The organism is Corynebacterium sp., from assembly GCF_043426755.1.
Classification (GTDB): Bacteria; Actinomycetota; Actinomycetes; order Mycobacteriales; family Mycobacteriaceae; genus Corynebacterium.
Map to the genome: position 1 here is coordinate 1 of NZ_JBHWRP010000097.1, position 56,345 is coordinate 56,345.

The window sequence follows — 56,345 nt, forward strand, 5'->3', positions numbered from 1 at the left end:
AGCAGCAATGGAATTCAAAGTCGGAGAAGTGGTCGTTTACCCACATCACGGAGCCGCCCGCATCGCCGACATCGAAGAACGGGAAATGGGCGGAGAGAAGCTCGAATTTCTCGTTCTGAAGATCCTGCAGTCTGACCTGGAAGTGCGCGTGCCCATCAAGAACACCGAGATGGTCGGTGTGCGTGACGTCGTCGGCAAGGAAGGCCTGGAAAAGGTCTTCTCCGTGCTGCGCGAAACCGACGTTGAAGAGGCCGGCAACTGGTCGCGGCGTTACAAGGCCAACCAGGAACGCCTCGCGTCTGGTGACATCAACAAGGTCGCCGAGGTGGTGCGCGACCTGTGGCGGCGCGACCAGGACCGTGGCCTGTCCGCCGGTGAGAAGCGCATGCTGGGCAAGGCCCGCCAGATCCTCGTCGGTGAGCTCGCCCTCGCCCAGCCTGTCGACGAGAAGAAGGCCGACGAGCTGGAGAAAGAAATCCAGGAGGCGATGCAGCGTCACGCCAAGGCGGACAAGCCTGCAGGCGAGTTCGACGATGAGGACGACATCGATATCGACGACCTCAGCTTCGACGACGAAGACGCAGACGAGAACGGCAAGTCCTAAACCAGCAGGGCCTACTACTGTGTCCCGCAAAGTCATCGCCATCATCGCCGCCGCCGGGCGCGGCACCCGCTTGGGTGCAGACATCCCCAAGGCCTTCGTCCGCCTGCGGGGTCGCTCGCTGGTCGAGCGATCCGTCACCGCAATGGAGACCGCCGAGATCGTCGATGAGATCATCGTGCTGATCAGCCCCGACATGGAAAACCACGCCCGGCGCACCCTGGAAGGGCACCCGCAGGTCCGCTTCGTCCACGGCGGCGGCGAGCGCGCTGACAGCATCTGGGCTGGGCTACAAGCAATTGACGACGATAATGCCGTCGTCCTGATCCACGATGCCGCACGCGCACTCACCCCACCAGGCATGATCGCGCGGGTGGCCCGCACCGTATTGGCCGGTGCGCCCGCCGTTGTGCCCGTTGTCCCCGTCGCTGACACCATTAAGGAAGTCGCGGGGGATCTCGTCGTCGGCACGCCCGATCGTGCCCAGCTCCGCGCCGTCCAAACGCCCCAAGGCTTCGACCTTGAGCAGTTGCGCCGCGCCAACGAACAGTACTTTTCGACGAGCGACCCTGGCTTCGTCGCCACCGATGATGCGAGCCTGATGGAATGGTTCGGCGTCGATGTGACCTGCGTCAATGGCGATCCGATGGCGTTTAAAATCACCACGCCCATCGACCTGACCCTGGCCACCACCATCACCGACGAGGCTGAGCCAACCGTGTTCGACGTGCCCGGATCGCTTATCGACGATCGACCCGCTGACTAAAGGAACCACCTGATGACCGAGCTGAACAACCTGCGCGTGGGCACCGCCTTTGATGCCCACCAGATCCAGGCAGGCAAGGAATGTTGGATCGCCGGCGTTTTGTTTGCCGACGATGACGGCTGTGAAGGCCATTCCGACGGCGACGTTGTCGCACACACCGTGGTCGATGCTGTCTTGTCCGCCTGCGGGCTGGGCGATTTGGGCAGTTTTGTCGGGGTGGGACGGCCCGAATATGACGGGGTGACCGGCGTGCAGCTGCTTAACGAACTGCGCGAGCTGCTGGACACACACGGCCACCGAGTGCTCAACGTCAGCGCGCAGCTGATCGGGCAGACCCCGAAGTTCGGTCCGCGTCGCGACGAGGCACAGCAGGTCCTGTCGGAAGCGCTCGGCGCGTCGGTCAGCGTTTCCGCGACCACGACCGACCACATGGGCTTTACCGGCAGTGGTCAAGGGCGCGCGGCGATCGCCACCGCCCTGGTGAACGTCGCCACGGCGCATTAAAAACAATGCGAGCGGAAACTGTCCGCTAAAGTAACTCATATGGAAATCTTGATTCGTCGTACCCCCGACGATGTCGCCCAGACTGCCGCCGACATCATCGCAGCAAACCTCCGCCCCGGCGCCGTACTGGGACTTGCCACCGGCTCCACCCCGCTGAAAACGTACCAGGAACTGATCCGCCGCTGCGAAGCTGGCGAGATCTCCTTCAAAGGGACCAAGGCCTTCTGCCTGGACGAATATATCGGCGTGCCGCCCGAGCACGAGCAAAGCTACCACTACGTGATCCGCAACGAGTTCACCAACCACATCGACATCAACGATTCCGACGTGCACTCGCCCAACGGAATGAGCGACAAGCCGTGGATCGCGGCGCAGGAATATGAAGATGCGATCGTGATGTCGGGCGGCATTAACTGCCAGTTGCTGGGCATCGGCACCAACGGGCACATCGGATTCAACGAGCCGGCGACCTCGCTGCGGTCCACGACCCGGGTGGAGGTGCTGCATGCCCAAACCGTCAAAGACAACGCCCGCTTCTTCGACACCGTCGACGACGTACCGAAGCACGCCATCACCCAAGGCCTTGGCACGATTCTGCGCTCCAACCACGCCCTGCTGATCGCCACCGGGCAGGGCAAAGCGCGCGCCGTAGCAAGCCTCGTCGAGGGTCCTGTCTCCGCGTCGTGCCCCGCCAGCGTGCTTCAAATGCATACCAACGCCACCGTCGTCGTCGACGAGGACGCCGCCATGATGCTCAAGGACAGTCAGTACTACCGCCGCGTCGAAGAAATGCGGCCCAGCTGGCGCGGAATCGACGGGCAACCGAAGTACTAATAGGTGTGGTCTAAACTAGGCCGTGTGACTCAACGCATCTTCGACACCGCAACACGTACACTGCGCGACTTCCAGCCCGTGCGGGAAGGACACGTCTCCATCTACCTGTGCGGCGCCACCCCGCAAGCACAGCCCCACATCGGGCATGTGCGCAGCGGAGTGGCTTTCGACATCGTCCGCCGCTGGTTTTCCGCCCAAGGCTACGATGTTGCGTTCGTGCGCAACGTCACCGACATCGACGACAAAATCCTCAACAAAGCCGCCGACGCCGGCCGGCCCTGGTGGGAGTGGGTCAGCCACTACGAGCGCGAATTCACCTGGGCCTACAACACCCTCGGGGTGCTGCCTCCCAGCGTCGAACCGCGCGCGACCGGGCATGTGACCCAAATGGTGGACTACATGCAGCGCCTGATCGACAACGGCTACGCCTATGCTGCCGACGGCTCCGTGTACTTCGACGTGCAGGCCTGGGTGGCCGCCGGCGGTGACTACGGTTCGCTTTCCGGCAACCGCGTCGACGAGCTCGGCCAGGACGCCCAGGGAGAAACCGACAACCGCGGCAAACGCCACGCGCTCGACTTCGCCCTGTGGAAAGCCGCCAAGCCCGGCGAACCACACTGGCCTACCCCTTGGGGAGACGGCCGGCCCGGCTGGCACCTCGAGTGCTCCGCCATGTCCACCTGGTACCTCGGCGGCCAGTTCGACATTCACGGCGGCGGGCTCGACCTGCAGTTCCCACACCACGAAAACGAACAGGCCCAATCCCACGCCGTCGGCGACAAATTCGCCAACTACTGGATGCACAACCACTGGGTAACCATGAGTGGTGAGAAAATGTCGAAATCCCTCGGCAACGTCTTATCCGTCCCCAAGATGCTCGAGACGGTCCGCCCCGTCGAACTGCGCTACTACCTCGGCAGCGCCCACTACCGCAGCGTGCTCGAGTACTCACCCGAAGCACTCCACGAAGCGGCCGCCGGCTACCGCAGGATTGAGGCCTTCGTCGGCAAGCTGCCTGAGGCCCAACCCACCCACTGGACCGATGCTTTCGCCGAGGCGCTTAACGACGACTTCGGCGTCCCACGCGCACTGGCCGAAATCCACAACGCGGTCCGCGAAGGCAACAGCGCACTCGCGCGTGGCGACGAAGAGACCGCCACAGAACTCGCCGGCCAGGTCCGAGCCATGACAGCAGTCCTCGGTGTGGATCCGGGGCAATGGCAGGACCACTCGTCGACAAGCGACGATGCCCACCACGCGCTCGACGTACTCGTGCGCGCCGAACTTACCCGCCGGGCCGACGCCCGCGCCAACAAAGACTGGGACACCGCCGATGCCGTGCGCGACCGGCTCACCGAAGCCGGCGTCGAGGTCACCGACACCGCCGACGGCCCCACCTGGACACTGAAGGACTAAACAATGGCAAAACCTTATCGACGCCCCGACGTACGCCAAACACGCAAGAAAGGCGCCACCAAAGGCACCGGCGGCAAAAACCGTCGCGGCCTGCGCGGCAAAGGACCCACCCCCAAAGCCGAAGACCGCGTCTACCACGCAAAACACAAGGCCAAGGTGCGGCGCGACCGCAGCAACTCCGGCAAGCATGAGCGCGAGCAGCCCGATCTGGTCGTGGGGCGCAACCCGGTCATCGAATGCCTGCATGCCGACGTGCCGGCGGAAGCGCTGATCGTCGCCCAGGGCACGGGTGCCGACGACCGCCTAGCCGAAGCCGTGCAGATCGCGCATCAGCGGAATATTCCCACCCGCGAAATCGCACGCCACGAACTGGACCGCCTGGTGGGCAACTCCATGCACCAGGGCGTCGGGCTGCAGATCGCGCCCTATAAATACGCCAACGCTTTCGACCTGCTGGCCGGCGTGCGCGACCGCGGCGAAAAAGGCATGTTCGTGCTGCTGGACAACATCACCGACCCCCGCAACCTGGGGGCTGTGATCCGGTCCACCGCGGCGTTTGGCGGTCACGGGGTGATCATTCCGGAGCGTCGTAGCGCTCAGGTCACGGGCGTGGCGTGGCGGACTTCGGCGGGCACGGCGGCGCGGCTGCCGGTGGCGCGCGAGACGAACATGACGCGCACCGTGCAGCAGTTCCAGAAGAACGGCTACCAGGTGGTCGGGCTGGACGCTGGCGGGGAGCACACGTTGGACACCTACGATGGCGGCCGCGACAATATCCTCATCGTCGTCGGCTCCGAAGGCAAGGGCATTTCGCGCCTGGTGCGGGAAAACTGCGACACGATCATGTCCATTCCGACGACCGACTGGGTCGAATCCCTCAACGCGTCCGTGGCCGCCGGCGTGGTGCTGAGCGAGTTCGCGCGCCAGAGGCGCAACCCCACAGCCTAACTCGCGCCTGGCCAGCCCATGAGGTGCTGACCGCGGAAACCTCAAAATCTGTGGATAACTCAGAGTTATCCACAGATTTTTTCTGCGCGAAAAACACGGGCGCGAATAATGTTTTAGCGTCAGGGTCATGAACGAAAAAGAAGCCCTGACAGCCTTCGCCACCGGCTGGCGCTCGCCGCTGGACGTGCTGAACGACGCCGCCGGCATGAGCGTGATCGACCTGTGTCACGAAGGCCTCGATGCCACCATGGCGAAAATCATCGCGCGCCTTGCCGACGTGTACTGCACCGACACCAACGCCAGCCGCAAACAGTCTGCCGTGTGCGCTATTTTGACGGCGATGGAGCACACCTTTAACACCATGAACGAAATCGAAAGCTACGTGCGCAAACTCCGCGACAAGAACCGGAAGTGGGAGCTGCGGCAGGAGTTGGCATCGTGCGCTCCTGTGCTGCGCACCTTACGGAAGCGGGCGCGGGAGCTGGTGGCCGAGTACAACGGCGACACGGCCCAGAACCCGGAGATGAAGCTGAGCAGTAAAGCGGTGCCGGATTCGTCGTTAAGCGACATGAAGCTGCGCGGGCCGGCGCACCTGGTGAAGGCGGCGATGGACAAGGCCACGGCGTTTGCGCGCGAGCACGGCATTGAGCCGGCGGAGGCGTTGCTGCGGCTGGCGACTTCCGGCGATGGGACGGGGCCGGAGCTGGCGCCGGCGATCATTGTGCCGCTGAACGGGGAGGCGCTGAGCTGGGAGGGTGCGGGGCCTGATGAGGTGCGCCTGGCGCTGACGAACGGGACCGTGATGACCGGGGCCGATTTCGTTTCCGCGAAGCTTGCCGACGCCGGTTTTGCTTTGCTTGTCGACGAGATCACCGGCGAAGATTTGGAACTGTACCGCCTGCGCGACCCCAACAGTGAGGAGCTGGGCCCCCGCCGCTTCGCTACCCTGAAGGAGCGGTTGCGCCAGCGGCTGAAAACGCCGGTGTGCGCCTGGCCAGGTTGCGGCAAGCCGGCCGACGAATGCCAGATGCACCACATCACGGCGTATAAGGATGGCGGCGAGTCTGAGATGGACAATTACACCATGCTCTGCGATTTCGACAACGGGCGCAACGACGACGACCGCGACCGGCCGCGCTATGGCCACATCGAGAAGATCGGTGGTTTGGACTATTGGGTGCCGGCCTACGGGGGAGAGCCGGAACTGAATATGCACCCGGCGGCGCGCGGCGGGGCGATCAGAGCAGTGCGAGAAGCCGCTGGACTACCTGTGCACCTGTGAAGCGCTGTTTAGTGTCGTGAGTTGGCGGCGACTTCATCGCGGGTGGCGCCGCGCTTGCGCCACCAGCCGATCGCGCGGCACACCAGGTAGATGAGAAAGGAGATGCCGGCGACAAACACACTGACCGGCACGCCCGGGGCCAGCGAGAGGATGAACCCGCCGACGGCCGATAGTTCGGCGAACACGACCGACCACACGACCGCGCGGACCGGGCTCGAGGTGATCTGGACGGCGGCCGCGCCCGGGGTGATCAGTAACGCCATCACTAGCAGAGCACCGACCACCTGGACCGACTGGGCGGACGCCAAACCGACCAGGACGGCGAAGCCCACGGCCACGGCGCGGACCGGGACGCCGGCGGCGCGCGCCATGACGGGGTCGGCGGAGGCGAACAGGATGGGGCGCCAGAACACCACCACGGCGACAACGACGATCACGGTCGTGGCGATGAGCAGCCACAGCGACGCCGTGGACACGCCCACGATCTGGCCCATCAGAAGCGTCATCGCCGTCGTCGAATTGCCTGGGTAAAGGTGCAAAAACAGCACCGAAAGCCCCATGCCGGCGCTCATCACCACGCCGACGGCGGAGTCCTGCTGGCCACGCATCCCCAGCAGCGCGAGCACGATGGCCGCCACGATCGACCCGGCTACCGCGCCCAGGCCAATGTTGAGCCCAAAAAGCAGGGCTGCCGACGCACCCATCAGGGCCAGCTCACTGGTCGCGTGCACCGAAAAGGACATCTGACGCAACACGATCAGGCTGGTCATCACCCCGGACAGCAGCCCAAGGAAAGCGCAGGCCACCAGGGACGTCTGCACAAAATCAACGCTGAGCAAATACTGCGTATCGGCCCACAAGTCGGCGATCATTTAAATCACCACCATCCGGCCGTCGATCTCCACCACATCCACCCGCGTGTTGTACAGCTCGCTGAGCACCTCGGAGCGCATCACCTCAGACACAGTCCCAATCGTGTGCCCATGCGGCGCCAGGTACACGACCCGGTCGGTCACGCGCAGGATCGGATTAATCCCGTGGGTAACGAAGAGCACCGCGGTTCCTCGCTCACGGCGACGAGCATCAAGCTTATCGACGACCTCCTGTTGCTTCACCACATCCAAACTGAGCAGGGGCTCGTCGGCAAGCAAAATGTCCGGATCGTTCGCCAACGCCTGGGCCTGGCGCACCAACTGCTGCTGCCCGCCCGACAGCCTTCCCACCGACCGGTCGGCAATACCAGTAGCGCTCACGTGGGACAGTAACTCGTCGACACGCGCCCGCGACGCAGTCCGACGACGCACCACACCATGGGCCAACGACAAGGAGACTAAGTCGCGGACCCGCATCGGCAGATCCTCAGGAAACATGCGCTGCTGCGGGATATAGCCGAACCGGCCGTTGACCTCCACGCGGCCGGCCGTGAGATCGCGGGTGCCCATGATGGTGCCCAACAACGTGGACTTGCCCACACCATTCGGGCCCAGCACCGCGATAAACTCACCTGGCTCGACCGTCAAATTCAGGTCCGACCACAGCGGGTCCACCGCGGCCTGATGAAACTGCACCAGCATAAAAACCTTCCAGATTAACGGCGGAAAGCCCCCAGGACACCCTGGAGGCACGATAGAGGGGATCGCCGGATGCTCTGCCGATATGCTACGCCTTCGCGGCCTCGGACAGCGCGTTGACGCGGTCTTCGAAGTAGTCGAGGAAGTTTGTGCCCTCCTCCGGCGTCTCCGCGATCTCGACGATCGCGATGCCGTTTTCCTCCGCGGCGTCGCGAATGCGGGTGGCGGTGTCGGTGGCCGTTTGTGGGTTGAAAATGAGCATGTCGACCGGCTCCGAATTGAGGGTCTCCAAAAACGCGGCCAGGTCGGCTGCGGCCGGCTCTGTTTCGCTCAAGGTTGCCTTACGGTAGCTCTCCGGGGTGACATCGGTCAGTTCAGAGTCGTGGATGATGTAGTCGGCGACAGATTCGGACTGGGTGACCTGCGCCGCTGGCAACTCCTTGATCAGTGCGTCCATGGAGGCCATGCGGTCGAGGACGGGCTGCGCGTCGGCCTCAATGTTGGGGTCGATGGCCTTGGCTGCGGTCTCGATTTCCTCGGCGACATATTCGACGGCGTCGGTGTCGTACCAGATGTGTTCGTTGCCGTCGATCATTTCGATGGGGCCATGGTCGTGGCCTTCGTGGTCGGCATGAGCGTCATGGGCGTTTTCGTCGGCATGCGCTTCGTCGTGCTCGTGATCATGCGCGTGCCCGTGGTCATGATCATGGGCGTGCCCGTGGTCATGATCATGGGCGTGGCTGTGTTCGATGAGCGGGAGCGCGTGGACGATCTTTTCTTCGTCGACGACGTCGTAGAGCCAGGCGTCGTACCCGCCCCCGCCGACGACGACGATGTCGGCTTCGGCGGCCTTGGCGAGGTCGGCGGCTGCGGGTTCGAAGTGGTGGGGGTCGACGGTGTTGCCGCTAATGATGGGGGTGATGGTTGCGTCTTGGTCGGTGACGACGGCGGAGGCGACATCGCCCCAGATGCTGGTGGAGGCGACGATGTTCAGGCCGTTTCCGCTCGCGTCCGAGGAGGCGCCTGCGGAGGTGTCGGCGCTTTCGGCGGAGCATCCGGCGAGCGCGAGGGCGCCTGCGGCAAGGGTGGCGAAGAGGGTTCGGGTCAGTTTCATAGCCACCAATAAACCATTGTTGAAAAACGTTGTCAAGATGAAAACGTGTTGAAAACGCAGGTAGCTTACCTTTTCGTCGGGCCTGCGCCTGCTGCCAGCCCTGAGCGCAACGGCGAGTACTGCGCCGGGTGCTAGATTAAAGCCATGTCACCACGGCCTGTTAAGCGCGGTACGCTCGCGTCGATTGCTGCCGATCTTGGCGTATCACGCACCACCGTGTCGAATGCATATAACCATCCGGATCAGCTCTCGCCGGAGTTGCGGGAGCGCATTTTCGCAGCGGCGAAGGCGCGTGGCTATTCCGGGCCCGATCCGATGGCGCGCTCCTTGCGGACCCGCAGGGTGGGTTCATTCGGGGTGTTGCTGACGGAGCAGTTGTCTTTCGCGTTCGAGGATTTGGCATCGATCGATTTTCTCGCGGGCCTGGCCGCCTCGGGCTATGGCGTGCGCAATACGATGACGCTGGTGCCCGTCGGCCCGCTTGCCGACGATTCCACCCAACTAATTGCAAACGCCGTGGTGGATGGGTTCGTGGTCTATTCGGTGGCGGCAGAGGACCCTCACCTGGAGGCGGCGCGGGGTCGTGGGTTGCCGATCGTGGTCGTCGACCAGCCCTATGATGTCGACGACCTGCCGTTTGTGGGCATCGATGATTATGCGGCGATCCAGCCGGCTGCCCAGTCCTTGTTGGATGCGGGCCATCGGCGGATCGGGGTGCTGACGAAGCGGATGCACCGCGCCGAATTTAATGGCCACCTGGACCGCGACCAGCTGGGACAGGCCGAGTTGCACGTGCAGCGCGAGCGCGTGCGCGGGGCTTTAGACACGTTCGCGGCGGCCGGGGTGGAGGAGGTGCCGGTGGTGGTGCGCCACTTCAACGATCACGATTCCGCCGTGGAGGCCGCCCGCGAGTTGCTGGAGGCCCACCCGGACTTAACCGCCGTGTTGTGCACGACCGATTCCATGGCGTTCGGTGTGCTCGAGTATTGCACGGCCCGCGGCCTGCGCGTTCCGGAAGACCTCAGCGTCACGGGTTTCGACGGCGTCGATCTCGCCCACATCCGGGGACTGACCACGGTGAACCAGCCGAATCGGAAGAAGGGGTCGACGGTGGGCAAGATTTTGGAGGCGCTTATCGACGATCGAGTGGCCGACCGCACCAGCCAAGGGCCGGTGCCGCACGTGGTCATCCCGACCACCTTTAGCCCCGGAAGAACTGTTGGCGCGCCGCGGCAAGACTGACAAAGAACGCCGCCACGGCGTCAACATCAGCCACCGTGTGGTCCGCACCGGTGGGGCCGCCGCCGACCTTCACCCCGAGGTCCTGGCCGGAAAGTACAGGGAAGACGGATTCGTCGGTGACATCGTCGCCCACAAAAACGGTGGCATCAACCCCGCGTTTGCGCCGGGCTACCCAGTCACCTTTCGTGACATCCACCGCCGAAAATTCCACAATATTGCTGCCCGGGGTCACCGGCCGCCCACCCGTGTCCAGCTGGCGGGCGCGGGTAAGCAGCTCGTCGGCACGCGCCGGGTCCTGCTGCGCCAACGCCGCCACGTGCAGCACCCGCTGATACGGCTTGACCTCCACATATGCCAGCGGCTCCGCGGCCGCGATGGTCTCCAGCTCCGCCTCGATGTGGTTGAGGTAGGCCAGGGAATCGTCGTCAAGCACGACCGCCCCGTCAGAAGGTTCCGCGCCGTGGGAGCCGACCAGCACGACCGGATCGCGCAGAAGGCACACCGCGCGCAGCCCATCCAGGTGCCGGCCGGATAAAACGACCACCTCGGTGGCCGGCTGGGCGGCCAAGGTGTGCAACGCGTCAAGCGCGCCCGGGTGGGCGACCACGGCCTGCGGGTCGGGGTCCAGCGGGGCCAGGGTGCCATCGAAGTCGGTCACCACCAGCAAGGACGCGGCGTGGGCGAGGGCAGTGATGCGGTCAGTGATCATTGGGCCATCAACCGCACGGCCGGCTGGTCGATCTCGCCGGTTTGCTTCGTCAGGATCAGCTCCGTGTCGCTGAGCTGATCAATGCTGTAATCGGTCTCCGCGGTCAGGATCTGCGCCAGGGAGTCGTGAACGAACCGGGGCCCGCCGTCGCAGTCCTCCGGGTCACGAAATTCGATATTGGAAATCCGCATCGCGTCGGCATCGTCACGCGCCGCCGGCTGCCCCTGCGCGCTGAACACCACCGCGGCCTGCAGTGGGGCACACCCCGTCGATCCGGTCATCGTGGACTCGCCGACGACCAGGCGCGCAGCACCCGCCGCGCTGGCCGGCAGCTCATCCGGCGACTCCGGCTCCAGGTACACGCTGACCACCTGGTAGACCTGCCCATTCATGCGATCGCTGATCGCGCAGCCACCCAGGCCGGCCGCCAGACTCGCGGCGAGGAGCGCGCCGAGCCCCGCCCTGATCCAGTTATACGCCACGGCCCGCCCCTGATTTGTCCAAACGGCGCAGGAAGGACTCCGCCCACACCGCGACAGTATTCTCGTTGACCTGCATGTTCATCTCTCGCATCGCGTCGCGCCCCGCCGGCGTGCCCCGGCCGGCCACCGCGGAACGGATCGCGCTTTTAACGGACTCACCATCGAAAGGGTTGCACAGGTGCGCCGCCGACAGCTCACTGGCCGCCCCGGCAAACTCGGACAGGACCAAGGCGCCGTCGCCTTCGGGGTGGCAGGCCACATATTCCTTGGCCACCAGGTTCATGCCGTCTTTAAACGGGGTCACCAGCATCACGTCCGCGGCCGCATAATACTCACGCAGCTGCGCCTTGCCCAGCGGCCGGTGGCAATAGTGCACCACCGGCGTGCCGATCTTCCCAAACCGGCCATTGATGCGCCCCACCGCCTGCTCGACAGCGGCGCGCGTCTGCCGGTAGTGGTCGATCCGCTCCCGCGACGGCGTAGCGATCTGCACAACACTCACATCCTCCAGCTCACCGGCCTCCAGCAGTTCCTCCACCGCCAGCAGTCGCTGCAGAATCCCCTTCGTGTAGTCGAGGCGATCCACACCCAGCATCATCGTGCGCGGCCCACCAAGCGCCCGACGAATCGTCGATACGCGATCCGCGCTCACCGGGCCAAAGTGGGAAGGATCGATCGAAATCGGGAACGTGCCAGTGCTTATCGACGAGCCCCCGAGCGCCTTAAAGTTCGCCTCATCACGATCGCGCTGAAACCCCACTAGATCTGCCCCCGCCAGACCGTCCAGCAGCTCATCGCGCCACGGCAGCTGGCGGAACAAATCCGGTGCCGGAAACGGAATGTGCAGGAAAAAACCGATCGTCACATCGGGCCGCAGCCGGCGCAACAGGCCCGGCACCAGCATCAACTGATAATCCTGCACCCACACCGTCGCACCCGGGGCAGCCACCCGCGCCGCCTCCACCGCGAACTTCTCATTGACCTGCTGGTAGCGCTGCCACCACGACAGTTCAAACACGGGGTGCACAATAAGGTCGTGAAACAACGGCCACAGCGTGGCGTTGGAGAAACCCTCATAGAACTCGGCGTAGTCACTCGTCGATAAGCGCACCGGATGCAAACGCACCCCGGCGTGCTCGAAGGGCTCCATCACCGCGTCCGGCTCGCCCGGCCAGCCCACCCAACACCCCTGCTGGGCCTGCAAGACAGGCTCGAGGGCTGCGACGAGCCCGCCGGGCGAAGGCACCCAACGGCCCTGCACCCGATCCACCGGCAGCCGGTTGGCCACCACCACGAAGGTGTTGTCGCCGACCATGGCCTACTGCTTGGTCGCCTTCTTCGTAGTTTTCTTCTTAGTTGCCTTCTTTTTGGTTGCCTTTTTCTTAGTGGCTTTCTTCTTAGTTGCCTTCTTTTTCGTGGCCTTCTTCTTTGTCGCCTTCTTGGTGGCCTTCTTCGCGCTCGCGGTCTCTGCGGCATCTTCAGGCGCGAGTTCTTCCTCGAACTTCTGGTACACCAAGCCCTCTGGTTCGACACCCAGCATGCTCATGAGGGTGACGCCATCGAGAAGATCTTCGGCGTAGGTTGCCACGATACGCCGGGCCCCGAGCGCAGTTTCCTGCTCGAGCTCGTGGATTTCCTCGGGAGAGGGGCGAGAATCGGTGATCTTTGGCGGCACGAACATCCTCCTGGATAAAGAAAGAAAAGCTAGATGGTCCTATTCTACGCTATCCCTGCCCGCGCGACTCGCGGTGGTCGGGGGTTCCGGGCACGTTTCCTTGCGCGTGACGACGAGGCAGCCGCACCGCCGGGCGGACGAGTTTCTGGGAGCGGGCGATGCGCTCGGCGCGCCGAATCTGCTGGAACGTCATGCGGCCGGCCGCGCGGAAGGCACGGTACGGGGTGATCACCTGCGGGCGGCGGATGCGGCGGGCCACCCACTCGCCGAAGGTCACCCCGGCGGCCAAGGCGAGGGCCGTACCGACCGCGGTGCCTAGGTTGGCGAAACCGATCAGTAGCTGGTCGTTGAGGATGCCGTACATCGCGCGATAGGTGGTCAGGCCGGGCAGAAATGGGGTCACGCCGGCGATCTGGGTGATCAGCGGGGGCACGCCGAAGCGACGAGCCAGCAAACCACCGGCCAGGCCCACCATCACGGCACAGATCGCGGCCGCAAGCACCGGGCTGGTCTGCGCGGGCAGCAGCACGAGGTAGTAGGCGATGGATCCAAAGAGGGAGGAAGCGCCCGCGACCCATACCGCCGACCAGTCGCCGTAGGAGGCCACGGCAAAAGCAGCAGAAGTGACCGTGCCGGCGATGATGATGGCGCCGGCGGAGCCAAAGGTAGCTGTCGCGCCCATCGATTCCATCGGTGGCAGTCCGCTGCCGAACATCGCGCTGAGCTGGATACCGGTGGCCACACCCGCGACGATGCCGCCTGTGTTCAGCATGGTTTCGAAAAACCTGGCGCTGGCTGTCACCGGGGCGCCCGTAATCCCGTCTTGGAGGGACTGCACGAGCGACAGGCCCGCGAGCAGAACGACGATACCGGAGGCGATCACCAAACTCGGGCGGAAGGTGATGCCTGCCGACGCTGCGATCTCATAAGCCACAGCCGCAGGAAGCGTCGCAAGCAGCCCGCCGGCAACGCACTGGAAAAAGTACGGCATGGAGTGCTTGCCCAACCAGCTGTTGATCGACATGATCGCCAAACTAGTCAGCCCGCCAAGGGCAGCCATGCCGAAGCCGCCGCCGAACAAGATTGCGACCGCCCCGCCAAATATTGCCCAGCCCAGAAGGGCCAGTTTCGGGCCGTAGGGCGGCGGCGCTAGGTAAATTTCGTCGAGAATCTTCTCCGCGATCTCCGGCCGCGTTCCGCCGGCACGGATGGAGCGGATCAGGTTGTCCACCTGCGTCAGTTTCGAAAAGTTCGGATCCATGCCATCAACCACGCGCATCACGTTGATGGGTGTTTTCACGGTCGTGCCGATCGTCGTATGCAACCTGATCGAGCTAAACGTGATGTCAATGTGCAGATAATGCAGACCATAAGACGACGCCACCGTGTGGATCTGCGCGCGCGTATCCGCATTCGACGTCCCTGAAGACAGCAAAATATCGCCGATGCGCGCCGCAATATTCATCACGGCGGTCACCTGGGCCGGATCAGTCAGGTCAACGGGGGCGAGAGGGGACGGCGGCGGGGATGTGGTCGCTTCGTCAATCGTGGCCACTTGGCTGCCACGGATCTTGTCCCAGAGTTTTTTCAAAGCATGGGGCACGTTGGGCACACAGTGCACACTAGCGCACGTCCTCGCGCCGAGCGTATCGACGGGTACGCTTAAAAACACCATTCAAAAAACGTTCACGACTAGAACAGAGGAGAACACCCCATTATGGCTATCCGCGTAGGCATTGTCGGCTACGGAAATCTTGGTAAGAGCGTCGAAAAGCTGATTGCGATGCAACCCGATATGGAACTGGCAGCGGTGTTTTCTCGTCGTGAAGCACTCGACACTGACGCGCGCGTGCTGCCCGTGGCGGACTTCGCGCAGTACAAGGACGAGGTCGACGTGGCCATCTTGTGCCTGGGCTCGGCGACGGACATCCCGGAGCAGGCGCCGGAGTTCGCCAAGCACGTGTGCACGGTGGACACCTACGACAATCACCGCGACGTGCCGCGCCACCGAGCGACGATGAACGAGGTCGCGGAGGCTAACAACACCGTGTCGATCGTTTCGACCGGCTGGGATCCGGGCATGTTTTCGCTGAACCGCACCATGGCGGAGGCGCTGCTGCCGAACGTGAAGCAGAACACGTTCTGGGGCCCGGGCCTGTCGCAGGGGCACTCGGATGCGGTGCGTCGCGTGGAGGGCGTGAAGAAGGCCGTGCAGTACACGATTCCCGCGGAGGATGCCCTGGAGCGCGCCCGCCGCGGCGAGACGGAGGGCCTCGACGGCAAAAGTGCGCACAAGCGCGTCTGCTACGTTGTGCCGGAGACGCCGGGGGATGCTGAGCTTGAGGCGCGTATCGACGAGGCCATCCGCACCATGCCCGACTACTTTGTCGGCTACGACACCGAGGTGCACTTTGTCGACGATGCCACCTTCGACGCCGAGCACACCGGTATGCCTCACGGCGGCCACGTGATCACGACGGGTGACACGGGTGGGCACCAGCACCTGATCGAGTACACCTTGGAGTTGCAGCGCAACCCAGACTTCACCGGTGCGGTGGCGATTGCGTACGCGCGCGCCGCTGTGCGCAGCGCCCGAAATGAGGCTTATGGTGCGTATTCGGTGTTGGAGGTGCCCCCATATTTGATTTCGTCTACCCCTTTAGATGACCTGATCGCACGCGACGTGTAATATCTCTTCGAGTGCTGGAGTGGCGCAATTGGCAGCGCAACGCACTTGTAATGCGTAGGTTGCGAGTTCAAGTCTCGTCTCCAGCTCGGAAAGAACACCCCCGCCCCCTGTTCGTGCAGGTGGCGGGGGTGTCGTCGTTAAGCGAGATCGGGGTTCGGGTCGCGCTGCGGGTCGCGGACGGGGATGATCAGGGTCGCCCCGATCAGCAAGACCATGACGATGCCGATGATGCCCGCGCGGTCGTCGGTGCCGATGATGCCGACGAACGTGGCGAACAGCAGCGGGGTGAGCCAGCTGACGGCACGCCCGGTGGTGGTGTAGAGGCCGAACATTTGGCCTTCGTGGCCGGGCGGGGCGACGCGGGCGACGAAGGAGCGTGACGACGATTGCGCCGGGCCGACGAATAAACACAGGATGAGGCCGAGGATCCAGAAGGCGAAGGGGCCGTCGGCGAAAAGCAGCGCGAACCCGGTGATGATCATGATGACTAACGACGAAAGGATCACGGCTTTGGGGCCGATGCGATCGTCGAGGTAACCGCCGACGAAGGCCCCGACCGCCGCGACCACGTTGGCGGCCACTCCGAAGAGCAGCACCTCGGAGGCGGAGAGGCCGTAGACGGTGACCGCGAGGATCGCGCCGAAGGCGAACACGCCGGACAGGCCGTCGCGGAAAATCGCGGAGGCAACCAAGAAGAACACGCCGTTCTTGCTGGTGTGCCACAGCGTTTTCAGGTCGCTGAAGAGGCGCCGGTAGGAGGCGATGAAGGACTCGCGGAAATCGGTTGTGGTGCGGGGGATTTCGGGCACGCGCAGAAACAACGGCAGTGCCAGCACGAGCATCCAGGCCGCCGCGAAGGCAGCGACGGCGCGGATGTTGAGGCCTTCGTCGGTAGGAATGTTGAGCAGGCCGCGGGTCTCGCCATCACCGGAGACGAAAAAGATGAAGGACAAGAGCAGTACGACGATGCCCCCGACGTATCCTGCGGCCCACCCGGCGCCGGAGACGCGGCCGACGGTCTCCTCGGTGGAGACCTGATTGAGCATCGCGAAGTAGGAGACCTCGGCGAATTGGATGGTCACGGAGGCAACGGCGAGCAAGACAAGGCCGACGAAGAAATATTCCGGTGCGGTGTTTTTGATGAAAAATAGCGCGGCCATGGCGGCCACGGTCCACAACGTCCAGACGATGACAGCTCTTTTGCGGGTGCCTTTGTGGTCGGCGCGTTGCCCCATCACCGGGGTGACAAGCGCGATGACAACGCCCGCGGCGGCCATGGACAGCGAATACCACTGCGAGGGCTTCAGGCTCGAGTCCACGGTGGTGCCCACATCATCAACCAAGTACACGGAGAAGATGAACGTGACTAAAACGGCGTGGAAAGCAGCTGTCCCGGCATCCCACGACGCCCAGGCGGCAACCGATAGGCAGTCGGTGCGTTTCCCGGGCACGGCGGTGGAAGAAACGGAAGAGCTGGTGGGCTGACTCATGCCTATGATCCTAAGGGTAAGGCCGGTTGTTGTCTCAACAACGTTATTGCTGGTTCATCGGCGTGGTCTTCGGGTTGCCGCGGAAACACCACCACGTCACCACCGCAGCCAACACTGCTATCGCCCCCGCGGCCCCCAATAATGCCAGGTAGGCAGTATCAAAGGCGTGCGCTTCGGGTGTGCCCCCGGCGGTGAGGCGCGCCGTGATCGTCGTTAAGCCAGTGCCCATCACAGCGACCGCCACCAGCGCGCCGAACTCGTAGGACACCTCTTCCACGCTGGCGGCCATACCTGCGCGGCGCGGGGCGACCGACCCGATGATCGCCGTGGAGGCCACCGACATCACGGCCCCCAGCCCGGCGCCGGTCAGACCCAAGGCGGGCACAAACACCGCCAGGTTATCCAGGCTGGACACGGCCACCGCAAGACCGATAGCGGCCACGACAAAACCGCCGGAAATCAGCGGCAGAAAACCCACCTTGTGCAGGAACATCCCGCCCATGATCGACGTGGGCAGGCTCGCGACGACCACCGCCACGATCACTAGGCCCGCCTCCAGCGGCGAAAACCCGGCCACCAGCTGAAAACGCTGCGTGGTCAACAGCTCCACGGAGGCGACAATAAAGTACGAACACCACGCGGCAATGACTCCGCCGCTAAACATGGGGGAGCGGAAAATATCGAAGGTGAGCAGCGGCTGCTCCAAGCCACGCTGGCGGCGCGCGAACAGCCACGCGGCCAGGATCGCGCCGGGCAGCGCCAGCAGGTGGCCTTTCAGGGCGAGGGTCAGCAGGCTAAACATGGCCAGAGCAATTAACGACGACCACCCGTCCCAGCGGGCTGCCGGATAGGGGATATTGGGTGGCGCGGTGACCGTCATCAGCACCAGCGCGATCATCACGATGGGGACGTTGACGAGGAACACGGAGCCCCAGAAGAAGTGCTCTAGGAGGAAACCGCCAAGAACTGGGCCGGCGGCCGCCCCCACGATGGCGACTGCGCCCCAAATTCCGATGGCGGTATTGCGCTCGCGCTCGTCGCGAAATGTCTGCCTGATCAGCGCCAGGGTGGACGGCATCATGGTGGCCGCGCCGACGCCGAGCAGCGCGCGGGCGGCGATGAGCACCCTTGCGGTGGGGGAGTAGGCGGCCAGAAGCGAGGCGAGGCCGAAGATGGACAGGCCGATCGTGAACATTTTGGTGTGGCCGATCCGGTCGCCAAGCGTTCCGGTGCCCAGCAGCAGGCCGGACATGACCAGCGGGTAGGCGTTGATGATCCACAGTGATTGCTCGGGGGTGGCGGAGAGTTCGTCGGAAAGCCGCGGCAAGGCGGTGTACAGGATGGAATTATCCAAGCCGATCATGAGCAGGCCGAGGGACACGACCAAGAGAAAGACCCAGCGCATTCAAGGCAGTATAGCGCCATTGAGCTCGGACCAGGCGTACAGTAAGTGGGCAGTCAACGTTCAGGTTTGGGGCGTTTACTGTACCTGATACGAATATGAAGGTGGCATGAAGATCATGACTGAAACCCAAAACACGCAAAATTCCCAAGGCGTGAAGGTGCTCGTTGTCGACGACGAGCCAAATATCGTCGAACTACTCACGGTTTCCCTGAAATTCCAGGGCTTTGAGGTGGAATCGGCCGCTTCTGGCCACGAAGCGCTGCGGATCGCGCGCGAGTACAGGCCGGATGCGTACATCCTGGACGTCATGATGCCGGGCATGGATGGTTTCGAGCTGCTGACGAAGCTGCGCGCCGAAGGTCTTGACAGCCCAGTGCTCTTCCTCACCGCGAAGGACGGGGTGGAGGACCGGATCCACGGACTGACCATCGGCGCCGACGACTATGTGACGAAGCCCTTCAGCCTGGAAGAGGTGATCACGCGCCTGCGCGTCATCTTGCGCCGTGGCAATGTGACCGAGGGCGAGCGCGAAGACGCAACGATTCGTTACGCGGATTTGACGCTTAACGACGATACCCACGAGGTAACCAAGGCCGGTGAGATCATCGACCTGTCGCCCACGGAGTTCAACCTGCTGCGCTACCTCATGCTCAACGCTGAGGTGGTGTTGTCGAAGGCGAAGATCCTGGACAACGTGTGGCATTACGATTTCGGCGGCGACGGCAACGTGGTGGAGTCCTACATCTCTTACCTGCGTCGCAAGGTCGATACTGGCGATGTGCCGCTGATTCACACTGTGCGTGGTGTCGGCTACGTGTTGCGTACCCCACGCCAGTAGGACAATTTTTCTATGGTGCAAGGCATGGCCCGGAGCAAAAGCGAGAAGAAGCGTCGACGAAAGTCGCCGAAGCCGAAAACACGCGCCGTCCCGCTGCGGACCTGGCTGGTGTTGCTCATGGTGATGATTTCCGGGCTCGGCCTCGTCGGTAGTACTTCGGCGGTATACACGCTGATGCGCAGTGTGTTGTACCAGCGTATCGACGAAGACTTGTACACGGGGATCGATGGATGGGCGAAGTCCCTCGAGCTCCCGCCGGGCATGTCGACGCAACGGCTTCCTTCCGACTACGCGCAGGTGATTATCCCCCTTGGTGGGCCGCAGCGCGTGGTGAACGGGAGGGGCAGCCCACCGGATATCACCAAGCTTGAAGCCTTGCATGACCCCATCACGCTGCCATCGGTGGAGGGATCACTCGAGGAACGCAGTTGGCGCGCGATGGCGACCCTGAGTGAGAACGGCAGCCTCATCGTCGTGGCGAAGTCCCTCGACCAAGAAAAGAACCTGCTACGTAACCTGAACATCATCCAGGCTGTGATCTCTGTTCTGACCTTGGTGCTGATCGCTGTTGCCTCATATTATTTTGTGCGGCGTGCGATGCGCCCGCTGCGCGAAGTGGAGGCAACAGCCCAGAAGATTGCTGAGGGAGACCTAGATTTGCGTGTGCCTGAGTGGCCCCGAAACACGGAAGTGGGGCAGCTGTCGTACTCGCTGAACATCATGCTGGGCCAGCTGCAGGACTCGGTGGAGGAGGCGCAGCAGAAAGAGGCCCAGATGCGCCGGTTCGTCGGCGATGCCTCGCATGAGCTGCGCACCCCGTTGACGAGCTTGACCGGTTTTACTGAGCTCTACCGGCAAGGTGCCACCGATGACGTGGATTTCGTGCTGGGCAAGATTGACGACGAGTCCAAGCGCATGAAACTACTGGTCGAAGACCTTCTGGCCTTGACCCGCGCGGAAGGCAGTCGTCTGAATAAGAAGCCAATCGACCTGCTTGAGCTGTCGTTGGCGGTGATGGGCTCGGCTCGGGCGGCGTTCCCGGAGCGCAGCATCAATGTGGAAAACGCTACGACCGATATCCCCGTCGCACTAGGCGATCCGGACCGCATGCACCAGATTCTGCTCAACCTTGTCGTCAACGCGCTCAAGCACGGTGGCAAGGATGCGGAAGTAGAAATTGTGCTGCGCGACGAGGAGGACACAATCGTCGTGGACGTGCGCGATAACGGAATCGGCATGAGTGAGGATGTCGCCTCGCACATCTTTGAGCGCTTCTACCGCGCCGATTCCTCGCGCACCCGCGGTGGCGGCAATGGCGGTTCAGGCTTGGGGCTGGCCATCGTGAAGTCGCTCGTCGAGCAGCACGACGGCACGATTTCCGTCACCTCGGAGGAGGGCGTGGGCTCCACCTTCACGGTGTCACTGCCACGGGCTAGCCAGGGCTAGGGCAGGTAACCGTTCTGGTCGGTGCCGAGGAAATTGCGCAGCTTAGCGGCCGCGTCGTCCATCTTGGCGGGGTCGGTCTCGTCGGCGGCCATGGTCGTCGACAAGCTATAGCCGGACATGTCGTTGGCCGGGAAGATGTGGATGTGCGCGTGGGGCACTTCGAAGCCGGCGATGAGGTAGCCGGCGCGTTCGGAGCCGAAGCATTCGATCACGCCGTCGCCGATCTGCTGGGCAATATCGTTCATGTCGGCCCATGTCGCCTGGTCAATATCGGTCCACTTGTCCACTTCCTCGACGGGGACGACGAGGGTGTGGCCATAGGCGACGGGTTCGATGGTGAGGAATGCGGCCACCTTCTCGTCGCGGTAGATGAATCGACCGGGCAGTTCCCCGTTAATGATCTTCGAAAATACGCTACTCATAATGATTAAAGTCTAGCCGCCGTCGGGCTATTATGAGCGCCATGCGCATCCTTATTATCGGTTCCGGTGGCCGGGAACATGCACTTGCTCAGGCCATGCAGACTCATGAACTGTTTGTCGCCCCGGGTAACGCGGGCACGGCGGAGATCGCCACGAATGTTGACTGCGATATCCAAAACCCCCTCGAGGTGGTGCACGTCGCGCGCCAGGTGCACGCAGACCTCGTCGTGATCGGGCCGGAGATCCCCCTGGTTGCCGGCGCGAGCGACGCGTTGCGCGAAGCAGGCTTTTCGACGTTTGGCCCCACCCAAGCTGCCGCCCAGCTGGAAGGTTCTAAGGCATTTGCGAAGGATGTGATGTCCGCTGCCGGTGTGGCCACCGCTTATGCGGAGCGCATCCTGGACGCGGGCGAGATCGATACCGTGTTGGATAATTTTGGCCCGAACTATGTGGTCAAAGATGACGGTTTGGCAGGGGGCAAGGGCGTCGTCGTTACGCGCGATGGTGAAGCCGCGGCCGAGCATGCCCGCGATGTCATCGCCGGTGGAAACCCGGTGCTGGTGGAAAGCTTCCTGGACGGCCCGGAGGTGAGCCTGTTTTGCCTGGTCGACGGGGAGACGGTCGTGCCGCTGATTCCGGCGCAGGACCACAAGCGCGCCTACGATAACGACGAGGGCCCGAACACCGGCGGCATGGGCGCGTACTGCCCGCTGCCGTGGCTGCCGGAGGGCGGTGTGCAGCGCATCGTCGATGAGGTGGTAGCACCCGTGGCACGCGAGATGGTCTCCCGCGGCATTCCTTATTCGGGTTTGCTGTACGCGGGCATCGCGTGGGGTGAGCAGGGCCCGTCCGTCGTAGAGTTCAACGCCCGTTTCGGCGATCCGGAGACCCAGGCCGTGCTGGCCCTGCTGGAGTCGGATCTGGCCGAGGCCCTGCTGGCTACCGCGGAGGGCCGCCTGGCGGGGTTGCCGCCGCTTGAGTGGCGTGATGGCGCTGCGATCACCGTGGTCTTGGCGGCGCAGGATTACCCGGCCGCGCCCGTGATCGGCGGGGAGATCCGCGGGGCTGAGCATGTGCTGCACGCGGGCACGGCGCGTGACGACGAGGGCCGCCTCGTGTCCTCTGGTGGTCGTGTTCTCAACGTGGTGGGCGTGGGCGCTGATCTTGGGGCTGCGCGCGAGGACGCTTATGCGCAGATCGAGCAGATTGAGCTGGAGGGTTCCTTCTACCGCCGCGATATCGGACAGCGTGCGTTGGACGGGGAGATCACGGTTTAAGCTAGAGGCCATGACAGTTTCCAATCGTGGCCGCGTTCAACCTTTTCGAGTGATGCAGATGCTGGACTTGGTCCAGCGTCGCAAGCGTGAGGGCAAAGACACCATCATGCTGTGTGCGGGGCAGCCGTCGACCGGTGCGCCCCAGGCCGCGATTGATGCGGTCACACAAGTGCTTAACGACGACGCCCTGGGCTACACCGAAGTCGTCGGCGATGCGCAGCTGCGCCAGATCATTGCGGACTGGCACTCGCGCACCTATGGGGTGGACACGGACGCGCGCAGCGTGGTCATCACGACGGGTTCTTCCGGCGGTTTCGTCAACGCGTTCCTGGCCTGCTTGGATGCGGGCGACACGGTGGCGTTGCCGAACCCGGGTTACCCGGCGTATCGCAATATTTTGGAGTCGCTGGGCGGCAAGATCGTGACGATGGAAACGGATGCGTCGACACGGTTCCAGCCCACTGCCGACCACTTGGAGGCGCTGCGTAAGTCCGGGGAGGACATCAAGGCTGTCATGGTCACCAGTCCCGGCAATCCCACTGGCACCATCATCGACCCGAGCGAGCTGGAGCGGATCGCCGCGTGGTGTGACGACAACGGCGCGTGGCTGATCTCCGACGAGGACTACCACGGCATGAGCTTCGGACGCCCCGAGGCCACCGCGCGGCAGTTCAGCAAGAATGCTGTGGTCGTCGGCACGCTGTCGAAGTATTACTCCATGACCGGCTGGCGCGTGGGCTGGCTGATCCTGCCCGACGCGCTGCTGGAGCCCGTGGAGAACCTGCAGGCCTCGCTGGCTTTGTGCGCACCGGCGGTCTCCCAGGTGGCGGCGCGCGGTGCTTTCACCGATGAGGCGCGCGCAACGCTCGACGGCTACGTGGAGGACTATCGCCGCGTGCGGGAGGTCTTCCTGGAGGAGCTGCCGAAGATCGGGCTGGATACCTTCGCGGATCCGGACGGCGGCCTCTACCTGTGGGTGGACGTGTCGAAGTACACGCAGGATTCGGAAGCCTGGTGCCGTGAGCTCGTCGATAAGATCGGCGTGGCGTTCGCCCCGGGGATCGATTTCGACCCGACAGGCGGCAACACGTGGGTACGATTGAGCCTGTGCTCCACTCCTGAGTTGGCGCGCGAGGCGTGTGCGCGTCTCGACGATTACCTCAACTAAAAAGTCTCTATAGAAAGAGTTGTGCTGTGGCCGAAAAACCCTTCAACGGCAATGTCCTGTCGAACCGCTACGCATCGCCCACCATGGCGAAGCTGTGGAGCGCAGAATACAAGATCATCCTGGAGCGCCAACTGTGGATCGCCGTCATGCGCGCGCAGAAGGACCTGGGGCTCGACATCCCGGAGTCCGCGATTCAGGCCTATGAGGCAGTCATCGACCGCGTTGACCTGGACTCCATTGCTGCGCGCGAACGCGTGACACGCCACGACGTGAAGGCGCGCATCGAAGAATTCAACGCTTTGGCCGGCCACGAGCACATCCACAAGGGCATGACCAGCCGCGACCTCACCGAAAACGTGGAACAGCTGCAGGTCTACAAGTCCCTAGAGCTGGTGCGCGACAAGTCCGTGGCCGTGCTCAAGTCCATGGGCAACCGCGCCGCCGAGTACAAAACCTTGGTGATGGCCGGCCGTTCCCACAACGTGGCCGCCCAAGCCACCACCCTGGGCAAGCGCTTTGCCACGGCCGCCGACGAAACCCTGGTCGCCGTGCGGCGCGTGGAAAATCTGCTGTCGCGCTACCCACTGCGCGGCATCAAGGGCCCGATGGGTACCTCCCAGGACATGCTGGACCTCTTCGACGGGGACCGCGGCCGGCTGGCCTCCCTAGAGACCACCATCGCCGACTACCTCGGCTTCTCACACATCTTCGATTCGGTGGGCCAGGTCTACCCACGTTCCCTGGACTTTGACGCGATCTCTGCCTTGGTGCAGCTGGGGGCTGGCCCATCGTCGTTGGCCACCACGATCCGCCTGATGGCGGGCAACGAAACCGTCACCGAGGGCTTTAAGGAAGGCCAGGTCGGTTCGTCGGCAATGCCGCACAAGATGAATGCGCGCTCCTGCGAACGCGTCAACGGCTTCCAAGTGATCCTGCGCGGCTACCTCACCATGGTGGCTGACCTGGCGGGGGCCCAGTGGAACGAGGGCGACGTGTCCGATTCGGTGGTGCGTCGCGTGGCGCTGCCGGACGCATTCTTCGCCTTCGACGGCATGATGGAAACCTTCCTGACAGTACTCGAGGAGTTCGGCGCTTTCCCCGCCATGATTACCCGCGAGCTGGACCGCTATCTGCCGTTCCTGGCGACCACCCGCATCCTCATGGCAGCGGTGCGCAAGGGCGTGGGCCGCGAAACCGCGCACGAGGTGATCAAGGAAAACGCCGTGGCCATGGCCCTGGATATGCGCCAGAAGGGTGCGGAGCAAAACCTCACCGAACGCCTTGCTAAGGACGGTCGATTGGGCCTGAACCAGTCCGAGCTGGACCAGGCGCTGGCAGACCGCGAGGCCTTCATTGGCGCTACCGAGCTGCAGATCGACCACGTGCTGCACAACATCCACGACCTGGTCAACCAGCACCCAGAAGCCGCGAACTACACCCCGGGAGAAATTCTCTAAGTCGACGTGGCCACTTGACTACCACGGTGGCGCTGATGGGTCTACACTGTGAATCCATGCGACCAGAATTGTCTGAGTACAACCACCTTTCTGCAGGTAAAGTCCGTGAAATCTACGAGATTGACGACGAGACCCTGCTGATGGTGGCCACCGACCGAATTTCGGCGTTCGACTTCCCGCTTGAGCCACTCATCCCCGACAAGGGACGAGTGCTCACGGCGACGAGCGTGTTCTTTTTCAACCAGATCGATTTCCCGAATCACCTCGCCGGCCCCATCGACGATGAGCGGATCCCGGCCGAAGTGCTCGGGCGTGCGCTCGTCGTTAAGCGCCTGAACATGCTGCCTTTCGAGTGCGTCGCGCGCGGTTACCTCACCGGATCGGGCCTGAAGGAATACAAGGAGTCCGGCACCGTCTGCGGCATCGAGCTGCCCGAAGGGCTCACTGAGGCCTCGAAGCTGCCGGAGCCGATTTTCACGCCCGCGACGAAGGCGGAGCAGGGCGATCACGACGAGAACGTCAGCTTTCAGATGGTCGTCGATAAGCTCGGCGAAGCCCGCGCCAACGAAATGCGCGACGCCACCTTGAAGATCTACTCCGAGGCCGCGAAACTGGCCGAATCCAAGGGCATCATCCTGGCGGACACGAAGTTCGAATTCGGCCTGGACAAGGATGGAACGCTGGTGCTTGCCGACGAAGTCTTGACCCCGGACTCCTCCCGCTACTGGCCGGCGGACTCCTACGCCGAGGGCGAGGTGCAGCCAAGCTTCGATAAGCAATACGTGCGCAACTGGCTGACCAGCCCGAAGTCCGGGTGGGAGCCGGGCGGGGATGTCGCACCGCCGGCGCTGCCGGGCTCCGTGGTGGAGGCCACGCGCGAGCGCTATATCGAGGCCTATGAGCGCCTGAGCGGGGAGAAGTTCCACAGCTGGCTGGGTGACTGCGCGAAGTAAAACGGTTGCTAGCATGGGTGGTTATGACCGATACCTCGCGAACGGCCCCTGTTGCCCCCACCCACCCCGTGACGCGCTCTTTTCATGGGCGCGATTTCGTGGACAATTACGAATGGTTGCGCGACAAAGAATCGTCCGAAACCATCGCCTACCTGGAGGCGGAGAACGCTTATACGAAGGCGCGCACCGCTGACCTGGAGGGCCTGACGGAGCAGGTCTACGAGGAGATCAAGTCCCGCACCAAGCAGACGGACATGTCCGTGCCGCAGCGCGCCGGTGACTGGTGGTACTACGGGCGCACCATCGAGGGCAAGGACTATGGCCTGTCCTGCCGTGTGGCCGTGGAAGAAGGTTCTGACCCGTGGGTGCCGCCCGTGCTGCCCGAGGACGGATCCGCGCTACCCGGCGAGCAGGTCGTGCTGGACTTCAACGAGCTGGCCGAAGGACACGAGTTCTTCTCGGTCGGTGCTTCGAGCGTGACGACGAGCGGCCGCTACCTTGCCTACTCCGTTGACACGGCCGGCGATGAGCGCTTCACCCTCTACGTCAAAGACTTGGAGACAGGCGAGCTGCTGGATGACCGGCTGCACAACATTTTTTATGGCGCGACCTGGGCAGGCGAGGACTATATCTTCTACCAGCGCGTCGATGAGGCTTGGCGCCCGGATTCGGTGTGGCGCCACAAGATGGGCACCAGCATGGACGAGGACGTGCTGGTCTACCGCGAAGAGGATGAGCGCTTCAACGTGGCCGTCGGCGGGGAGCGCTCGGAGCGCTACCTGATCATTGAGTCCGGCTCCAAGGTCACCACCGAAATCCGCGTGCTGCCCATCGACGATCCCGAAGGCGAATTCCACGTGCTGTGGCCGCGCGAACAGGGCGTGGAGTATGCGGTGGACTTAGCCGACCTGGACGGCGTGGAGCACTGGGTGGTCACCCACAACGCGCTGGGGCCGAACTTTTCGGTGGGCCAGTGTGCGGTGAGGCCGGCGTCGGAACGCGCTACCACCCCGCTTCCTGGCCTGCGTGAGCTGGACGAACTGGTCCCGCACGACGACGAGCGACGCGTGGAGGGCATCGATACCTACCGCGACTTCATGGTGCTGGCGTACCGGCGTGGGGGCATTGGGCGTGCCGCGTTCATGAACCTGAAGGGCGAGGATTTCGGGCGTTTCCACGAACTCGAATTCGATGAGGAGCTTTACACCGTCGGCGTGGGCGGCAACCCGGAGTGGGACGCCCCCGTGGTGCGCCTGTCCTATGTGTCTTTCACCCAGCCCGCGCAGCTTTTCGATTACCGCGTGGCCACCGGCGAGCGCACCCTGCTGAAGCAGCAGGAGGTCCTGGGCGGCTATAACCCCGAAGAGTACACCGCCTATCGCATGTGGGCGCGTGCCGACGATGGCACCGACATCCCCGTCAGCGTGGTGCACCGTGCCGACCTGGACCGTTCGGTGCCGCAGCCCACGTTGCTCTATGCCTATGGTTCCTACGAGTCCTCCATCGACCCTGGTTTTTCCATCGCACGGCTGAGCCTGATGGATCGCGGCATGATTTTTGTCATCGCGCACGTGCGCGGCGGCGGCGAGATGGGGCGCGCCTGGTATGACCAGGGCAAACTGCTGCAGAAGAAGAATACTTTTACAGACTTCATCGCGGCCGCGGACATGCTTATCGACGAAGGCCTAACCACACCGGAGCAGCTGGTGGCCGAGGGTGGATCCGCCGGAGGCATGCTGGTCGGCGCGGTGGCGAACATGGCCCCGGAGAAATTCGCTGGCATCCAGGCGATTGTGCCCTTCGTCGATCCGTTGACCTCTATCTTGATGCCGGAACTCCCACTGACAGTCACCGAGTGGGAGGAATGGGGAGACCCCTTCCACGACCCGGAAGTCTACGACTACATGGCCTCCTATTCGCCCTACGAGAATATTGAGGCAAAGAAGTACCCCAATATTCTGGCGGTGACCAGCCTGAACGATACCCGCGTGCTGTACGTGGAACCGGCGAAGTGGATCGCCCAGCTGCGGGCAACGGCGACCGGCGGCGAGTTCTTACTCAAGTGTGAGATGAGCGCCGGCCACGGCGGTGTGTCCGGACGTTATGCCCGCTGGCGCCAGACAGCATTCGAGTATGCGTGGACGCTCCGCACCGCCGGTGCGGCGTAGTTTCTCGGCGCGCACAAACCGGCGCGCTGTGAGATAATTATGCGCATGAATGGCCGCCTCCTCGTCTCCGTCTCCTCGATTTTTTCTGAGACACGCAAGGACGTGGAGCGTTTGATCAGCACGCTTGACGACGAAAAGATCCCCGTCTCCCTGCTGGTCGCGCCCCATATTGATGGCAACTGGCACCTAGCCAAGGACAAGGGCACCCGCGCTTTTCTCACTGAGCAGCGCGACGCTGGCCGAACCTTAATCCTCAATGGTTTTGACCAGGCGGTGCAGGGCCGGCGTGCCGAATTTTCTACTCTGGATGCACACGAGGCCCGCCTCCGCTTGAAGGGAGCGACGCGCCAGATGCGCAGCATCGGATTCGGCACCGACATCTTTGCCCCACCGCGGTGGCGGATGTCTGCCGGAACGCTCCAGGTGCTGCCGGAGTTCGGGTTCGTGGTCGCAGCGTCCACCGATGGGCTGGTACACCTCGAGTCCGGGCGAGTGTTGAAAGCCCGCAACCTGTCGGTGGGCGAGGGCTATGGTGCGGCGAAGTGGTGGCGCGGCAACGTGATTCGTGCCGCCGAGCGCGGAGCGAAACGCGGCAACTCGGTGCGTTTGTCCATTTCCGGCCGCAACCTGGGGGAGAAGAAGGTGGCTCGTGATTTCGTGGCCGCGGTGCTGGCTGCCGCGCAGGCCGGTGCCGTGCCCGCCGACTATGGAAAATTTCATCGCTAGACGTGGCACGTTTTCTGTACAGTGGTGCCATGACTATTCGAGACACCACAGTAACCCTGAACGATGGGTCCGAGACAACGTTAAATGACATCGCCGGAAGCAACCTCATTCTTCTGGTCAACACCGCGTCCGAGTGCGGATTGAAGACTCAGTTCGAGCACCTTGCCAATCTGCAGGACACCTACGGTGACCGTGGCCTGACCGTTGTGGGCGCCCCATGTAACCAGTTCAAAGGCCAAGAGCCTTTGAGCGACGCGGAGATCGCCACGAAGTATGCCGAGGAGTACAACGTGAACTTCCCGCTGCTGGCCAAGCTGGAGGTCAATGGTGAGAACGCGCACCCGATCTACCAGGAACTGGTCACAGCCAAGGACGAAGAGGGGGAGGCGGGCGAGATTCAGTGGAACTTTGAGAAGTTCCTCATCGCCGATGACGGTTCCGTTGTTGCCCGCGTCCGCCCGATGACCACCCCGGACGATCCCGTGGTGATCCAGACGCTCGAGGAAAACCTCCCCGAGTAAGTCCCCGGCGCTAGAGGCCGAAGCGCCCTAGGACTTGGCGGACAAGGTCGGGGAAGAATAGGTTGAGCAGCCCTGCGACCAGGGCGCTGATACCTGCAACGCCGACAAGCGCACCAATCACGCCCGAGAGGCTGCTGACAGAGCTCGCCACATCTGGCTGTGGGGCTGGATCGGTCGGCTGATCCGGCTTCGCGTCCGGATCCGCAGGATCCGTGGACAGCGAGAACCCGACCTTGATCGGATCGTGGTCGGAGGAGCGGAACGGGGTGGTGTCGTAGAAGTCGACCGTGTTGTAGTTGCGGCGGGAGTACTCGAACGCGATGGATTCATCAGCGTTGATATTCCACACAGCCGCGTCGACCACGCGCGTCGTCGCCTCCTCGTTGCCCAGCACGTGGTCAAGCGACCCAAGCATCCCGCCGAACTGGTACGTCGGGGTGGAACCGGCGTGGGACTCATTGATGTTGGTGAACCCCTGCTGCTCGAAGACTCGCACGGCATCCTCCTGGGAGTAGGCATTCAGGTCGCCGATGACGAACACAGGCAGCCCAGCCCAATCGTCCTGGCGGTCGAGATGCTCCACGAGAGCGCGCGCCTGTTCGGAGCGCAGGTTCGCATTATTGCCCTGTCCGTCGCCCATATCCCCGTCGTCGTTGGCCACAGAACCCTTGGACTTGAAGTGGTTGGCGATAGCGACGAAGGAATCTCCACCTCCAGCGGGCTGGAATTCCTGCGCCAGCGGCTGGCGCGCGGTGCCGGTGTAGGCTGGGTCGTCGAAAATGCGCGACTCTCCCACGGGCTCCACCTTGGCTGGCTGGTAGATGAACGCGGTGCGGATCACATCCTCGTCGGTGCCCAACTGCGTCGGCGATTCGACGTAGGCCCACTTGGTTTCACCTGCGGCCTCGTTCAGCTTATCGACGAGGTACGCCAACGATTCGTCGCGACGCGTGACATCGCCGGTGACAACCGCAGTATTTTCGATCTCCTCAAGGCCAACTACGTCGGCATCGAGCATGTTGATTGCGTTAACAATTTTGACTTGCTGGTCGTTGAAGGCTGCCTCCGAGTAGGCGCCGCGCACGGTGCAGTAGTTGGTGGCGATTGGAGTGCCGTGCATGTCCGTGTAGTAGCGGCAGCCCGGCTCATCCTTGCCCAGAGATGTGAAGAAGTTCAGCACGTTGAAAGTAGCGATGCTGTAATCACCCTGCACCGATGCGGGAACTGCAAGTTCTGCCTCGCGGGAGTTCTCCCACGTGATCGGAAGCTCTTCGGTGGCATTGGTGCCGGTGATGGGGGTCTGGGGCTGGAAGCGCCACAGGTTGAAGTCATACTGAACAATCACCGGGTTTTGGAAGGTAACACCGTCGCCGGTGCGAATGGGTGTGATCCCGCCGTCCGTGGTGGTCAGGTAGGGCAGGGGAGTGTTCTTGTCGGTGCGCATGTAGTTGGCGGTGCGGCCGTCGTCGAGGGTGACCAGTTCTTCGTCGATACGCGCCTGCATCTCCTGGGCCTGCTCGCCGGGTAGTACGACGTCGGTGGGCTGGCGGAAGGCCTCGGTGCCAGGGGCCAGGCCAAGTTCGCCGAAGGTGTTCAGGGAGTAATTGTTGGTCACGGTGTAGGCGCCGGTGGGCTGGACCAGCATCGATTCGTAGGTCTCGCGGATTTCGTCGCCAGCGGGGAGGTGCTCGATCGCAACCGGGGTGACCGGGGTGAGTGGCTCTGCGAGGACGAGAACTTGTGCGTTGGACAGCTGGGTGGTGCCGTGATGCTCGCCGGCGCGCCCGGTGACCTGGACGGAATCGCCTAGATTCGGGTAGGTGCCATTGGATCCTAGGTAGACGAAGATGCCGTGGGAGGCATCGCCGAGCTTTTGAGGCTGGCCACCGGTTCCCTCTGTTTGGATGTAGAAGCCGTTGCGGCCGCCTTCAGCGTAGACGCCGGTGACGACACCGCTGGTGGTCACCGTCTGGCCGTCGAGCGGGGTGGAATCGCCGGTGCCCTGGATCTCTGCGATTGGGGTGAGTTGGTCGGAGGGGATGACCTCCGGCTCTGTGGGGCCTGTAGGTTCTGTAGGTTCGACGGAGCCTGCGGCGCCCGAGTTCTGCGGGGTGGGTGCGCCCACGGTGAAATCGGCAGAGTTGTTGTCCGTATCGACGCCGACGGATACGCGCTGCACCGAGGTGGAGTTCGAGGTGGACGGGGCCGGAGCACCTTCGAATTGGGTGGCGTTGCCCCAGCCGACGAGGTCGACGGTGACCCCGGTGGCGTCGTAAAGCTCAGCGATGGCGTTCGTGCCGGAGAAGTTGAAGCCACCTTCGGCATCGGGAGCCGGCAGGGCAGCGTCGTTGTTGGATCCGGAAGCGCCCTGGATCAGGAAGTGAGAGTTCGCGGGGATCACGCCGGACAGCGTGATCGTGTTGCCCACGTTTCCGGCCGCTGATTTCTGTGACAGGGTCCACCCCGTCACATCAATGTCTGCGTCGGTGGGGTTGTACAGCTCGACGAAATCATGGGAGAAGACGGAGCGGGAGTTGCCTCCGCCACCGTAGACCTCATTGATCACGACATTAGAGCCATCGGGCGCAGCGACAGCCTGCGGTGCAACGACGGATACGGTACCTGCAGCCAGGGCTACGGCGAAGGCCATAGCGCGGCGGGGGTGGGCAAACAAAGACATGGGAATTCCTTCACAACGGGGGAGTGTCAGAACGTGATGCGTTCTCATTCATTCTTAACGGAATAAAAAACTTATGAATGGTGAAGAGTGAAGAATTCATGTCGATGTCATAGAGGGGTCACCCAGAAGAAAAGACAGGTTCACCCCTGCCTCAAGAAAAGGTGAGGCAGGGGTGATCGTCGATAAGCGAAAACTTAAGCTCCGATGGCTGGGCCGATCGTCGGCCAGGACTCGCGCAAAGACTCCTCGAACAGGTAGAAGGAGTGCGCACCGTGCGTCGGCGTGTAACGCGTGACGTGGAGGCCTTCCTTGCGGGCCATGTTGGTGAAGTACTCAGAGCACGCGTGCGCGCCAAGCTCGACGATACGCGGGCCGATCCAGACCGGCTGGACAGCGCGCTCCTGAGCCGAAGGCACACCTTCCGACGAAGACACGAACAGCGCGGTGCCGTGCAGGCGGTGCAGGTTGCGGATCGGGTTATGGCCGTTCCACGTCGGGCTGTCGGGCAGGCCCCACGCGTTGAAGGACAAGCCGCCGGCCTCTCCCATGATGGCCGAAATATAGGCCCACCCTGCGGCACCACCCGTGGATGGGCAGCCAGAGTAGGACGCGGCGGCCTTGAAACGCTCCGGGTTCTGCGCGGCCAGGTCGATCGCGCCGCTGCCAGAGGCCGAAATGCCGCCCACGGCATCGCGCCCGGTGCCGTGGAAGTGGCGGTCGATCACGCTCGGCAGCTCATAGGCGATATACGTGGTCCACTTGTTGTTGCCCAGCGCTGGGTCGACGTTGTTCCAGTCGGTATAGATGGACCGCTTGCCGCCCAACGGGGTGATCACATTGACGTGCTTGTCGGCGAAAAAGTGCTCATAGTTGGAGTGGCTGGCCCAGTTCTGGCCCGCTTGCCCACCGTTGGAACCGGAGAGCAGGTAGAAGGTGGGGCGGGGCGCGTCGCCTGCGGGAAGCAGCGCCATATTGGAAATGGTGCGGCCCATCGCCGGGGAGTAGACATCAATATTCCACCGGTTGCCCTCCACGTGGGTGGCAGAGACAAGGTGTGCGCCGGAGGTATCCGGCGGGGCGATGGGTGGGGCGACGGGACCGTTGCCGGACGACAGTCCCAGATCAGCGACTGCATTACCGGCGTTAGAGGACATTTCCCCTTCGGGCACGGCGTGGGAAACGGGTGCTGTGGCGATCGTGCCAGCGGTGACAGCCAGCGCAGCAAGCGCGCTGGTGATCTTTCGACGGAATGACATGAGCTGATTCTAATCTGAGAACGCGTGAAGCGTTGAGGAATCGGTGTCGCGGGGCGCGGTTGGGGGCGTTTAGTCCACCAGTTGGCTCACGTGGCGCGGCTGCACCAATGGGATCGGCTGGTAGCGCGAACGCAGTTCCTTGAGCGTTTCGACGTGCTCTGCCAGGGCGAGGTCCTCGTCGGTACACGGCACAAACTGGCGCGCCGCAAGTGGGTGGCCGTCGATGCTGATGCCGATATAGGTGAAGGTGGCGTGGATGGCGGTTTCCAAACCGGCTCGACCGTTGCGCGGGTTACCGGATTCGACGTGGACGGTGACGTGCATCGAACGGGAATCGGTGCGGGTGAGGCGGGCGTCCACTTGAATCAAATCACCGATGGAGATGGGCTTGTAGAAGCGGATGCCGCCGGCATAGACGGCGACGGTGCGCTCGCCGGACCACTCCATGGTGCAGTTCATGCCGGCCTCATCGATCCACTCCATCGCGGTGCCGCCGTGGACGTTGCCGCCCCAGTTCACGTCGGTGGGCTTGGCCAGGAAACGGTGGACGATGCGCGGGGCATCCGATTCGCCGTCGTAGGTCTGCGTGAGCATTTCCTCTTCGATCTCCTTGCGCAGCTGGATGCGTGACTTCGCGGCGGCCTCCATGCGCTTTTCCTCCTCCGTCTCCGGGACAAAGGTAGGCACGGGGGTGGACTTGCCGGTCTCCGGGTCCTTGGCCACGAAGATCACCAAGCAGTCGCAGGCGCGGGTGAAGATGCCCTCGCGCGGATCCGCGGAAAGCACTTCGTTGACGATGTGCATGGAGGAACGCCCCGTCATCGCGATGCGCGAACGCACCTCCACCAAGTGGCCAGAAGGGATGGGGCGGGTAAAGTGAATATGCCCCACGTACGCGGTCACGCAGTATGTCGACGACCATTGGACCGCGCACGCATAGGCGGCCTTATCGATCCACTCCAGCACGCGCCCACCGGACACGCCCTGGGCACCTGCCACGATGATATCCGTGGGGGCTGCCATAAAACGCAGCGTGACGGAGGGTGACTTGGTGGCGGGAACCGGAGTGGTGGGCATGGGGACAGGCCTTTCAAAGATAGAAGTAATCCATTAGCGCAGGTGAAGTACCGATAAGGGTAGCGGGAACTTCACGCACTTAAGATAGTTTCATGCCTGCAAAGAATGACCCCGCATTGACCCGAGCCGCCGTCGACGCTATCTCCGCCTGGATTCGTGAGCCACAGCACAATGAAAAGCCAGCTCGAGGCCAGCTTGCCGACGCCGTCCGCCGCACCGCACGTGCGCTTGCGGCCGAACTTCCGGGCCATTCCGTCGAGCTGCGGGTACCCCCGTTTGTAGCCGTCCAATGTGTTGAGGGCCCGCGACATACACGCGGCACGCCCCCGAATGTGGTGGAAACGGATCCGCAGACGTGGCTTCGCCTTGCCACTGGCATCAGCACGCTTGACGACGAGATCTCCGCCGGCACCGTGGACGCGTCTGGATCACGCGCCACCGACATTATTGCCGCGCTTCCCGTGATCGGCTTAGAAGACGGACCAAAATAAGCTACTGTAAAGGACGTGTTCACCACTGACGCTATTGAAAGTGACGGACGCCCCTTCGATACCCCGGAGAACGAACCACGCGAAGAGTGTGGCGTCTTCGGAGTATGGGCACCAGGGGAAGAAGTCGCGAAGCTAACCTACTTTGGGCTCTTCGCCCTTCAGCACCGCGGTCAGGAAGGCGCGGGAATAGCGGCAGGCAACGCCCAACACCTCGTCGTATTCAAAGACATGGGCCTTGTCTCCCAAGTCTTCGACGAACCCACCCTGGAAGCTCTACAGGGTGATGTCGCCATCGGGCATACGCGCTACTCCACCGCAGGATGCACAAGCTGGGAAAACGTCCAGCCCATCTTCCGCGCCACCGCCGCCAACACAGACCTGGCGCTGGGCCACAACGGCAACCTCGTCAATTACCAGGAACTTCGCGACGAGGCAGTTGCGCGACGCCTGATCCGCGAAGACAATATTGACGGGCAGGGGTCCTCGTCGGATAGCGCGGTGATGTCAGCGCTGCTGGCCGACGCTATCGACGAAAACACCACTGCGTTGGACGCCGCCCGCCAACTGCTACCGCGCCTTGAAGGCGCATTCTGCCTAGTCTTCACCGACGGCGAAAAGGTGTATGCGGCGCGCGACCGCCACGGCGTGCGCCCCCTGTCACTCGGCCAGCTTGAAAGCGGTTGGGTGGTCGCCAGTGAGACAGCGGCGTTGGACATCGTCGGCGCGAAATTTGTTCGTGATGTGGAGCCAGGCGAGCTCATCGTCATCGACGCCGACGGCGTGCACTCGGAGACATTTGCTGAGCCACAGCGCGCCGGGTGCGTCTTCGAATACGTGTACTTGGCGCGCCCGGACTCGGTGATTAATGGCCAGACCATCAACACCACGCGCATTGAGATCGGCAAGCGCTTGGCGCACTCTGATCCCGTCGAGGCGGACCTCGTGATGCCCGTGCCGGAATCCGGTGTGCCTGCCGCGATCGGCTACGCCACGGCCTGCGACATTCCGTATGGCCGCGGCCTGATGAAAAACGCCTACGTGGGGCGGACGTTCATTCAGCCCTCGCAGACGCTGCGCAAGCTGGGCATCCGCCTGAAGCTGAACCCAGTGCGCGACATGATCGAGGGCAAGCGACTGATCGTGGTGGATGATTCCATTGTGCGTGGCAATACGCAGCTTGCGCTGATCAAGATGCTGCGCGAGGCCGGCGCGAGCGAAGTCCATGTGCGCATCGCCTCTCCGCCGGTGAAATGGCCATGCTTCTACGGCATTGATTTCGCGGATCCGGACGAGCTGATTGCCAACCGTGACGGCCTCGACGGTTTTGCGGCGGCGCGGACCGCTTCGCGCTCCGAGGAAGACATGGTGGAATATATTCGCGAAACCATCGGCGCGGACTCGCTGGCGTTCGTCAGCCAGGAGGACATGGTCGATGTGACCAACCAGCCAGGACGTCAACTGTGCACGGCATGTTTCGACGGCCACTACCCACTGGGTCTGCCGGCGGGGAACAAGCAGGCAGACATCGTGCGTGAACTTCAAGAAGGGATCAAATAGATGACCGACCAGAATACGCCCACTACCGGCGCGTCCTACGCCGCCGCAGGCGTGTCCATCGAGGAAGGCGACCGCGCGGTCGAGCTCCTTGCCGCGCACGCGAAGCGCGCCACTCGCCCCGAGGTCCGTGGTGGTATCGGCGGCTTTGCTGGGCTCTTCGCGCTGGGCAAGTACCGCAACCCGCTGCTCGCTGCGGGCTCAGACGGCGTGGGTACGAAGCTTGTTATCGCCCAGGCGATGGATAAGCACGACACCATCGGCATCGACCTGGTGGCCATGTGCGTCGACGACCTCGTCGTGTGCGGTGCTGAGCCACTGTTCCTGCAGGACTATATCGCCACCGGAAAAGTGGTGCCGGAGAAAATCGCAGACATCGTCGGCGGCATCGCCGAAGGCTGTGTCCAGGCTGGCGCAGCTCTGTTGGGCGGCGAGACCGCTGAGCACCCAGGCGTGATGGACCCGGACGACTACGATGTGTCCGCCACCGCAGTCGGCGTGGTCGAAGCCGATGAGCTGCTGGGCCCAGAGAAAGTGCGTGTGGGCGATGCGATTATCGCCATGGGTTCCTCCGGTCTGCACTCCAACGGTTATTCCCTGGCCCGCCACGTCCTCTTCGAGCGCACCGGGCTGACCGTGGACTCCTACGTGGAGGAACTGGGCCGCAGCCTGGGCGAGGAACTGCTGGTTCCCACCCGTATCTACGCCCGCGACTGCCTGGCCCTGATGTCCGAGTGTGAGGTGCGCACCTTCTGCCACGTCACCGGCGGCGGCTTGGTGGGCAACATGGAGCGCATCATCCCGGAGGGCATGGTGGCGGAGATGCACCGCAACACCTGGACCCCGCAGCAGATCTTCCGCACTATCGAAACCCTGGGCAAGGTCAGCCGCGAAGAGATGGAGAAGACCTTCAACATGGGTGTCGGCATGGTCGCGATCGTGTCCGCCAAGGACAAGGAGCGCACCCTGGCGATGCTCACGGCACGCCACGTGGACTGCTGGGAACTCGGTGAAGTCCGCTCCGCGAATGCGGGCGAGCAGGCCCGCGCGGTCCTGTTGGGTGACAACTCGAAGTACTAAAACGGCGCAGGAAAGCAGACGCCCCGCCTCCTAGGAATCACGGAGACGGGGCGTGGTGCACAGTGTTAGTTGCGCAGTTTGTCTAGCGGCGGTCGTCGTCCTCATCAGGATCCCAGTCCGCGTATTCCGCGTACTGGTCGTCGACCTCGTACTCATCGTAGCCGTCATCGTCATCATCCCAGCGGCGGCCAGGTGCTTGACCTGCCAGCTCGCGCTGGAGGGATTCTAAATCCATCTCGGGAGAGTTGTACTTTAACTGGCGTGCAACCTTGGTCTGCTTTGCTTTGGCGCGTCCGCGGCCCATGGCGTGACCCCCTTGAGGTGTTTGAAGGGCGACCCAGGGTATTCGGGTAGCCCCATCAGCTTTTCGATTCAGTATGTATTCCTGTCACATACAATAGCGTGAAATCAGAAAAAATTCCTCCCACACGCCCAAGCTGGGTAAATAGGGCTTAGTTTTGCCCCCGCAACTTCGCGATAGCTTCCCTTCCCGCTTTCGTCGTATCTTCTTCCGGGATGTAGTCCTGATCCACCGTCGCGCTCACCGGCGAGGCGCCCTCGATCACAAGATCGTCGGAAGACAAAGCACTGCGTTTCACGAGCGCAAGAGCAATCGGACCGTAGTCGCAGTCATGCACGACAGTCCCCAGACGGCCCGCCTTACGCCCATTGGCCGTGATCTGCGAGCCCGGAACCGGATCCTCCGGAGCCGACCCATCCAGTTGCAGAAGCACCAGAAGGCGAGGGGAGCGGCCCAGATTTTCTACCCGGCCCACAGTTTCCTGTCCGCGGTAGCACCCCTTTTCGAGGTGGACCGCCCGCACCCGGCCCGCGCGATTAATCAGCCGCGGCGCCTCGTGCGGGATCGACTTCTCATCAAGGTCGGCACGCATCTCCGGCTCGCCCGCGCGCACCCGCTGCGCAGTAAACGCCATCAGCCCGGCAAGTTGAACGCCGCGGTCCGCAAGCTTATCGACGACCGCCCTCAGCTCAGCGCGCGGAACGGCAAGGTCGTGACGCTCCACACCGTCCCAGTCCACGCGGCGGACAAAGGCGGTGGGAAGATCGGCCAGCGTCTCGTCGTGAAGCGAACCGTCCGGCCCAAGAAGGGTAAGTAGTGCCAAGTCGACTTCCTCGATGTCCACCTTGGACCAGAAAATCATCTTCTGTAAGAAGTCAGAAAACGTGGGGAAGACATAAGAGGGCATGTCCAGGTAGAACGTGTCGCCGCTGCGGGTGACGTACGCCTGGTGCAGAATGCGGCCCTGAATATCTAGGTCCAGGCAGGCGGCGGAGAAGCCATCGGGGGCGTCATCAAGTTTTTGAGTGAGCAGGTTGTTCAGGAATTCCGCGGCATCCTCGCCGGTCACCGCAAGGACGCGGCGGTGCGAGCGGTCCACCATCACCAGATCGGATTCGATGGCGCGCTGCTCTGCGAGGGGATTTCCGTAGTGCCAAGCGACACCTGCTGCGTCGAGCAGGGAGCTGGACAGGGATTCGTCGACAAGCGACTGCGCGTTCGGTCGGGACAGTAAAGGGGAAGTATAAGATTCGTAATTTGTCACACTAATGATCGTAGCCGGGATAAAGCAGGCATAATAGGGGGCCATGAGTTCCGTGACTTTGTCCCCGCAGCCTGTGATCTACATCGTTGAGCCCTTTGGCGGGTCCGTGCGCAGGCATAATCCCAACCTGCCGCACGTGTTTTGGGACGATGCCGCGGTGACTCGCGGGGACGGCGTTTTTGAATCGCTTTTAGTGCGCGACGGGAAGGTGGCGAACCTGGCCGCGCACGCCGAGCGCTTTGCTCGTTCAGCGCAGCTGCTGGACCTGCCTGAGGTCAGCGGCGAGGACTGGGAGCGCGCCACCCGCGAGGCAATGGCGGACTACTCACGGGAGCGCGGAGGGGAACCCTTCGAGGCCAAATGCACGTGGACGTACACGCGCGGTCGCGAGACTACGGGGGTGCCCAGCGCGTGGATTACCGTGCGTGCACTGCCGAAGAATATCGCGGAGCAGCGCGAGAAGGGCGTCAAAGCGATGACCGCTCCGCGCGGCTACACCATCACCCCGAACCTGCCGGACGCGAAGGGCGCCGCCCCCTGGCTGGCGGTGGGGGCGAAGACGTTGAACTACGCGGCGAACATGGCTGCGATGCGGTGGGCACGGGAGCACGGGTACGACGATGTGATCTACATTGAGCCGGCCGAGGAGCCCGGCAGCACCCGGGTGCTCGAGGGCGCGACATCGACGGTGCTGGTGTTCAAGAAGGGCGGGAAGATCCGCACCCCACGCCACAGCGGCGCCGTCTTGGCCGGCACCACGCAGCAGGCAATTTTCGATACGGCGCAGGACAGCGGGTGGCGCTGCAAAACCACCGACCTCACTGTCGATGACCTGCTCAAGGCCGAGTCCGTGTGGCTGGTCAGCTCCACCCGGGTGGCCACGCGCGTCACCAAGCTTGACGACAAAAAACTGCCCGCCCCCGACAATGAGGCGGAGATCAGGAAGCTTTTCGACGCCGCGATCCAGAAAAGTTTGGAAAGCTAGCCTGCGATGCGGGTGAGCTGGGCGGACATGTGTGGCGCCAACTGCCCATCCTGCATGCGCTCGTCGACCCAGCCCAGCGAATTGTCGGGCATGAGACCGTAGAGTCGCTTACCAGGGCCATGGGTCGCCGGTCCCGTGGCGGTGACGATGGTGGAGGCGCTTTCGACCTGCCAGGCGCGGTCATTGACCGGCTCGCCATACAAAATTTCAACCAAGCCACGAGAGCTGGTCAGCGTCACCTCGATCTCGTCCTTCAGGCTGATCCTCCAGAAGCCAATCTCACGCTGGTCGGCACCAATCGAGTTGCCTTCAGAATCGACCCGCCAGACGCGGGAATCAAAACGCAGGTAGTTTTCCCCGTCGTGGGCAATCACGAGGCGCTGGCCGAAAGCATATTCCTCGCCGTTGTCGTTGGCCTGGCCGTAGCCTTGCCACACGCCGACCAAAGGCAATAGTGCGAGAAGGCCGTCGTGCAGGCTGGGGCCTTGGCGCAGGTTAGCGGTGTCGTCGGCAAGCGGAATCTCATCGAGGTCAAGTGGCGGGATATTGCGGTGCGCCGTGTTCTTTGACAGCTGCTCGGCCAGGTTGATGGCCTCGTTGCCGCCGAGTGGTTGCGCTGCAGAGGCGTCGGAGTTGTCAGACGTGTTCTTGGGTTCTTCGTTATAACTATTGCTCATGGGAACCAGGGTAGTCAGTGAACTCCGAGTCACCTGTTTCCACCGGCGTTAAGTCGCTGGGGCGCAGGGTGATGTTGCGACGCTCCGCCTCGAACACGATGGAGCCGCCAGAGAGCTGGACCATGTTGGCCTGCGCGGCAAGCGGGAGGTCGCGGGTATCAAACTCTAGGGTATAGCCCTTTTCGACAAGGTCTGGGCGGCCAGCGGAGTCGATGATCTCAAGCGGCTCCATGCGGAACTGCGGGCCGTCCAGGCGCAGGGTGACAATCACGGAGGTCTTGTCGTCCATGCCCGGCAGCGTGCCCGTCAGCTGGGCCTCGCTGGCCACTCCGCCACCGGGGGAGATGTCATAAGGATTTGAAATATCCAGGTCGGTCATGTGCAGGAATTGGCCGAGCGCGACGCCATCGAGACTGACGCGGCGCTTCATCAGTTCTGCGACGTTCCCGACGATATCTCCGGAGTAGGCCGCGCCCGCCGGCAGTTCGACGTTATAAATATCGGTCGAGGCGTTGACAATACCGAGGTCTTCAATATCAACATCAAGCGCCGTAACACTGATTTGGGGAATCTTCTCCGTCACCAGGACCTGGGCGAATGGCGTTCCGCCGACATACACTTCCGGCGTAGTAGCAAGTTGCGAATTGTCCTTGATTGACTGGGATAACCGATGTTCAACCCGTGCCGCCGTGAGGCTATCCACCACACCGACAGCAACGACGATGAGCAGCACGACCCCGGCCACAGTGAGCAGCCGTGAGTGCTTCGCCAAGAAAGAATCGGTCTTCACATATTCATTTGTACCGTAACCTATGGACATGACGAACATTGAGATCATTTCAGTCCAACTCCCCGCAGCCTCTTCGCAGAGCGGTTGGGTCCGTTCCCTGATCGCGAAGGCGGAGGAGCACGACGGAGTCGCACCCTTGTCTGAGGCTTTCATTAACGGGCTTAACGACGAGCGCCTAGACCATTTGCACTTGCTTATCGACGATGCCGCCGTCGCAGCTCATGCGCCTGACGGTGGGGTAGAACTGGTTGTGGATCCAGAACGGCGCCGAGAGGGCCTGGCCACCGCCTTAATTAATAAGGTGCGGGAAAAGGAACCAAGCGCGCAATTCTGGGCCCACGGCAACCTGCCAGAAGCACGCGCACTGGCCGAAGAACTGGAGATGAAGGTCACACGTCGTCTGCTGGTGATGGGTGTTGACGGTGAGGCTTTAAGGGCTGCTACACGTGTGGACCTGCCCCAGGGGTTCGAGGCGCTGAATTACACGCAGGCGGTGGAGAAATTTGGGAAGGAAGCCGTGGAGCAGGCGTGGCTTGACGCCAATAATGATGCTTTCTCGTGGCACCCGGAACAAGGCGGCTGGTCCATGGACCAGCTGCACCAGGGGATGGAGGCCGAATGGTTTGACCCGGCCGGTGTGCAGCTGTTGTATCAGGGCGCGGAGTTGGCTGGGTTTCACTGGACCAAGATGCATCCCAACGGCGACGGCGAGGTCTACGTAGTGGGCTTGGCTTCTGATTTCCGCGGGAGGGGTCTGGGGGATCCGTTGCTGCGCATTGGGCTGCGTCACCTCGTTGACCAAGGCGCTGGGCGCGTCATCTTGTATGTCGAGGCTGACAATGGTCCGGCCGTTGCCCGTTATGAAGAGCTTGGTTTTGGCATCGTGGAGGATCACGTGGTCTACCAAGTTGTTGAGAGCTGAAACTAGAGTGTTGCGTGGGGTAAATGGGGGCGATTCACCCCCATGTTTCACCCCCAAATGCTAAAAGGATCCTGAATTTAAGTGCTTTTTCGTCGCACTTGAGCGTTCTTTGCGAACTCGCGTTTTATTGTGGGGAGCACCTATTTTGCACAGGTAGCGAAGAAAAATTAACCCGTTGTTCACCTATTAAGACACGTTGGGTTAACGTACGCCCCGTAGGTTTTCTCCTGTGAGCAATCGGACGGGTATGTCTATCGCATTAAAGATGATGTGCCCTCCTCCCTTGCCGGGGACCGATGCTCAGACTCCCATCTGAATCTGCACCGGAAAGGTTTCCCGTGATCCGTAACTTTAAGCGTACTTTCGCAATCGCCGGCGTTGTTGCCGCGACCTCCGCAGGCCTCGTTGCTTGTGGAGATTCCTCCGATGGCAATGGTAACGACACCGCAACTGGCACCGCTGAGGCTCCTTCTGAGGTCAACACTGAGGGCCTGTCCGGTGCCTCCGGTGAGCTAGTCGCTGAGGGCGCTTCTTCCCAGGCAAACGCTATGGACTACTTCGGTCAGCGTTACTCCGAGGCTGTTGACGGCGCATCTCTCGCGTACACCGCGTCCGGTTCCGGCTCGGGCCGCCGCAACTTCGTTGCTGGCCAGGTCGACTTCGCTGGCTCTGACTCCCCACTGTCCGACGATCAGGTTGAGCCTGCAAAGGAACGCTGCGAGGGTAACGATGCATGGCACCTGCCAATGGTGATTGGCCCAGTTGCTATCGCTTACAACCTCGAGGGCGTTGACTCCCTGAACCTGTCCGTCGACACCGTTGCAAAGATTTTCAAGGGCGAAATCAACAAGTGGAACGATGAGCAGATCGCTGCTGAGAACGAGGGTGTTGAGCTGCCAGACACCGACATCTCCGTCGTCTACCGTTCTGACGAGTCCGGCACCTCCGATAACTTCCAGAAGTTCCTGACTGCTGCAACCGATGGCTACTGGGACACCGAGGGGCAGCAGTTCCCACGTGAGGTGGGCGAGGGTGCTGAGGGCTCCGGCGGCGTGGCTACTCAGGCTTCCGGTATCGACGGTGGCATCACCTATGTTGAGTCCGGCTACGCACAGCAGCAGGGACTGGGCATTGCAAACATCGACTTCGGCTCCGGTCCAGTCGAGCTGAACGCTGAGAGCGTCACCACCGCACTCGACGGCCTCGAGTTCGCTGGTGAGGGTGGCGAGAATGACATGGTCGTGGACGCAGACGCACTGTTCTCCCAGGATGCCGAGGGCTCCTACCCGCTGATCCTGACCACCTACGAAATCGTCTGCTCCGCAGGTTACGACGAGGAGACCAAGAACAAGGTCCAGGACTTCCTGAACGTTGTTCTGCAGTCTCAAGACTCGACCTTGGAGGAGCTCGGCTTCATCCCAGTCACCGGTACTCACGCAGAGCGCCTGCAGGCTGCTGTCGACGCCATCGCGTAACTTCAGTTTCAGTCGCGACAACAGCGATGACTGCACGAGCATTGTGATGTAACGTGCTGAGGCCCCCCGCGCAGGTTCTATGATCGGGGGGTCTCGTTATGCCACGCGAGGTTATGCTAGGCGGGGCATATAAAACTAGTGACTATTTCTTCTTTCAAAGGATTCATAACATGGCTAATAGCAATGAGCCAATGAATAACGCGCGTGACGACGAAGTCCGCGCAGGCCAGGTGGCCACTGAATCCGGTCCAACCGTAGCCAACTCCACTGGTACCGTGAACGCAGGAGTGACCCCATCGGGGGATGCCTCTGACGGACGCCAGGCTTCGGGTGCTGGAGTCAAGCGACCTGGTGACCGAATCTTCGAGTTTCTATCTGTTGCATCGGCGACACTCATCACCGTCATCATCGCAGCAATCGGTGTCTTCCTGCTGCTGCAAGCAATCGAGCCGCTGTCCCGTAACCAAGGTGGCCTAGTTGGCTTCTTCACCTACACGGGCGCATGGCAGACCAATGATCTAGAGAACATGCAGTTCGGTATTCCGAACATGTTCCTGTCTACTGTCACCATTTCTCTGATCGCGTTGATTATCGCGATGCCTATTGCTCTAGGTGTCGCGTTGTTCCTTTCCAACTACGCTCCTCCGAAGCTGGTTCGTCCGCTGGCGACTCTGGTGGATATGCTGGCCGCTGTTCCGTCGATCGTGTACGGCCTGTGGGGCTGGCAGGTGCTCGGCCCGTTCTTGTCTGGATTCTACGAGTGGCTCCATAGCTGGGCTGGGGGCTTTTTCCTCTTCGCCACCTACTCGAACTCTCCATCCTTTGCGACCGGCCGTAACATGCTGACCGGTGGCATCGTGCTGGCAGTGATGATTCTGCCGGTGATTGCCGCAACCGCGCGTGAGGTGTTCGTGCAGACCCCACGTGGCCACATCGAGGCCGCGCTAGCGCTTGGTGCAACCCGTTGGGAAGTTGTGCGCATGACTGTCATCCCGTTCGGACTATCGGGGTATATCTCCGGCTCCATGCTTGGTTTGGGTCGTGCATTGGGTGAGACCATGGCGTTGTACATGGTTGTATCCCCATCGACTGCGTTCCGTGGCTCCCTGTTCGACGGTGGTACCACCTTCGCAACAGCCATCGCGTCCGCTGCAGCAGAGTTCAACAACCCAGTCAGTGCGGGTGCATATATCGCCGCGGGCCTGGTGCTGTTCTTGCTGACCTTCATCGTCAACTCGATCGCTCGTGCGATCGTGGCCAAGAGTTAAGGGGAAGGGAGAAAATACAATGAGTACCGTAACCCCTACTGATAAGCAAGTGTACGGCGCAGGTGGCCCAGTTTTCACCCACATTTCTGCTGGCCGTAAATCGACAAACACCGTCATGTCCGTCTTGATGTGGGCGTGCATGATCTTGGCGCTGGTCCCACTCATCTGGGTCCTATGGACCGTGATTAACAACGGTATCGGTGTCGTCTTGAGCGCCGAGTGGTGGACAAATGACCAGAGTGGCACCACACGTATTCTGCCGGGCGGCGGCGCGCTTCACGCGATCGTCGGCACCCTCGTGCAAACGTTCATCGCATCCATCGTGTCGATCCCACTTGGCGTGTTCACCGCGATTTACTTGGTGGAATACGCACAGGGTGGTTGGCTCGGCCGCCTCACCACCTTCATGGTGGACATCCTGTCGGGTGTGCCTTCCATCGTTGCAGCACTGTTCATCTACACCCTGTGGATCACCGTGCTGGGCCAGCAGCGGTCCGGCTTCGCCGTTGCGCTCTCGCTGATCCTGCTCATGGTTCCGATCGTTGTGCGTAATACCGAAGAAATGCTCCGCGTCGTCCCAATGGACCTGCGCGAAGCGTCCTATGCGCTGGGTGTTCCGAAGTGGAAGACCATCGTTCGCATCGTGTTGCCGACTGCCCTGTCGGGCATTGTCACCGGTGTCATGCTGGCTGTTGCCCGCGTCATGGGTGAGTCCGCACCAGTGCTGGTGTTGGTGGGCTCGACCTCGAGCCTGTCCTGGAATCCATTCGGTGGCCCGCAGTCCTCGCTGCCACTGATGATGCTGGACATGTACAAGGCCGGTACCACCGACGCGCTGATGGACAAGCTGTGGGGCGCAGCCCTCACGCTGGTGATCCTGGTTGTCTCCATCAACCTGATCGCACGTTTCATCGCCGCGAAGTTCTCGGTCAAGAAGTAAACGCCGAAGTAAAACCACGAATCCTAGGAGAATCAGATGTCTAAGCTTCAACTCAACGACGTCGACATTTACTACGGCGACTTCCATGCCGTACAGAACGTCAACCTGCAGATCCCAGCGCAGGCAGTCACCGCTTTCATCGGCCCATCCGGCTGTGGCAAGTCCACCGTGCTGCGTACCCTGAACCGCATGCACGAGGTCATCCCTGGCGCACACGTCAAGGGTGAGATCCTGCTTGACGGTAAGAACATCTACGACAAAGATGTTGACCCAGTGTCGGTGCGCAACACCATCGGCATGGTGTTCCAGAAGGCGAACCCATTCCCAACCATGTCCATCGAGGACAATGTTGTCGCCGGCCTGAAGCTGTCGGGCGAGAAGAATAAGGCGAAGCTCAAGGAAGTTGCAGAGAAGTCCCTGCGCGGCGCGAACCTCTGGGAAGAGGTCAAGGACCGCCTGGATAAGCCAGGTGGCGGCCTCTCCGGTGGTCAGCAGCAGCGTCTGTGCATCGCTCGCGCGATTGCAGTGGAACCAGAAGTGCTGCTGATGGATGAGCCTTGCTCCGCTCTGGACCCAATCTCCACCCTGGCGGTGGAGGACCTGATCCACGAGCTGAAGGAAGACTTCACCATCGTGATCGTGACCCACAACATGCAGCAGGCTGCCCGCGTGTCCGACAAGACCGCGTTCTACTCGCTTGAGGCAACCGGTAAGCCTGGTCAGCTCATCGAATTCGATGACACCAAGACCATCTTCGAAAACCCAAGCCGCAAGGAAACCGAGGACTACATCGCTGGCCGTTTCGGCTAAGCAACAGTAGCGGTCCCCGGCAGACAAAAGCCCTGCGCCTTCCCAATAGTGGAAGGCGCAGGGCTTTAATTATGCGCTTTATCCGAAGGCCTACTCGGTGCGGTAGCCGCGGCGGAACTGGCGCTCCAAAGCCTCGAAGCGCTCGTTCAGCTCCTGGTCGACGCGATCCGACTCCACCTTCTCCTTGTACTCGGTAGGCATCAAGCCGGTAATGAGGTAGACGATGCGCGCGGCCACGTTGACGCAGTGGTCAGCGTAGCGCTCATAGAAGCGGGTGAGCAGGGCCAAATCAACGGCCTCGCGGGTGGAGTGCTGCCACTCCCGCTGGGTCAGTAGATTGAGCAGGAAATCGTTGAGGTCGTCGACGGCATCGTCGTCCTGGCTGAGGACGAGCGCGACATCGGCATCAGGGTCGACTAGGAGGTCGTGGGTCTTTTCGCCCATTTCACAGACCAAGCGCGCCATCTCCTCGACATAGCCCTTCACCGAGTCCGGCAGGACTGGGTCAGGGTGGCGGCGACGCGCTGTCTTTGCAATGTGCATGGCCAGCGCCGCCATGCGGGAAAAGTCTTCGACAATGTAGATAGAAGAGACGACTTGGCGCAGGTCGGACGCCACAGGGTTTTCCAGCGCGAGGAGCTCAACGGCGCGTTCTTCGCAGCGGATTCGGATATCTTCCAATGGGTCAGCGATGGACAAGGCGTCTTCGGCCTTCTCCAACGATGAGGTGAGAAGCGCCTCCGACGCCTTGTCCATGATCGAACGCACGGTATCGCACATGACCAGCAGATCATGGGCGAAAGCGTCAAGATGTTCACGGTAGACAGTACGCATGTGCCACATCTTATGGCATGACCCAGAAAATTGCGCGATGAGTGAAATTACATGTTTGTAACAGCAAAGTGTCTACAAAATGAACTGACTTCTTAGCCGCCGTTATTCTCAATTTCGGCGCCTTCCGGCACCGTTTCATCTTCCGGATCATCCAGCCAGCCGTCGGGAAGCGCCACCTTAGAAGCAGATCCCTGGCGGCCACGAGCACCGTCGGCATCCTCGGCGCGCACGGTGGAGTCGGCCCAGGGCGCCAGTTTCTCGCGCAGTTCGCTTAACGACGACACCTGCGCCAATTCTTTCCGCACCTCACCGCCAACGGGGTAGCCGCGCAAGTACCACGCGATGTGCTTGCGGATATCACGGCAGGCGTGGTGCTCTCCGGAGTGCTCTGCAAGTAGCTCGGCGTGTCGGTAGATGATCTCGGTCACCGTTCCCAGGGTGGGATCGGCGGGGATGTCCTCGCCGCGTAGCTGGGCTCCCAGCTGTGCGAAGAGCCATGGGCGGCCGAGGCAGCCACGGCCCACTTCTACGCCGGCGCAGCCTGTGTGTTCCATCATGCGTGCCGCATCGTCGGCGGCGAAGATATCGCCGTTGCCCAACACGGGGACTCCGGTGCCCTCCATGTGCTCGACCAGCCGGGCGATCTCGTCCCAGTGCGCTTGTCCTGAGTACCGCTCTGCGGCAGTGCGTGCGTGCAGGGTGACGGCTGCGGCACCTTCTTCGGCGGCAATACGGCCGGCGTCGAAATGCGTGTGCGTATCGTCGTCGATACCGATGCGGAACTTCACTGTGACGGGGATGCCGGAGCCCTCTGCGGCTTTGACCGCGGCGGCCACGATGTTGCCGTAGAGGCGGCGCTTGTAGGGGATTGCCGATCCGCCGCCGCGGCGGGTGACCTTCGGGACAGGGCAGCCGAAGTTCATATCCACGTGGTCGGCCAGATCCTCGTCGACGATCTTGCGTACGGCCTTGTAGGTGTACTCGGGGTCGACTGTATATAACTGCATCGAGCGTGGCGTTTCCACGTCTGCAAACGTGGTCATGTGTAAGGTCTTTTCGTTGCCCTCGACGAGCGCGCGAGCGGTAATCATCTCGCAGACATACAGGCCCGACGAGGTCCCGGTCAGCGCTTCCTCAATTTCGCGGCACAGGACGCGAAAAGGCATGTTTGTCACACCTGCCATCGGAGCGAGGATGACAGGCGAGTCGAGATTGAGATTGCCGATGCGCAGCGTTGGGCGCGCGATCGGCTGTGGGGCCATTACCGGGGTCGTTGTCACGCCCGCCATTGTTCCAAGGCTGACGTGGAATTCCAAACATGGTCCGGGAGGGGGCGATCGTCGACAAGCGAAAAGATCACACTAACAGTACGGGGGTACTGGTGGGGGTGGGGGAATGTGGGGATTGGCCACGTCTGTTGTGTTGGCAAAGTGGGCAGGCGACAGCCTGACCTGTGCGATTAGCTTCGTTGCAAAGTTTTAGGGGTGAATTGGCAAATGCTGTGGCGTGGAAATGGAATCTGGGTCACAATATGCTGGAATGTAATAACTGACACCCCCTAGAACACTGAGGTGACTAATCACAATGAGCGATCGCATTCTCAATGACCAGCTGCGCGGCAAGGTCATGTCCGCCGAGGAAGCTGCCGAATTCATCAACAATGGCGACAATGTCGGCATCTCCGGCTTTACCGGTGCCGGCTACCCGAAGGTGCTGCCAAAGGCCATCGCAGAGAAGGCAAAGGCGGCACACGGCCGTGGCGAAGAGTTCAAGATCAACGTCTTCTCCGGCGCCTCCACCGCAGACGACTGCGATGGCGTGCTCGCTGAAGCAAACGCGATCAACTTTCGCACCCCTTATAACTCGGACCGCACCCTGCGCGGCCAGTTCAACTCCGGCGACGCGTTCTACTCGGATGTCCACCTCTCCCACCTCGGCCAGCAGGTCGTCCAGGGATTCTTCGGTGAGATGCAGGTAGCCATCATTGAGGCTGTCAAGATCAAGGAAGGCGGCGCGATCGTTCCATCGTCGGCTGTGGGCAACAACGTCGAGTACGTTGAGGCTGCTGACAAGGTGATCATCGAGGTCAACTCCTGGCAGTCCGAGGACCTCGAGGGCATGCACGACGTCTACGCGCCAGAGCGTCTGTGGGACCGCAAGCCATTCGAGATCGTCAACGTGGGCGACCGCATCGGCGAGACCGTGCACCGCATCGACCCATCCAAGATCGTCGCCGTCGTGGCGACCAATGAGGCCGACCGCAACGCGCCATTCAAGGCGCCAGACGAGGTTTCTGAGAAGATCGCTGCGAACTTCCTGCAGTTCCTCGAGGACGAGGTCGCGGCAGGCCGCCTGACCTACGACAACTACATCATGCAGTCCGGCGTGGGCAACGTTCCCAACGCCGTGATGGCAGGTCTGTTGGACTCCAAGTTTGAGAACATCACCGCCTACACCGAGGTCATCCAGGACGGCATGCTGGACCTGATCGACGCAGGCAAGATGTCCATGGCATCCGCAACCTCCTTCTCCCTGTCCCCAGAGGCAGCTCAGCGCATGAACGATAACGCTGACTTCTACAACAAGCACATCATCCTGCGCCCACAGGCGATCTCGAACCACCCAGAGATCATCCGCCGCGTCGGCCTGATTGCTACCAACGGCCTGATTGAGGCCGACCTGTTCGGCAACGTGAACTCCACCAACGTCTCCGGCGCGAAGGTGATGAACGGTATTGGCGGCTCCGGTGACTTCACCCGTAACGCCTACATCTCCTCCTTCATCACCCCATCCGTGGCGAAGGACGGCGCGATCTCCTGCATCGTTCCATTCTCCTCCCACATCGACCACACCGAGCACGACGTCATGGTGATCGTGACCGAGCAGGGCTACGCGGACCTGCGCGGGCTGGCACCACGCCAGCGCGCAAAGAAGATGATCGAGGTGGCGCACCCTGACTACCGCCCACTGCTCGAGGAGTACCTGGAGCGCGGCATGGCCAACGGTGGGCACACCCCAGTGGACCTGGCAACCGCCTTCGAGTTCCACACCCGTCTGGCAGAGACCGGCACCATGAAGAAGTAACACACTTCTCGGCCCATCGGGCCGTATCGCCCCGGCTGCACAATCCTTGACTGAAGAGGATGTGCCGCTGGGGCATTTCTTTTTAGTGGAACTTAATATGATTTAAGGGTTAGTTAATCTGCATGACCCAAAAAGGGGGTAGCTAGATTAGTTCTAGAGATATGTTGTATTGATTTGGGTGGCGTATGTTTCTACACCTGACGTCGGACGAGACGGGGTGATACCAGCAGGCAGAGTGATTGAAGTGAGGTCTGGCCCCCTCGCTGTGGTAAGACTTTTCTCGTGAAATTCGCAGGCGCCAAACTGGATTGTCCATACTTTAGAATTTTAAACTAATCTTAGGTTGTGTTAATCTGAGTGCTGTTAATTCGCAGTTTCATGCCCGTTAACCACACCTTTGCTCAATGGGTGCTGGCCCCGGAAGGGTCGCCCTTGCAGCGAGGCAGGGCGGATCATCATGCATTCAAGGACACGATTATGGCAATGGCTTTGCGGAGTACCGCTCGAGGATTTCCTGCTCTAACCGGCGGGGCACGGACCTACCTTTATCGGCCTCTGAAGCGAATCGGTGATCTTGCTATCTCCGCAGCTGCACTGATCGCCCTCGCACCTGTGATGGCGTGCGTGGCCTTGGTGATCAAGCTGGATGATGGTGGACCAGTCCTCTTTAAACAGCGCCGCATCGGATATCAAGGTGAGGATTTCACGATGCTGAAATTTCGCACCATGCGGACGGATGCCGAAGACATCCTCCCGGAAGTTACGCACGATATCGCAGGTACTGAGTTAGAGGCCGAGCCCAAGCTGTTCAAGCTTAAGGATGATCCGCGCATCATTAGATCAGGGAAATTCCTCCGTCAGTCCAGCATCGATGAGCTGCCCCAACTATTTAATGTACTGGTAGGGCAGATGAGCCTGATCGGCCCGCGGCCGCCTCTACCGCGGGAGTACGCGCAATATTGCGACGAGGAGAAACGTCGGATGAGCGTCAAGCCAGGTTTGTCGGGACTCTGGCAGGTGATGGGCCGCTCTAACCTGTCGTGGGAAGAGACAATCGAGCTCGATTTGTATTATGTAGAAAACCGCAATACTTCACTAGATTTAAGTATTTTCTTCAGAACATTTAAAGTCGTTTTGTCACGGGATGGGGCTTATTAGTGCAGACGATCCCCAAGAAAAGCCACCGTCGTCGCCCGCCGACACTCTAGATCACTCTGGATCACTCTATCGATTAAAGACAAGAAGGCCTAAGACTATGTGTAAAGGTAAAAACCAGCGGAAGGATGTCGTCGGGTACGCACCCGGCGGATTCGACATGCTTCACATTGGCCATCTCAATATCCTGCGTGCTGCCCGGGAACGCTGTGATCGGCTCGTCGTGGGCGTTGCTACTGATGAGTCACTGATCCGCATGAAGGGGCGGCCGCCGGTCGTTCCTCATTCAGAGCGCATGGAACTGATCGCTAGCCTGCGCTTCGTCGACGAGGTGATTACAGACGTCGATCAGAATAAGAAGGTCGCATGGGAGCGGCATCCGTTCGACGTGCTGTTTAAGGGCGATGACTGGAAGGGAACCGACAAGGGCAACAAGCTTGAGGCGGAGCTCGCTTCCGTGGGAGCACGGGTGGAATATCTGCCTTATACCCCCTCTACGTCATCGACGATGTTGCGAGAGTTCCTGTCTCAAGAAATTCAAAGTGAGGACGTGCCGACGACCGCCGAGGAAAGAGCTCGATCATAGTGACGACGAAGCAACCACGGACTACCGACGACGAGCAGTCGGCCCAGCACCGTTCCCGCGCGCAGCGCTATGCCTGGGCGATCGCATCCCTGTCAGCGGCCCAGAAACCAGCGCAGGGCGTGCCTGCATACACTAGGTGGATCAACCGGCGTGGAGCTCGCATCGTCGCCGCATTCGCGTACTCGATGCGATGGACCCCGAACATGGTCACGGGCATCTCGGCAGGGCTGTCTTTGGTCGGTATGGTGCTGCTCATCGCGCTAGAACCTGCGTGGTGGGTTGGTGTGATCGTCGCGGTGTTTCTCGCGGCCGGGTATCTTTTCGATTCTGCTGATGGCCAACTCGCACGTGTCAGTGGCTCGTCATCGGTGACGGGGGAGTGGGTTGACCACGTGGTTGACGCGTTTCGATCGCCGGCTATCCATGTTGCGACGGCCATCGCCATCATGGTGCATCGCCCTGAATTGGCGTGGCTGGCCGTCGTAGCGCTGGTTTACTCGCTGGTCACCAGCGGGCAGTTCCTCAGCCAGATTCTTGCAGAGGCGTTGGTGCGGAAAGCCGGCCGCCCGCAGACCCGCGGGGGGAATCTGCGATCGTGGATCCTGCTGCCCACAGACCCCGGGGTGTTGTGCTGGATGTTTATCCTGTGGGGTGCCGCACCATTTTTTACAGTGGGCTACGGTCTCCTCGCGGTCATCAGCGCGGCGCACGCAATGGTGTCGCTGACTCGTCGATACGCGGACTTGCGCGCAGTTGATGCCAGCGCCAAGGAGGCAGCGAGTGCCTAGGCTTAGCGTGATTCTCCCCGCCCGCAACGCCGAGGACACCGTGGCGCGCGCTGTGTCCTCGACGCTGCGGGCGCTGCCTTCTGATGCGGAGCTGGTCGTGCTTGACGACGGGTCCACCGACAATACGGCTGACCGTGCGGTCGAGGGCGGAACTTCTAAGGGCGTCGTCGATAAGCGTCTGCGCGTCGAAAGCGAAGATACGCCCGGTGGGATTGCGACGGCGCTCAATTGGTTGCTGGAGCACACGGATTCGGCGATTGTGGCCCGGATGGACGCCGATGACGTGAGCCTGCCCACGCGGTTTCGGGCAGAACTCCGCGCGTTAGACAACGGCGATGATTATGTGTTTCCCCAGGTGATCAACGTGACTGGAAGAAAACTCAGCCCGGCAGCACCGGTGCCCATCCCACCGACGGTGTTCCCGCTGCACCTGCTGCTGACCAATCCTGTATCGCACCCGGCGATGGTGGCACGCCGTCACGCGCTCGACGCGGTCGGCGGGTACCGCGAGGTGCCGGCCGAAGACTATGACCTCTGGATGCGTGCAGCACTCGATGGTGCTTCGCTGCGTCGGATGGCAACGTGGGGCCTGCTCTACAGCCAGCATCCGGGGCAGATTACGGCGTCGGAGTCCTGGCGGAATTCTTCCTGGCGCAACCCGGCCCAAGCCGAGGTATTCACCAAGCTCAGTCAGCAACTTACCGGTGTTGCGTTGCAAAGAATTGTTGCGATCGCGCTCACGCCTAGCGACGAGAGAACACGTCTCCTCGCCGAGTTTGAACGCGCTATCACCCCAGTGATTGCCCGTGTCCCCGCTCCCCATCGCCAATTCCTCCAGCGTAAACTGCGCGGACGCCTGCGGTGGGCACGCGAGTTTCACAATGGCGGATCTATTCACGAAAACCACCTCTGAGGACAGTTATGCAGACAGAAAATTATATTGAAAACGCATCCCTCGGTTTCGACCAGGTGGGGCGCATCCTTCGTCGTCGAAAAGCGTGGATCGCTGTGGGGATCGTTGTGGGCATGCTGGTAGCACTCGGCGTGCTCTTGTTCGTGCCGAAGCAGTACACAGCGACGACCCACGTGCACGTCACTCCCGTTGGGGCCGCGGCGAGGTCCGGGGCATCCAGCGACGCTCTTGATATGTCGACGGAGCGCCAGCTCGCTGAATCTGCAAAAACGGCAGAGGCTGCCGCACACGCCCTGGGGATCGGTTGGTCCAGCGAAGAACTCCTCGAAAACACCGAGGTCGGCGGCGACTCCGAGAGCACGATTTTGCGTGTTTCGTTTACTGGGAAGACCCCGCAGCGTGCCACCGCCGGGTCGTCGGCGATGGCCGAGGCCTACCTCCAAGTTGGGGCAGACGCGGTCGCGCAGCGCAACGAGAACCTGATGCGTTCACTAGACGAGCAGATCATCCAGCAGGAGGGCGCCCTTGAAACGCTACAGATGGCGGCGGCGATGGGCGGCACGACCGAAGGGGTCCAGGCCGAGTCGCTGCGCCGTGCTATTGCTGACCTGCAGCAACGCAGAATGGAGCTGAGCAGCAGCGCGGGGCCTACCGGAGAGATCGTCACATCTGCAGACGCCAACCGCATCGACGCATCCCCGTCCACGCTGCGCACACTCGCGCTTGGCCTCGTCGGGGGTCTCGCGCTCGGTGTCCTTCTGGCCCTCATCGTGCAGGCAGCGGCGCGCCGACCCGCCGACAGCACCGAGGTTGAACAGCTGCTCGGTGTTCCGGTTTTCCGCCCCGTAGCACCCGAAGAACACAGCGACCGCTGGCAGTTGGCCAGCGAATTCGCCCGTCATGCGGCAGGAGATGGCGGACGCATTACGTTGCTTATCGACGACCACGACTCCACCTCGATCGACGCAGCAAACGCCATCGCGGCCTCCCTTGACGCCGATATTAGCGGCCTGCATGCGAGCTGGGCCAAGGCGATTCACGCCGCGGGCAGCGCTGGCTCGGTTCTTGTGATTGTTCCCCGCGAATGGACCAAGGTTGCACTGCAGCGTTTGAGGGATGACCTTTTCCACGTAGACGCCCGCGTCATCGGTGCCGTGGTGTCGGATGCTCCCGCTGACCAGATCGTGGACTGAGGTGACAGGCATGCCAACTTCCCAACCACTCATCGGGATCGTTGAAGCGAAGTCGCGAGAGCTGACCGTGCTGTCCGGCACCCTCGATGCGTCGGAAGCCTGGGTCGTGGTGCGTGACGACGATGCCACCGCCGGCTACCACCAGCTGACTGGGTGGGAGTCCACCGAGGACTTAATCGACTCCGCGCTCCACGCCGCTGCCAATGCGTCGACATACCGCGCCTGGACCACAGGCGGCGGCGCAGAAGTGAAAGCCACGGTGATTATCTGCACGGTAGGCACCAACCCGCTACTTCCTCGAGCAGTCGAGGCGGTCTTAGCCCAACAGCATGCACATTTCGAACTCATCGTGGTGGATAATGCTCCCTTCACAGGGCGCGTACCCGCAGCGCTTTCCTCCATCGATGACCCGCGGCTGCGCATTGTCGACGCTCCTCGTGCGGGTTTATCCCATGCCCGCAATGCCGGAGTCGATGCTGCCCGCGGAGAGATCATCGCCTTCACCGACGATGATGCCC

Annotated in this window: 54 protein-coding genes and 1 tRNA gene (1 of these 55 running past the window's edge); 35 read left to right on the forward strand and 20 right to left on the reverse strand. The window is 62.0% G+C overall.

All coding sequences use genetic code 11. From position 1 onward, the window contains the following. Positions 1-7 precede the first annotated feature (7 nt). From ACHFGA_RS09940 to ACHFGA_RS09970, 7 genes are all read left to right on the forward strand, one after another. Positions 8-604 carry a CarD family transcriptional regulator gene (locus ACHFGA_RS09940; protein ID WP_394282276.1) on the forward strand — a complete coding sequence of 199 codons (597 nt, stop codon included), beginning with the start codon at positions 8-10 and terminating at the stop codon, positions 602-604. 19 nt (positions 605-623) lie between these two features. Further along, on the forward strand, positions 624-1,367 hold the full coding sequence (gene ispD / locus ACHFGA_RS09945) for a 2-C-methyl-D-erythritol 4-phosphate cytidylyltransferase (protein ID WP_394282221.1): 744 nt from the start codon (positions 624-626) through the stop codon (positions 1,365-1,367). Between the two features lie 12 nt (positions 1,368-1,379). Further along, entirely contained in the window at positions 1,380-1,871 is a 492-nt protein-coding gene (ispF, locus tag ACHFGA_RS09950) for a 2-C-methyl-D-erythritol 2,4-cyclodiphosphate synthase (protein WP_394282222.1), read from the forward strand. 39 nt (positions 1,872-1,910) lie between these two features. Next, entirely contained in the window at positions 1,911-2,705 is a 795-nt protein-coding gene (gene nagB / locus ACHFGA_RS09955) for a glucosamine-6-phosphate deaminase (protein WP_394282223.1), read from the forward strand. Positions 2,706-2,729: 24 nt separating this feature from the next. Beyond that, positions 2,730-4,121 (forward strand): cysteine--tRNA ligase, encoded by a 1,392-nt coding sequence (gene cysS, locus ACHFGA_RS09960; RefSeq protein ID WP_394282224.1) that lies wholly within the window; start codon positions 2,730-2,732, stop codon positions 4,119-4,121. A 3-nt stretch (positions 4,122-4,124) separates the two neighbouring features. Continuing rightward, the gene (gene rlmB, locus ACHFGA_RS09965) at positions 4,125-5,069 is read left to right on the forward strand and encodes a 23S rRNA (guanosine(2251)-2'-O)-methyltransferase RlmB (RefSeq protein ID WP_394282225.1); all 945 of its coding nucleotides are present in this window, start codon (positions 4,125-4,127) and stop codon (positions 5,067-5,069) included. A 127-nt stretch (positions 5,070-5,196) separates the two neighbouring features. Continuing rightward, the gene (locus ACHFGA_RS09970) at positions 5,197-6,351 is read left to right on the forward strand and encodes an HNH endonuclease signature motif containing protein (RefSeq protein WP_394282226.1); all 1,155 of its coding nucleotides are present in this window, start codon (positions 5,197-5,199) and stop codon (positions 6,349-6,351) included. Positions 6,352-6,359: 8 nt separating this feature from the next. Here ACHFGA_RS09970 and ACHFGA_RS09975 read toward each other — a convergent pair whose 3' ends face one another. The 3 genes from ACHFGA_RS09975 to ACHFGA_RS09985 form a co-directional block, all read right to left on the reverse strand. Further along, entirely contained in the window at positions 6,360-7,223 is an 864-nt protein-coding gene (locus ACHFGA_RS09975; protein ID WP_394282227.1) for a metal ABC transporter permease, read from the reverse strand. Continuing rightward, the gene (locus tag ACHFGA_RS09980; protein WP_394282228.1) at positions 7,224-7,925 is read right to left on the reverse strand and encodes a metal ABC transporter ATP-binding protein; all 702 of its coding nucleotides are present in this window, start codon (positions 7,923-7,925) and stop codon (positions 7,224-7,226) included. It abuts the gene before it with no gap. An 85-nt stretch (positions 7,926-8,010) separates the two neighbouring features. After that, positions 8,011-9,036, reverse strand: a complete 1,026-nt coding sequence (locus ACHFGA_RS09985) for a metal ABC transporter solute-binding protein, Zn/Mn family (protein WP_394282229.1) — start codon at positions 9,034-9,036, stop codon at positions 8,011-8,013. A gap of 144 nt (positions 9,037-9,180) precedes the next feature. On the opposite strand from ACHFGA_RS09985, the gene ACHFGA_RS09990 reads away from it, so the two are divergent. Further along, positions 9,181-10,278, forward strand: a complete 1,098-nt coding sequence (locus tag ACHFGA_RS09990) for a LacI family DNA-binding transcriptional regulator (RefSeq protein WP_394282230.1) — start codon at positions 9,181-9,183, stop codon at positions 10,276-10,278. On the opposite strand, the gene otsB is transcribed toward ACHFGA_RS09990, so the two are convergent. The 5 genes from otsB to ACHFGA_RS10015 all read right to left on the reverse strand — a co-directional run bounded on the left by otsB (position 10,238) and on the right by ACHFGA_RS10015 (position 14,756). Further along, complete coding sequence (otsB, locus tag ACHFGA_RS09995) at positions 10,238-10,987, reverse strand: trehalose-phosphatase (protein WP_394282231.1); 750 nt, start codon at positions 10,985-10,987, stop codon at positions 10,238-10,240. The genes ACHFGA_RS09990 and otsB overlap by 41 nt on opposite strands. Continuing rightward, entirely contained in the window at positions 10,984-11,379 is a 396-nt protein-coding gene (locus tag ACHFGA_RS10000) for a hypothetical protein (protein WP_394282232.1), read from the reverse strand. Before ACHFGA_RS10000 ends, otsB begins: the two co-directional genes overlap by 4 nt. Before the next feature lie 79 nt (positions 11,380-11,458). Next, complete coding sequence (locus tag ACHFGA_RS10005; RefSeq protein WP_394282233.1) at positions 11,459-12,784, reverse strand: trehalose-6-phosphate synthase; 1,326 nt, start codon at positions 12,782-12,784, stop codon at positions 11,459-11,461. A gap of 3 nt (positions 12,785-12,787) precedes the next feature. After that, positions 12,788-13,150 carry a hypothetical protein gene (locus ACHFGA_RS10010; protein ID WP_394282234.1) on the reverse strand — a complete coding sequence of 121 codons (363 nt, stop codon included), beginning with the start codon at positions 13,148-13,150 and terminating at the stop codon, positions 12,788-12,790. Positions 13,151-13,193: 43 nt separating this feature from the next. Then, the gene (locus ACHFGA_RS10015; protein ID WP_394282235.1) at positions 13,194-14,756 is read right to left on the reverse strand and encodes a threonine/serine exporter ThrE family protein; all 1,563 of its coding nucleotides are present in this window, start codon (positions 14,754-14,756) and stop codon (positions 13,194-13,196) included. A gap of 102 nt (positions 14,757-14,858) precedes the next feature. Between ACHFGA_RS10015 and ACHFGA_RS10020 the strand changes: the two genes are divergently transcribed. Together ACHFGA_RS10020 and ACHFGA_RS10025 are read left to right on the forward strand one after the other, a co-directional pair. Further along, positions 14,859-15,833: a diaminopimelate dehydrogenase gene (locus ACHFGA_RS10020; protein ID WP_394282277.1), complete on the forward strand. Its 975-nt coding sequence runs from the start codon at positions 14,859-14,861 to the stop codon at positions 15,831-15,833. 13 nt (positions 15,834-15,846) lie between these two features. Beyond that, positions 15,847-15,919 (forward strand) — tRNA-Thr (locus ACHFGA_RS10025). Between the two features lie 51 nt (positions 15,920-15,970). Here ACHFGA_RS10025 and ACHFGA_RS10030 read toward each other — a convergent pair. Together ACHFGA_RS10030 and ACHFGA_RS10035 are read right to left on the reverse strand one after the other, a co-directional pair. Further along, positions 15,971-17,323 carry an MFS transporter gene (locus tag ACHFGA_RS10030; protein WP_394282236.1) on the reverse strand — a complete coding sequence of 451 codons (1,353 nt, stop codon included), beginning with the start codon at positions 17,321-17,323 and terminating at the stop codon, positions 15,971-15,973. A gap of 43 nt (positions 17,324-17,366) precedes the next feature. Then, positions 17,367-18,728 carry an MFS transporter gene (locus ACHFGA_RS10035; protein WP_394282237.1) on the reverse strand — a complete coding sequence of 454 codons (1,362 nt, stop codon included), beginning with the start codon at positions 18,726-18,728 and terminating at the stop codon, positions 17,367-17,369. A 106-nt stretch (positions 18,729-18,834) separates the two neighbouring features. Between ACHFGA_RS10035 and ACHFGA_RS10040 the strand changes: the two genes are divergently transcribed. Both ACHFGA_RS10040 and ACHFGA_RS10045 read left to right on the forward strand, forming a co-directional pair. Next, complete coding sequence (locus ACHFGA_RS10040; RefSeq protein WP_394282238.1) at positions 18,835-19,566, forward strand: response regulator transcription factor; 732 nt, start codon at positions 18,835-18,837, stop codon at positions 19,564-19,566. A gap of 24 nt (positions 19,567-19,590) precedes the next feature. Continuing rightward, positions 19,591-21,012: a sensor histidine kinase gene (locus ACHFGA_RS10045; protein WP_394282239.1), complete on the forward strand. Its 1,422-nt coding sequence runs from the start codon at positions 19,591-19,593 to the stop codon at positions 21,010-21,012. Here ACHFGA_RS10045 and ACHFGA_RS10050 read toward each other — a convergent pair. Further along, entirely contained in the window at positions 21,009-21,434 is a 426-nt protein-coding gene (locus ACHFGA_RS10050; RefSeq protein WP_394282240.1) for an HIT family protein, read from the reverse strand. The two genes, ACHFGA_RS10045 and ACHFGA_RS10050, sit on opposite strands and share 4 nt — an antisense overlap. A 41-nt stretch (positions 21,435-21,475) precedes the next feature. On the opposite strand from ACHFGA_RS10050, the gene purD reads away from it, so the two are divergent. Genes purD through ACHFGA_RS10085 form a run of 7 tightly spaced genes read left to right on the forward strand, consistent with a single transcriptional unit; the run spans position 21,476 to position 29,704 of the window. Then, the gene (gene purD / locus ACHFGA_RS10055) at positions 21,476-22,711 is read left to right on the forward strand and encodes a phosphoribosylamine--glycine ligase (protein ID WP_394282241.1); all 1,236 of its coding nucleotides are present in this window, start codon (positions 21,476-21,478) and stop codon (positions 22,709-22,711) included. A gap of 52 nt (positions 22,712-22,763) precedes the next feature. Next, on the forward strand, positions 22,764-23,879 hold the full coding sequence (locus ACHFGA_RS10060) for a pyridoxal phosphate-dependent aminotransferase (RefSeq protein ID WP_394282278.1): 1,116 nt from the start codon (positions 22,764-22,766) through the stop codon (positions 23,877-23,879). Between the two features lie 26 nt (positions 23,880-23,905). Next, complete coding sequence (gene purB, locus ACHFGA_RS10065; RefSeq protein ID WP_394282242.1) at positions 23,906-25,336, forward strand: adenylosuccinate lyase; 1,431 nt, start codon at positions 23,906-23,908, stop codon at positions 25,334-25,336. A gap of 56 nt (positions 25,337-25,392) precedes the next feature. Beyond that, positions 25,393-26,289: a phosphoribosylaminoimidazolesuccinocarboxamide synthase gene (locus ACHFGA_RS10070; protein ID WP_394282243.1), complete on the forward strand. Its 897-nt coding sequence runs from the start codon at positions 25,393-25,395 to the stop codon at positions 26,287-26,289. A 23-nt stretch (positions 26,290-26,312) separates the two neighbouring features. Then, a complete protein-coding gene (locus tag ACHFGA_RS10075; protein ID WP_394282244.1) occupies positions 26,313-28,457 on the forward strand; it encodes a S9 family peptidase in 2,145 nt (714 codons plus the stop codon). Positions 28,458-28,502: 45 nt separating this feature from the next. Next, a complete protein-coding gene (locus ACHFGA_RS10080; protein ID WP_394282245.1) occupies positions 28,503-29,183 on the forward strand; it encodes a DUF2334 domain-containing protein in 681 nt (226 codons plus the stop codon). A 29-nt stretch (positions 29,184-29,212) separates the two neighbouring features. Continuing rightward, positions 29,213-29,704 (forward strand): glutathione peroxidase, encoded by a 492-nt coding sequence (locus ACHFGA_RS10085; protein ID WP_394282246.1) that lies wholly within the window; start codon positions 29,213-29,215, stop codon positions 29,702-29,704. A gap of 10 nt (positions 29,705-29,714) precedes the next feature. Here ACHFGA_RS10085 and ACHFGA_RS10090 read toward each other — a convergent pair whose 3' ends face one another. From ACHFGA_RS10090 to ACHFGA_RS10100, 3 genes are all read right to left on the reverse strand, one after another. After that, positions 29,715-32,384: an ExeM/NucH family extracellular endonuclease gene (locus ACHFGA_RS10090; RefSeq protein ID WP_394282247.1), complete on the reverse strand. Its 2,670-nt coding sequence runs from the start codon at positions 32,382-32,384 to the stop codon at positions 29,715-29,717. A gap of 194 nt (positions 32,385-32,578) precedes the next feature. Beyond that, complete coding sequence (locus tag ACHFGA_RS10095; RefSeq protein ID WP_394282248.1) at positions 32,579-33,640, reverse strand: alpha/beta hydrolase; 1,062 nt, start codon at positions 33,638-33,640, stop codon at positions 32,579-32,581. 69 nt (positions 33,641-33,709) lie between these two features. Beyond that, positions 33,710-34,717: an acyl-CoA thioesterase gene (locus tag ACHFGA_RS10100; RefSeq protein WP_394282249.1), complete on the reverse strand. Its 1,008-nt coding sequence runs from the start codon at positions 34,715-34,717 to the stop codon at positions 33,710-33,712. A gap of 92 nt (positions 34,718-34,809) precedes the next feature. Between ACHFGA_RS10100 and ACHFGA_RS10105 the strand changes: the two genes are divergently transcribed. The 3 genes from ACHFGA_RS10105 to purM are packed head-to-tail and all read left to right on the forward strand — an operon-like array spanning position 34,810 to position 37,842. Then, the gene (locus tag ACHFGA_RS10105) at positions 34,810-35,208 is read left to right on the forward strand and encodes a sterol carrier family protein (protein ID WP_394282250.1); all 399 of its coding nucleotides are present in this window, start codon (positions 34,810-34,812) and stop codon (positions 35,206-35,208) included. A 15-nt stretch (positions 35,209-35,223) separates the two neighbouring features. After that, a complete protein-coding gene (gene purF / locus ACHFGA_RS10110) occupies positions 35,224-36,765 on the forward strand; it encodes an amidophosphoribosyltransferase (RefSeq protein ID WP_394282251.1) in 1,542 nt (513 codons plus the stop codon). Continuing rightward, positions 36,766-37,842: a phosphoribosylformylglycinamidine cyclo-ligase gene (gene purM, locus ACHFGA_RS10115; RefSeq protein WP_394282252.1), complete on the forward strand. Its 1,077-nt coding sequence runs from the start codon at positions 36,766-36,768 to the stop codon at positions 37,840-37,842. It begins immediately after the preceding gene. Positions 37,843-37,924: 82 nt separating this feature from the next. Here the strand turns inward: purM and ACHFGA_RS10120 are convergent, their stop codons facing one another. Both ACHFGA_RS10120 and ACHFGA_RS10125 read right to left on the reverse strand, forming a co-directional pair. After that, a complete protein-coding gene (locus ACHFGA_RS10120) occupies positions 37,925-38,146 on the reverse strand; it encodes a DUF3073 domain-containing protein (RefSeq protein WP_394282253.1) in 222 nt (73 codons plus the stop codon). A gap of 148 nt (positions 38,147-38,294) precedes the next feature. Then, complete coding sequence (locus ACHFGA_RS10125; RefSeq protein WP_394282254.1) at positions 38,295-39,452, reverse strand: YgfZ/GcvT domain-containing protein; 1,158 nt, start codon at positions 39,450-39,452, stop codon at positions 38,295-38,297. On the opposite strand from ACHFGA_RS10125, the gene ACHFGA_RS10130 reads away from it, so the two are divergent. Further along, positions 39,451-40,392, forward strand: a complete 942-nt coding sequence (locus ACHFGA_RS10130; RefSeq protein ID WP_394282255.1) for an aminodeoxychorismate lyase — start codon at positions 39,451-39,453, stop codon at positions 40,390-40,392. The genes ACHFGA_RS10125 and ACHFGA_RS10130 overlap by 2 nt on opposite strands. Here the strand turns inward: ACHFGA_RS10130 and ACHFGA_RS10135 are convergent. After that, a complete protein-coding gene (locus tag ACHFGA_RS10135; RefSeq protein ID WP_394282256.1) occupies positions 40,389-41,069 on the reverse strand; it encodes an FABP family protein in 681 nt (226 codons plus the stop codon). The genes ACHFGA_RS10130 and ACHFGA_RS10135 overlap by 4 nt on opposite strands. Further along, entirely contained in the window at positions 41,059-41,859 is an 801-nt protein-coding gene (locus ACHFGA_RS10140) for a DUF2993 domain-containing protein (protein ID WP_394282257.1), read from the reverse strand. Before ACHFGA_RS10140 ends, ACHFGA_RS10135 begins: the two co-directional genes overlap by 11 nt. 22 nt (positions 41,860-41,881) lie before the next feature. Between ACHFGA_RS10140 and mshD the strand changes: the two genes are divergently transcribed. From mshD to pstB, 5 genes are all read left to right on the forward strand, one after another. Beyond that, on the forward strand, positions 41,882-42,781 hold the full coding sequence (gene mshD, locus ACHFGA_RS10145; RefSeq protein ID WP_394282258.1) for a mycothiol synthase: 900 nt from the start codon (positions 41,882-41,884) through the stop codon (positions 42,779-42,781). A 296-nt stretch (positions 42,782-43,077) separates the two neighbouring features. Beyond that, positions 43,078-44,256: a phosphate ABC transporter substrate-binding protein PstS gene (gene pstS, locus ACHFGA_RS10150; protein ID WP_394282259.1), complete on the forward strand. Its 1,179-nt coding sequence runs from the start codon at positions 43,078-43,080 to the stop codon at positions 44,254-44,256. Positions 44,257-44,426: 170 nt separating this feature from the next. Next, on the forward strand, positions 44,427-45,524 hold the full coding sequence (pstC, locus tag ACHFGA_RS10155) for a phosphate ABC transporter permease subunit PstC (protein WP_394282260.1): 1,098 nt from the start codon (positions 44,427-44,429) through the stop codon (positions 45,522-45,524). Positions 45,525-45,543: 19 nt separating this feature from the next. Continuing rightward, positions 45,544-46,464, forward strand: coding sequence for a phosphate ABC transporter permease PstA (gene pstA / locus ACHFGA_RS10160; RefSeq protein WP_394282261.1), 921 nt, complete (start codon positions 45,544-45,546; stop codon positions 46,462-46,464). Positions 46,465-46,500: 36 nt separating this feature from the next. Further along, a complete protein-coding gene (gene pstB / locus ACHFGA_RS10165; RefSeq protein ID WP_394282262.1) occupies positions 46,501-47,274 on the forward strand; it encodes a phosphate ABC transporter ATP-binding protein PstB in 774 nt (257 codons plus the stop codon). A gap of 90 nt (positions 47,275-47,364) precedes the next feature. Here pstB and phoU read toward each other — a convergent pair whose 3' ends face one another. Together phoU and dusB are read right to left on the reverse strand one after the other, a co-directional pair. Further along, on the reverse strand, positions 47,365-48,108 hold the full coding sequence (phoU, locus tag ACHFGA_RS10170; protein ID WP_394282263.1) for a phosphate signaling complex protein PhoU: 744 nt from the start codon (positions 48,106-48,108) through the stop codon (positions 47,365-47,367). A 92-nt stretch (positions 48,109-48,200) separates the two neighbouring features. After that, on the reverse strand, positions 48,201-49,370 hold the full coding sequence (gene dusB / locus ACHFGA_RS10175) for a tRNA dihydrouridine synthase DusB (RefSeq protein WP_394282279.1): 1,170 nt from the start codon (positions 49,368-49,370) through the stop codon (positions 48,201-48,203). Between the two features lie 322 nt (positions 49,371-49,692). On the opposite strand from dusB, the gene ACHFGA_RS10180 reads away from it, so the two are divergent. The 7 genes from ACHFGA_RS10180 to ACHFGA_RS10210 all read left to right on the forward strand — a co-directional run. Then, entirely contained in the window at positions 49,693-51,192 is a 1,500-nt protein-coding gene (locus ACHFGA_RS10180) for an acetyl-CoA hydrolase/transferase family protein (protein ID WP_394282264.1), read from the forward strand. A 357-nt stretch (positions 51,193-51,549) separates the two neighbouring features. Next, the gene (locus ACHFGA_RS10185; RefSeq protein ID WP_394282265.1) at positions 51,550-52,350 is read left to right on the forward strand and encodes a sugar transferase; all 801 of its coding nucleotides are present in this window, start codon (positions 51,550-51,552) and stop codon (positions 52,348-52,350) included. A gap of 97 nt (positions 52,351-52,447) precedes the next feature. Beyond that, a complete protein-coding gene (locus ACHFGA_RS10190; RefSeq protein ID WP_394282266.1) occupies positions 52,448-52,933 on the forward strand; it encodes an adenylyltransferase/cytidyltransferase family protein in 486 nt (161 codons plus the stop codon). Then, positions 52,933-53,721 (forward strand): CDP-alcohol phosphatidyltransferase family protein, encoded by a 789-nt coding sequence (locus ACHFGA_RS10195; protein WP_394282267.1) that lies wholly within the window; start codon positions 52,933-52,935, stop codon positions 53,719-53,721. Before ACHFGA_RS10190 ends, ACHFGA_RS10195 begins: the two co-directional genes overlap by 1 nt. Beyond that, on the forward strand, positions 53,714-54,634 hold the full coding sequence (locus ACHFGA_RS10200) for a glycosyltransferase family 2 protein (RefSeq protein ID WP_394282268.1): 921 nt from the start codon (positions 53,714-53,716) through the stop codon (positions 54,632-54,634). Before ACHFGA_RS10195 ends, ACHFGA_RS10200 begins: the two co-directional genes overlap by 8 nt. Positions 54,635-54,642: 8 nt before the next feature. Further along, positions 54,643-55,827 (forward strand): Wzz/FepE/Etk N-terminal domain-containing protein, encoded by a 1,185-nt coding sequence (locus ACHFGA_RS10205; protein ID WP_394282269.1) that lies wholly within the window; start codon positions 54,643-54,645, stop codon positions 55,825-55,827. Positions 55,828-55,837: 10 nt separating this feature from the next. Beyond that, a protein-coding gene (locus ACHFGA_RS10210) for a glycosyltransferase family 2 protein (protein ID WP_394282270.1) crosses the window boundary here: on the forward strand, positions 55,838-56,345 show its 5' end (the start). Its footprint extends 728 nt past the window's final position; 508 of the gene's 1,236 nt are visible here — the first part of the coding sequence; the start codon lies at positions 55,838-55,840; the stop codon falls past the right edge of the window.

What these genes read in the sequence shown, in the direction of transcription:
- ACHFGA_RS10060 (WP_394282278.1), top strand. Translation starts at nt 22,764, where the DNA reads ATGCAGATGCTGGACTTGGTCCAGCGTCGCAAGCGTGAGGGCAAAGAC.
- ACHFGA_RS10090 (WP_394282247.1), bottom strand. Translation starts at nt 32,384, where the DNA reads ATGTCTTTGTTTGCCCACCCCCGCCGCGCTATGGCCTTCGCCGTAGCC.
- ACHFGA_RS10130 (WP_394282255.1), top strand. Translation starts at nt 39,451, where the DNA reads ATGAGTTCCGTGACTTTGTCCCCGCAGCCTGTGATCTACATCGTTGAG.
- ACHFGA_RS10070 (WP_394282243.1), top strand. Translation starts at nt 25,393, where the DNA reads ATGCGACCAGAATTGTCTGAGTACAACCACCTTTCTGCAGGTAAAGTC.
- ACHFGA_RS09975 (WP_394282227.1), bottom strand. Translation starts at nt 7,223, where the DNA reads ATGATCGCCGACTTGTGGGCCGATACGCAGTATTTGCTCAGCGTTGAT.
- ACHFGA_RS09940 (WP_394282276.1), top strand. Translation starts at nt 8, where the DNA reads ATGGAATTCAAAGTCGGAGAAGTGGTCGTTTACCCACATCACGGAGCC.
- ACHFGA_RS09970 (WP_394282226.1), top strand. Translation starts at nt 5,197, where the DNA reads ATGAACGAAAAAGAAGCCCTGACAGCCTTCGCCACCGGCTGGCGCTCG.
- ACHFGA_RS10125 (WP_394282254.1), bottom strand. Translation starts at nt 39,452, where the DNA reads ATGGCCCCCTATTATGCCTGCTTTATCCCGGCTACGATCATTAGTGTG.
- ACHFGA_RS10010 (WP_394282234.1), bottom strand. Translation starts at nt 13,150, where the DNA reads ATGTTCGTGCCGCCAAAGATCACCGATTCTCGCCCCTCTCCCGAGGAA.
- mshD (WP_394282258.1), top strand. Translation starts at nt 41,882, where the DNA reads ATGGACATGACGAACATTGAGATCATTTCAGTCCAACTCCCCGCAGCC.
- ACHFGA_RS10095 (WP_394282248.1), bottom strand. Translation starts at nt 33,640, where the DNA reads ATGTCATTCCGTCGAAAGATCACCAGCGCGCTTGCTGCGCTGGCTGTC.
- nagB (WP_394282223.1), top strand. Translation starts at nt 1,911, where the DNA reads ATGGAAATCTTGATTCGTCGTACCCCCGACGATGTCGCCCAGACTGCC.
- ACHFGA_RS10040 (WP_394282238.1), top strand. Translation starts at nt 18,835, where the DNA reads ATGAAGATCATGACTGAAACCCAAAACACGCAAAATTCCCAAGGCGTG.
- ACHFGA_RS10050 (WP_394282240.1), bottom strand. Translation starts at nt 21,434, where the DNA reads ATGAGTAGCGTATTTTCGAAGATCATTAACGGGGAACTGCCCGGTCGA.
- pstC (WP_394282260.1), top strand. Translation starts at nt 44,427, where the DNA reads ATGGCTAATAGCAATGAGCCAATGAATAACGCGCGTGACGACGAAGTC.
- purD (WP_394282241.1), top strand. Translation starts at nt 21,476, where the DNA reads ATGCGCATCCTTATTATCGGTTCCGGTGGCCGGGAACATGCACTTGCT.
- pstA (WP_394282261.1), top strand. Translation starts at nt 45,544, where the DNA reads ATGAGTACCGTAACCCCTACTGATAAGCAAGTGTACGGCGCAGGTGGC.
- ACHFGA_RS10075 (WP_394282244.1), top strand. Translation starts at nt 26,313, where the DNA reads ATGACCGATACCTCGCGAACGGCCCCTGTTGCCCCCACCCACCCCGTG.
- otsB (WP_394282231.1), bottom strand. Translation starts at nt 10,987, where the DNA reads ATGATCACTGACCGCATCACTGCCCTCGCCCACGCCGCGTCCTTGCTG.
- ACHFGA_RS09985 (WP_394282229.1), bottom strand. Translation starts at nt 9,036, where the DNA reads ATGAAACTGACCCGAACCCTCTTCGCCACCCTTGCCGCAGGCGCCCTC.
- ACHFGA_RS10005 (WP_394282233.1), bottom strand. Translation starts at nt 12,784, where the DNA reads ATGGTCGGCGACAACACCTTCGTGGTGGTGGCCAACCGGCTGCCGGTG.
- ACHFGA_RS10205 (WP_394282269.1), top strand. Translation starts at nt 54,643, where the DNA reads ATGCAGACAGAAAATTATATTGAAAACGCATCCCTCGGTTTCGACCAG.
- ACHFGA_RS10105 (WP_394282250.1), top strand. Translation starts at nt 34,810, where the DNA reads ATGCCTGCAAAGAATGACCCCGCATTGACCCGAGCCGCCGTCGACGCT.
- ACHFGA_RS10190 (WP_394282266.1), top strand. Translation starts at nt 52,448, where the DNA reads ATGTGTAAAGGTAAAAACCAGCGGAAGGATGTCGTCGGGTACGCACCC.
- purM (WP_394282252.1), top strand. Translation starts at nt 36,766, where the DNA reads ATGACCGACCAGAATACGCCCACTACCGGCGCGTCCTACGCCGCCGCA.
- ACHFGA_RS10135 (WP_394282256.1), bottom strand. Translation starts at nt 41,069, where the DNA reads ATGAGCAATAGTTATAACGAAGAACCCAAGAACACGTCTGACAACTCC.
- ACHFGA_RS09980 (WP_394282228.1), bottom strand. Translation starts at nt 7,925, where the DNA reads ATGCTGGTGCAGTTTCATCAGGCCGCGGTGGACCCGCTGTGGTCGGAC.
- ACHFGA_RS10100 (WP_394282249.1), bottom strand. Translation starts at nt 34,717, where the DNA reads ATGCCCACCACTCCGGTTCCCGCCACCAAGTCACCCTCCGTCACGCTG.
- pstS (WP_394282259.1), top strand. Translation starts at nt 43,078, where the DNA reads ATGCTCAGACTCCCATCTGAATCTGCACCGGAAAGGTTTCCCGTGATC.
- ACHFGA_RS10085 (WP_394282246.1), top strand. Translation starts at nt 29,213, where the DNA reads ATGACTATTCGAGACACCACAGTAACCCTGAACGATGGGTCCGAGACA.
- phoU (WP_394282263.1), bottom strand. Translation starts at nt 48,108, where the DNA reads ATGCGTACTGTCTACCGTGAACATCTTGACGCTTTCGCCCATGATCTG.
- ACHFGA_RS10035 (WP_394282237.1), bottom strand. Translation starts at nt 18,728, where the DNA reads ATGCGCTGGGTCTTTCTCTTGGTCGTGTCCCTCGGCCTGCTCATGATC.
- ACHFGA_RS10080 (WP_394282245.1), top strand. Translation starts at nt 28,503, where the DNA reads ATGAATGGCCGCCTCCTCGTCTCCGTCTCCTCGATTTTTTCTGAGACA.
- ACHFGA_RS10045 (WP_394282239.1), top strand. Translation starts at nt 19,591, where the DNA reads ATGGCCCGGAGCAAAAGCGAGAAGAAGCGTCGACGAAAGTCGCCGAAG.
- ACHFGA_RS09990 (WP_394282230.1), top strand. Translation starts at nt 9,181, where the DNA reads ATGTCACCACGGCCTGTTAAGCGCGGTACGCTCGCGTCGATTGCTGCC.
- ACHFGA_RS10180 (WP_394282264.1), top strand. Translation starts at nt 49,693, where the DNA reads ATGAGCGATCGCATTCTCAATGACCAGCTGCGCGGCAAGGTCATGTCC.
- ACHFGA_RS10030 (WP_394282236.1), bottom strand. Translation starts at nt 17,323, where the DNA reads ATGAGTCAGCCCACCAGCTCTTCCGTTTCTTCCACCGCCGTGCCCGGG.
- ACHFGA_RS10000 (WP_394282232.1), bottom strand. Translation starts at nt 11,379, where the DNA reads ATGAATGGGCAGGTCTACCAGGTGGTCAGCGTGTACCTGGAGCCGGAG.
- pstB (WP_394282262.1), top strand. Translation starts at nt 46,501, where the DNA reads ATGTCTAAGCTTCAACTCAACGACGTCGACATTTACTACGGCGACTTC.
- ispF (WP_394282222.1), top strand. Translation starts at nt 1,380, where the DNA reads ATGACCGAGCTGAACAACCTGCGCGTGGGCACCGCCTTTGATGCCCAC.
- ACHFGA_RS10120 (WP_394282253.1), bottom strand. Translation starts at nt 38,146, where the DNA reads ATGGGCCGCGGACGCGCCAAAGCAAAGCAGACCAAGGTTGCACGCCAG.
- dusB (WP_394282279.1), bottom strand. Translation starts at nt 49,370, where the DNA reads ATGGCCCCACAGCCGATCGCGCGCCCAACGCTGCGCATCGGCAATCTC.
- rlmB (WP_394282225.1), top strand. Translation starts at nt 4,125, where the DNA reads ATGGCAAAACCTTATCGACGCCCCGACGTACGCCAAACACGCAAGAAA.